At 70.0% G+C, this 57,109-nt stretch carries 52 protein-coding genes and 2 pseudogenes (2 of these 54 running past the window's edge); 28 read left to right on the top strand and 26 right to left on the bottom strand.

Annotated features, from left to right (window positions below; genetic code table 11):
- Together LX14_RS02980 and phoU are read left to right on the top strand one after the other, a co-directional pair.
- Positions 1–44, top strand: partial view of an LCP family protein gene (locus LX14_RS02980; RefSeq protein WP_253645790.1) — the 3' end only. 2,026 nt of this gene lie to the left of the window's left edge; the window shows 44 of its 2,070 coding nt (coding positions 2,027–2,070); its start codon lies beyond the left edge, outside the window; its stop codon occupies positions 42–44.
- Between the two features lie 65 nt (positions 45–109).
- Positions 110–775: a phosphate signaling complex protein PhoU gene (gene phoU / locus LX14_RS02985; protein ID WP_253645791.1), complete on the top strand. Its 666-nt coding sequence runs from the start codon at positions 110–112 to the stop codon at positions 773–775.
- A gap of 147 nt (positions 776–922) precedes the next feature.
- Here the strand turns inward: phoU and pstB are convergent, their stop codons facing one another.
- The 6 genes from pstB to LX14_RS03015 form a co-directional block, all read right to left on the bottom strand.
- Positions 923–1,699 (bottom strand): phosphate ABC transporter ATP-binding protein PstB, encoded by a 777-nt coding sequence (pstB, locus tag LX14_RS02990; protein WP_253645792.1) that lies wholly within the window; start codon positions 1,697–1,699, stop codon positions 923–925.
- 51 nt (positions 1,700–1,750) lie between these two features.
- Complete coding sequence (gene pstA, locus LX14_RS02995; protein ID WP_253645793.1) at positions 1,751–2,653, bottom strand: phosphate ABC transporter permease PstA; 903 nt, start codon at positions 2,651–2,653, stop codon at positions 1,751–1,753.
- Positions 2,653–3,681 (bottom strand): phosphate ABC transporter permease subunit PstC, encoded by a 1,029-nt coding sequence (gene pstC / locus LX14_RS03000; protein ID WP_372505354.1) that lies wholly within the window; start codon positions 3,679–3,681, stop codon positions 2,653–2,655. The genes pstA and pstC overlap by 1 nt, the downstream gene beginning before the upstream one ends.
- 146 nt (positions 3,682–3,827) lie before the next feature.
- Entirely contained in the window at positions 3,828–4,895 is a 1,068-nt protein-coding gene (gene pstS / locus LX14_RS03005; RefSeq protein WP_253647864.1) for a phosphate ABC transporter substrate-binding protein PstS, read from the bottom strand.
- A gap of 359 nt (positions 4,896–5,254) precedes the next feature.
- A complete protein-coding gene (gene mshD, locus LX14_RS03010; protein WP_308214062.1) occupies positions 5,255–6,181 on the bottom strand; it encodes a mycothiol synthase in 927 nt (308 codons plus the stop codon).
- On the bottom strand, positions 6,174–6,944 hold the full coding sequence (locus tag LX14_RS03015; protein ID WP_301283150.1) for a winged helix-turn-helix transcriptional regulator: 771 nt from the start codon (positions 6,942–6,944) through the stop codon (positions 6,174–6,176). The genes mshD and LX14_RS03015 overlap by 8 nt, the downstream gene beginning before the upstream one ends.
- Positions 6,945–7,072: 128 nt before the next feature.
- Between LX14_RS03015 and LX14_RS03020 the strand changes: the two genes are divergently transcribed.
- From LX14_RS03020 to LX14_RS03030, 3 genes are all read left to right on the top strand, one after another.
- The gene (locus LX14_RS03020) at positions 7,073–7,990 is read left to right on the top strand and encodes an LmeA family phospholipid-binding protein (protein ID WP_253645795.1); all 918 of its coding nucleotides are present in this window, start codon (positions 7,073–7,075) and stop codon (positions 7,988–7,990) included.
- Between the two features lie 280 nt (positions 7,991–8,270).
- A complete protein-coding gene (locus tag LX14_RS03025) occupies positions 8,271–9,110 on the top strand; it encodes a sulfurtransferase (protein WP_253645796.1) in 840 nt (279 codons plus the stop codon).
- Positions 9,110–9,421 carry a DUF1416 domain-containing protein gene (locus tag LX14_RS03030; protein ID WP_253645797.1) on the top strand — a complete coding sequence of 104 codons (312 nt, stop codon included), beginning with the start codon at positions 9,110–9,112 and terminating at the stop codon, positions 9,419–9,421. The genes LX14_RS03025 and LX14_RS03030 overlap by 1 nt, the downstream gene beginning before the upstream one ends.
- A gap of 70 nt (positions 9,422–9,491) precedes the next feature.
- Here the strand turns inward: LX14_RS03030 and LX14_RS03035 are convergent, their stop codons facing one another.
- Positions 9,492–9,869: a nuclear transport factor 2 family protein gene (locus LX14_RS03035; RefSeq protein WP_253645798.1), complete on the bottom strand. Its 378-nt coding sequence runs from the start codon at positions 9,867–9,869 to the stop codon at positions 9,492–9,494.
- Positions 9,870–10,071: 202 nt separating this feature from the next.
- On the opposite strand from LX14_RS03035, the gene LX14_RS03040 reads away from it, so the two are divergent.
- Both LX14_RS03040 and LX14_RS03045 read left to right on the top strand, forming a co-directional pair.
- A complete protein-coding gene (locus LX14_RS03040; RefSeq protein WP_253645799.1) occupies positions 10,072–10,737 on the top strand; it encodes a heme-binding beta-barrel domain-containing protein in 666 nt (221 codons plus the stop codon).
- A gap of 60 nt (positions 10,738–10,797) precedes the next feature.
- Positions 10,798–11,343 (top strand): DinB family protein, encoded by a 546-nt coding sequence (locus tag LX14_RS03045; RefSeq protein ID WP_253645800.1) that lies wholly within the window; start codon positions 10,798–10,800, stop codon positions 11,341–11,343.
- 197 nt (positions 11,344–11,540) lie between these two features.
- Here LX14_RS03045 and cydC read toward each other — a convergent pair whose 3' ends face one another.
- From cydC to LX14_RS03070, 5 genes are all read right to left on the bottom strand, one after another.
- The gene (gene cydC / locus LX14_RS03050) at positions 11,541–13,340 is read right to left on the bottom strand and encodes a thiol reductant ABC exporter subunit CydC (RefSeq protein WP_253645801.1); all 1,800 of its coding nucleotides are present in this window, start codon (positions 13,338–13,340) and stop codon (positions 11,541–11,543) included.
- On the bottom strand, positions 13,330–15,015 hold the full coding sequence (gene cydD / locus LX14_RS03055) for a thiol reductant ABC exporter subunit CydD (protein WP_253645802.1): 1,686 nt from the start codon (positions 15,013–15,015) through the stop codon (positions 13,330–13,332). Before cydD ends, cydC begins: the two co-directional genes overlap by 11 nt.
- Entirely contained in the window at positions 15,012–16,088 is a 1,077-nt protein-coding gene (gene cydB, locus LX14_RS03060) for a cytochrome d ubiquinol oxidase subunit II (RefSeq protein WP_253645803.1), read from the bottom strand. The genes cydD and cydB overlap by 4 nt, the downstream gene beginning before the upstream one ends.
- A gap of 11 nt (positions 16,089–16,099) precedes the next feature.
- Positions 16,100–17,608 (bottom strand): cytochrome ubiquinol oxidase subunit I, encoded by a 1,509-nt coding sequence (locus LX14_RS03065; protein WP_253645804.1) that lies wholly within the window; start codon positions 17,606–17,608, stop codon positions 16,100–16,102.
- 154 nt (positions 17,609–17,762) lie between these two features.
- Positions 17,763–18,683 carry an aminodeoxychorismate lyase gene (locus tag LX14_RS03070; protein ID WP_253645805.1) on the bottom strand — a complete coding sequence of 307 codons (921 nt, stop codon included), beginning with the start codon at positions 18,681–18,683 and terminating at the stop codon, positions 17,763–17,765.
- 37 nt (positions 18,684–18,720) lie between these two features.
- Here LX14_RS03070 and ygfZ point away from each other — a divergent pair, with 37 nt between their 5' ends.
- The 3 genes from ygfZ to LX14_RS03085 all read left to right on the top strand — a co-directional run bounded on the left by ygfZ (position 18,721) and on the right by LX14_RS03085 (position 20,882).
- Entirely contained in the window at positions 18,721–19,914 is a 1,194-nt protein-coding gene (gene ygfZ, locus LX14_RS03075; protein ID WP_253645806.1) for a CAF17-like 4Fe-4S cluster assembly/insertion protein YgfZ, read from the top strand.
- Positions 19,911–20,546 (top strand): MOSC domain-containing protein, encoded by a 636-nt coding sequence (locus tag LX14_RS03080; RefSeq protein WP_253645807.1) that lies wholly within the window; start codon positions 19,911–19,913, stop codon positions 20,544–20,546. The genes ygfZ and LX14_RS03080 overlap by 4 nt, the downstream gene beginning before the upstream one ends.
- A gap of 156 nt (positions 20,547–20,702) precedes the next feature.
- Positions 20,703–20,882 carry a DUF3073 domain-containing protein gene (locus LX14_RS03085; RefSeq protein ID WP_253645808.1) on the top strand — a complete coding sequence of 60 codons (180 nt, stop codon included), beginning with the start codon at positions 20,703–20,705 and terminating at the stop codon, positions 20,880–20,882.
- A gap of 40 nt (positions 20,883–20,922) precedes the next feature.
- On the opposite strand, the gene purM is transcribed toward LX14_RS03085, so the two are convergent.
- The 3 genes from purM to LX14_RS03100 all read right to left on the bottom strand — a co-directional run bounded on the left by purM (position 20,923) and on the right by LX14_RS03100 (position 24,139).
- Positions 20,923–22,026 (bottom strand): phosphoribosylformylglycinamidine cyclo-ligase, encoded by a 1,104-nt coding sequence (gene purM, locus LX14_RS03090; RefSeq protein ID WP_253645809.1) that lies wholly within the window; start codon positions 22,024–22,026, stop codon positions 20,923–20,925.
- Positions 22,027–22,101: 75 nt separating this feature from the next.
- Positions 22,102–23,682, bottom strand: coding sequence for an amidophosphoribosyltransferase (gene purF, locus LX14_RS03095; protein ID WP_372505239.1), 1,581 nt, complete (start codon positions 23,680–23,682; stop codon positions 22,102–22,104).
- A 73-nt stretch (positions 23,683–23,755) separates the two neighbouring features.
- Positions 23,756–24,139, bottom strand: a complete 384-nt coding sequence (locus LX14_RS03100) for a sterol carrier family protein (protein ID WP_253645810.1) — start codon at positions 24,137–24,139, stop codon at positions 23,756–23,758.
- 138 nt (positions 24,140–24,277) lie between these two features.
- On the opposite strand from LX14_RS03100, the gene LX14_RS03105 reads away from it, so the two are divergent.
- The 12 genes and pseudogenes from LX14_RS03105 (at position 24,278) to LX14_RS03160 (ending at position 38,034) form a co-directional block, all read left to right on the top strand.
- Entirely contained in the window at positions 24,278–25,231 is a 954-nt protein-coding gene (locus LX14_RS03105; RefSeq protein ID WP_372505240.1) for an amino acid ABC transporter permease, read from the top strand.
- Positions 25,228–25,995, top strand: a complete 768-nt coding sequence (locus tag LX14_RS03110; RefSeq protein WP_253645811.1) for an amino acid ABC transporter ATP-binding protein — start codon at positions 25,228–25,230, stop codon at positions 25,993–25,995. Before LX14_RS03105 ends, LX14_RS03110 begins: the two co-directional genes overlap by 4 nt.
- A gap of 58 nt (positions 25,996–26,053) precedes the next feature.
- Positions 26,054–27,040, top strand: coding sequence for an ABC transporter substrate-binding protein (locus LX14_RS03115; RefSeq protein ID WP_253645812.1), 987 nt, complete (start codon positions 26,054–26,056; stop codon positions 27,038–27,040).
- A 26-nt stretch (positions 27,041–27,066) separates the two neighbouring features.
- A complete protein-coding gene (locus LX14_RS03120; RefSeq protein WP_372505355.1) occupies positions 27,067–27,552 on the top strand; it encodes a GNAT family N-acetyltransferase in 486 nt (161 codons plus the stop codon).
- Positions 27,553–27,629: 77 nt separating this feature from the next.
- Positions 27,630–28,715, top strand: a complete 1,086-nt coding sequence (locus tag LX14_RS03125) for an LLM class flavin-dependent oxidoreductase (RefSeq protein ID WP_253645814.1) — start codon at positions 27,630–27,632, stop codon at positions 28,713–28,715.
- A 5-nt stretch (positions 28,716–28,720) separates the two neighbouring features.
- The gene (locus tag LX14_RS03130; RefSeq protein WP_253645815.1) at positions 28,721–30,358 is read left to right on the top strand and encodes an ABC transporter substrate-binding protein; all 1,638 of its coding nucleotides are present in this window, start codon (positions 28,721–28,723) and stop codon (positions 30,356–30,358) included.
- A gap of 3 nt (positions 30,359–30,361) precedes the next feature.
- The gene (locus tag LX14_RS03135) at positions 30,362–31,372 is read left to right on the top strand and encodes an ABC transporter permease (protein WP_253645816.1); all 1,011 of its coding nucleotides are present in this window, start codon (positions 30,362–30,364) and stop codon (positions 31,370–31,372) included.
- Positions 31,365–32,252, top strand: a complete 888-nt coding sequence (locus tag LX14_RS03140) for an ABC transporter permease (RefSeq protein ID WP_372505241.1) — start codon at positions 31,365–31,367, stop codon at positions 32,250–32,252. Before LX14_RS03135 ends, LX14_RS03140 begins: the two co-directional genes overlap by 8 nt.
- Entirely contained in the window at positions 32,249–33,850 is a 1,602-nt protein-coding gene (locus LX14_RS03145) for a dipeptide ABC transporter ATP-binding protein (protein WP_372505242.1), read from the top strand. Before LX14_RS03140 ends, LX14_RS03145 begins: the two co-directional genes overlap by 4 nt.
- Before the next feature lie 234 nt (positions 33,851–34,084).
- On the top strand, positions 34,085–35,593 hold the full coding sequence (locus tag LX14_RS03150; RefSeq protein WP_253645817.1) for a glutamate-cysteine ligase family protein: 1,509 nt from the start codon (positions 34,085–34,087) through the stop codon (positions 35,591–35,593).
- Positions 35,593–36,645: a threonine aldolase family protein gene (locus LX14_RS03155; protein WP_253645818.1), complete on the top strand. Its 1,053-nt coding sequence runs from the start codon at positions 35,593–35,595 to the stop codon at positions 36,643–36,645. The genes LX14_RS03150 and LX14_RS03155 overlap by 1 nt, the downstream gene beginning before the upstream one ends.
- Before the next feature lie 83 nt (positions 36,646–36,728).
- Positions 36,729–38,034, top strand: a pseudogene (locus LX14_RS03160) (NtaA/DmoA family FMN-dependent monooxygenase).
- A gap of 26 nt (positions 38,035–38,060) precedes the next feature.
- Here LX14_RS03160 and LX14_RS03165 read toward each other — a convergent pair.
- Together LX14_RS03165 and LX14_RS03170 are read right to left on the bottom strand one after the other, a co-directional pair.
- Entirely contained in the window at positions 38,061–40,364 is a 2,304-nt protein-coding gene (locus LX14_RS03165; RefSeq protein WP_253645819.1) for an arylsulfatase, read from the bottom strand.
- A complete protein-coding gene (locus LX14_RS03170; RefSeq protein ID WP_253645820.1) occupies positions 40,364–41,281 on the bottom strand; it encodes a TauD/TfdA dioxygenase family protein in 918 nt (305 codons plus the stop codon). Before LX14_RS03170 ends, LX14_RS03165 begins: the two co-directional genes overlap by 1 nt.
- A 204-nt stretch (positions 41,282–41,485) precedes the next feature.
- Between LX14_RS03170 and LX14_RS03175 the strand changes: the two genes are divergently transcribed.
- The 5 genes from LX14_RS03175 to LX14_RS03195 all read left to right on the top strand — a co-directional run bounded on the left by LX14_RS03175 (position 41,486) and on the right by LX14_RS03195 (position 47,045).
- Positions 41,486–43,084, top strand: coding sequence for an ABC transporter substrate-binding protein (locus LX14_RS03175; protein ID WP_253645821.1), 1,599 nt, complete (start codon positions 41,486–41,488; stop codon positions 43,082–43,084).
- Positions 43,081–44,040 (top strand): ABC transporter permease, encoded by a 960-nt coding sequence (locus LX14_RS03180; RefSeq protein ID WP_253645822.1) that lies wholly within the window; start codon positions 43,081–43,083, stop codon positions 44,038–44,040. Before LX14_RS03175 ends, LX14_RS03180 begins: the two co-directional genes overlap by 4 nt.
- Positions 44,037–44,930 carry an ABC transporter permease gene (locus tag LX14_RS03185; protein ID WP_253645823.1) on the top strand — a complete coding sequence of 298 codons (894 nt, stop codon included), beginning with the start codon at positions 44,037–44,039 and terminating at the stop codon, positions 44,928–44,930. Before LX14_RS03180 ends, LX14_RS03185 begins: the two co-directional genes overlap by 4 nt.
- Positions 44,927–46,612: a dipeptide ABC transporter ATP-binding protein gene (locus LX14_RS03190; protein ID WP_253645824.1), complete on the top strand. Its 1,686-nt coding sequence runs from the start codon at positions 44,927–44,929 to the stop codon at positions 46,610–46,612. The genes LX14_RS03185 and LX14_RS03190 overlap by 4 nt, the downstream gene beginning before the upstream one ends.
- A 61-nt stretch (positions 46,613–46,673) precedes the next feature.
- Positions 46,674–47,045, top strand: a complete 372-nt coding sequence (locus tag LX14_RS03195) for an ArsR/SmtB family transcription factor (protein ID WP_308214063.1) — start codon at positions 46,674–46,676, stop codon at positions 47,043–47,045.
- A gap of 92 nt (positions 47,046–47,137) precedes the next feature.
- Here LX14_RS03195 and LX14_RS03200 read toward each other — a convergent pair whose 3' ends face one another.
- Together LX14_RS03200 and LX14_RS03205 are read right to left on the bottom strand one after the other, a co-directional pair.
- Positions 47,138–48,355 carry a cytochrome P450 gene (locus LX14_RS03200; protein WP_253645825.1) on the bottom strand — a complete coding sequence of 406 codons (1,218 nt, stop codon included), beginning with the start codon at positions 48,353–48,355 and terminating at the stop codon, positions 47,138–47,140.
- Position 48,356: 1 nt separating this feature from the next.
- Positions 48,357–49,721 carry an MFS transporter gene (locus tag LX14_RS03205; RefSeq protein WP_253645826.1) on the bottom strand — a complete coding sequence of 455 codons (1,365 nt, stop codon included), beginning with the start codon at positions 49,719–49,721 and terminating at the stop codon, positions 48,357–48,359.
- A 120-nt stretch (positions 49,722–49,841) separates the two neighbouring features.
- Between LX14_RS03205 and LX14_RS03210 the strand changes: the two genes are divergently transcribed.
- On the top strand, positions 49,842–51,233 hold the full coding sequence (locus LX14_RS03210) for an FAD-dependent monooxygenase (protein ID WP_253645827.1): 1,392 nt from the start codon (positions 49,842–49,844) through the stop codon (positions 51,231–51,233).
- A gap of 32 nt (positions 51,234–51,265) precedes the next feature.
- Here LX14_RS03210 and LX14_RS03215 read toward each other — a convergent pair whose 3' ends face one another.
- The 7 genes and pseudogenes from LX14_RS03215 to LX14_RS03245 form a co-directional block, all read right to left on the bottom strand.
- Complete coding sequence (locus tag LX14_RS03215) at positions 51,266–51,934, bottom strand: HAD-IA family hydrolase (RefSeq protein WP_253645828.1); 669 nt, start codon at positions 51,932–51,934, stop codon at positions 51,266–51,268.
- Positions 51,931–52,722, bottom strand: coding sequence for an AfsA-related hotdog domain-containing protein (locus LX14_RS03220; RefSeq protein WP_253645829.1), 792 nt, complete (start codon positions 52,720–52,722; stop codon positions 51,931–51,933). Before LX14_RS03220 ends, LX14_RS03215 begins: the two co-directional genes overlap by 4 nt.
- Positions 52,722–52,919: an AfsA-related hotdog domain-containing protein gene (locus LX14_RS03225; RefSeq protein WP_253645830.1), complete on the bottom strand. Its 198-nt coding sequence runs from the start codon at positions 52,917–52,919 to the stop codon at positions 52,722–52,724. Before LX14_RS03225 ends, LX14_RS03220 begins: the two co-directional genes overlap by 1 nt.
- Before the next feature lie 59 nt (positions 52,920–52,978).
- Positions 52,979–54,385, bottom strand: a pseudogene (locus LX14_RS03230) (ABC transporter substrate-binding protein); the annotation flags it as partial.
- A gap of 12 nt (positions 54,386–54,397) precedes the next feature.
- On the bottom strand, positions 54,398–54,703 hold the full coding sequence (locus LX14_RS03235; protein WP_253645832.1) for a hypothetical protein: 306 nt from the start codon (positions 54,701–54,703) through the stop codon (positions 54,398–54,400).
- On the bottom strand, positions 54,700–56,337 hold the full coding sequence (locus tag LX14_RS03240; protein WP_253645833.1) for an ATP-binding cassette domain-containing protein: 1,638 nt from the start codon (positions 56,335–56,337) through the stop codon (positions 54,700–54,702). The genes LX14_RS03235 and LX14_RS03240 overlap by 4 nt, the downstream gene beginning before the upstream one ends.
- On the bottom strand, positions 56,334–57,109 hold the 3' portion of the coding sequence (locus LX14_RS03245) for an ABC transporter permease (protein WP_253645834.1). 79 nt of this gene lie beyond the right edge of the window; only the last 776 of its 855 coding nucleotides appear in the window; the start codon falls outside the window, past its right edge; its stop codon occupies positions 56,334–56,336. The genes LX14_RS03240 and LX14_RS03245 overlap by 4 nt, the downstream gene beginning before the upstream one ends.

Consider the following 57,109-nt stretch of genomic DNA (forward strand, 5'->3'; position numbering starts at 1 on the left):
ACCTGAGCGTGACGAACGGCGCGGACACCTCCTGCAACACGTGACCCGGTTCACTTCCCGTTCACCGCGGGACAACCGTCCGCTCGTCGCGAGTGAGTACCCTCGGAGGATGCGTACCGCGTACCACGAGCAGATGGCGGAGCTCAACGTCGTCCTGGGTCAGATGTCCGAACTCGCGGGCATGGCCATGGAGCGATCGACCCAGGCCCTGCTCCAGGCCGACCTCGCCGTCGCCGAATCCGTCATCAGTGACCACGAACAGATCGTCCGCATGTCCGCGGGCGCGGAGGAACGCGCGTTCGCCCTCCTCGCGCTCCAGGCGCCGGTCGCCGGCGACCTCCGCGCGATCGTCAGCGGGTTCCAGATCGTCGCCGACGTCGACCGTATGGGCGCTCTCGCCCTGCACGTCGCCAAGGTCGCGCGTCGTCGTCACCCGAACAAGGCGTTGCCCGAGGAGGTCAACGGATACTTCGCCGAGATGGGCCGGCTGGCCGTGCAGATGGCCCTCAACGCGCGTGAGGTCCTCAACAACCAGGACCCGACCGCCGCGCTGCGCCTGCAGAGCGACGACGACGCCATGGACGACCTCCACCGGCACCTCTTCACCGTCCTGATGGACCGTGAGTGGAAGCACGGCGTGGCCGCCGCCGTCGACGTGACGCTGCTGGGCCGCTACTACGAGCGCTTCTCCGACCACGCCGTGCTCATCGGCCGGCGCGTGGTGTTCCAGGCGACGGGCAAGACCCCGGAGCAGTTCGCCGACCTCGGCGCCTGACCCACTGCCCCGCTATACGACGAAGGCCCCCACCGGATCCGGTGGGGGCCTTCGTCGTCTGCGAGGATCGAGCGCGATCGACCTAGCCGAAGCGGCCGGAGATGTAGTCCCCCTCCGGCGCTTCGGCCTCGGAAGTGTCGGGTCGATCTAGCCGAAGCGGCCGGAGATGTAATCCTCCGTGGCCTTCTGCTCGGGGTTCGAGAACATGGTCTCGGTGTCGTTGATCTCGATGAGCTGGCCCGGCTGGCCGATGCCGGCGAGGTTGAAGAACGCCGTCTTGTCACTCACACGCGCGGCCTGCTGCATGTTGTGGGTGACGATGACGATCGTGTAGTCCTTCTTGAGCTCGGTGATCAGGTCCTCGATCGCGAGGGTCGAGATCGGGTCGAGCGCGGAACACGGCTCGTCCATCAGCAGGACCTCGGGCGAGACGGCGATAGCGCGGGCGATGCACAGACGCTGCTGCTGACCGCCTGACAGGCCGCCACCGGGCTTGCCGAGACGGTCCTTGACCTCTTCCCACAGGTTCGCGCCTCGCAGGCTGCGCTCGGCGACCTCGTCGAGTTCCTTCTTGTTGCGCATGCCCTGCAGCTTCAGGCCGGCCACCACGTTGTCGCGGATCGACATGGTGGGGAACGGGTTCGGTCGCTGGAACACCATGCCGATGGTCGAGCGGACGCTGACCGGGTCGATGCCGCGGCCGTAGATGTCGGCGCCGTCGAGCAGGACCTTGCCCTCGACGCGGGCGCCGGGGGTGACCTCGTGCATGCGGTTGAGGGTGCGCAGCACGGTCGACTTGCCGCAGCCCGACGGACCGATGAAGGCGGTGATGCTGCGAGGGGCGACCTCGAGCGACACGTCCTTCACCGCGTGGAAGGCGCTGTAGTAGATGTTCAGGTCTTTGACGTCGAGACGCTTGGCCATGTCTTCGGTCCGTTTCGATCGGGGGTGGTCGAGGGGCGGGGCGGACGCCCGCTATGCCTTTTTGGGCGCGAACAGCGTGGAGACGAGCTTCGCGCCGAAGTAGACGACCGCGACGAGGATCACGAGCGTCAGCGCCGCACCCCACACCTGGTCGAAGGAGTCGGAGCCGTTGTTGTACTGCTGCACCATCATCAGCGGCAGCGACTGCTGATTGCCGTCGAAGGGGTTGTTGTTGATCGCCCTCGTGGACCCCACGAGGATCAGCACCGGTGCGGACTCGCCCATCACGCGGGCCACGGCGAGCATGACGCCGGTGACGATGCCCGACAGTGCCGTCGGCAGGACGATGGATGCGATGGTGCGCCACTTCGGCACACCGAGCGCGTAGGACGCCTCCCGCAGGTCCTGCGGGACGATCTTCAGCATCTCCTCGGTGGAGCGCACGACGATCGGGATCATCAGGAGCACCAACGCCAGCGCGACGACGAACCCGGATCGCGGCAGGCCCAGCGTGGTCCGCCACACCGAGTAGATGAACAGGGCGGCGACGATGGACGGGACGCCCGAGAGGATGTCGACCATGAAGGTCGTGATGCGGGCCAGGACCGATCGGGCGCCGTACTCGACGAGGTAGATCGCGACGAAGATGCCGACCGGGATGGAGATGACCGCGGCGAGCAGCGTCTGCTGCAGTGTGCCGACGATCGCGTTGAACGCACCGCCGTGCAGTTCGTCGAACTGCCACCAGCTCGCCGACAGGATCGGGTCGATCCCGCGGATGACCAGGGTGGCGATCAGCCACACCAGCGGCGCCAGCGCGATCAGCAGTGCCAGGCTCACCAGCACCAACGCGAGGTTGTCGGTGATCTTGCGCCGCAGCGTGACGGGGGTGAACCCGGCGGGTGTCCGCTTGACGGGCCCCAGGTCGGGGCGTTCGGTGGTCGTTGCGGTCATCACTTGGCCTTCCGGGTCACGACCGAGCGCGCGGCCGCGTTGACGACGAACGTCAGCACGAACAGCGCGAGGCCCGCGGAGATGTAGGCGCCGGTCTTGAGCGGCGAGTCGAACTCGGCGGCGTTGTTCGCGATCTTCGTCGCGAACGTCTCACCGCTCTCCATGAGGTTGAAGTCCAGCGGACCCGCGGTGGAGATGATGAGCAGCAGGGCCATCGTCTCGCCGAGCGCGCGACCCAGGCCGAGCATCGATCCGCTGATGTAGCCGGAGAAGCCGAAGGGCAGGACCGCCACGCGCACGACCTCCCACTTCGTCGCGCCGAGGGCGAGCGCGGCCTCGCGGTGACCCATCGGGGTCTGGACGAAGACCTCGCGGGTCACGGCGGTGATGATCGGCAGGATCATCACCGCGAGGACGACGCCACCGGTGAGCATGGTCCCGCCGGTGGACATGTTGGCCACCTGGGTGGGTTCGGTGAAGAACGGCAGGAACGAGAGGTTCCCGACGAGCCAGGTGTTGACCGGGACGAGCGCGGGACCCAGGACGAGGATGCCCCAGAGGCCGTAGACGATCGAGGGCACCGCCGCCAACAGGTCGACCAGGTAGGTGATCGGGCCGATGAGCCGCTTCGGTGCGTACTGCGTCAGGAAGATCGAGATGCCCAGCGCGATCGGCATGGCCAGGATCAGCGCGATGACGGAGACGACGACAGTCGCGTAGAGCAGGTTGAGGATGCCGAACTGCAGCTGGTCGCCGTCGGTGACCCACGTGCCGGTGTAGGTGAAGAAGTTCTCACTGTTCTTCATCAGGGCCGGCACGGCCTGGATGATCAGGAACAGCGCGATCAGGCCGATGATCAGGGAGACCAGGACACCGGAGCCCACCGAGAGGGTGCGGAAGACGCGATCGCCGAGGCGGGTGACCGTGCCCGATCCCTTCTCGGGGCGGTCGGCGTTGTCACCGGTGGGAGCGGGACCGGGGATCACCCCGTCCATCGGGTCGGGTCCGCTGAGCGAGGATGTCGTCATGGATCCTTCGAGGTCGGCCGTCCGACCGGCGCGCAGGTCGCCGCCGTGCAGTTCGGTCATGTAGGGGGTCTCCCAAGTCTCTCAACCGGTACCGCGGGGCCGCAATCTCGTGGAGATCGCGGGCCCCGCGGCGTGTGTCGACGTGCTCAGCCGAGGGCGTTGATGGTGCCCAGCAGTGTCTGCTTGTACGAGTCGGGCAGGGCGACGTATCCGATGTCGGACAGACCGCTCTGGCCCTGGTTCACGATGGTGCTCAGCGCCGACTTCAGCACCGCACCCTTGTTGCCGGTGTAGCCCTTGGAGCACACGACCTCGTAGGTGGTGAGCAGCAGCGGCCAGGCGCCGGCGGTCTTGGTCTCGAACAGCTTGTCCGTGTCGACCTGCAGGTCCTTGCTGCCCGGGGTCTTGAACTGCACCTCGGACAGGGCCTTCGACGCGGTGTCACCGGTCAGCTCGGTGGCGCCGGAGCCGAAGTCGACCTTGGCCAGGCCCAGCTTGTTCTGCTCGGCGAAGCCCCACTCGACGTAGGTGATGGCGCCGGCGGTCTTCTTGACGGTGTCACCGACACCGGTCGACTTGGCCGCGGCGGAGCCGCCCTGACCCTTGAAGGTCTTGTCGTGCTCGTAGGGCCAGTCGCTCTTGGCGGTGTCCTGCAGGAACCGCTGGAAGTTGTCCGTCGTGCCGGAGCTGTCGCTGCGGTGGACCGGGACGATCTTCTCGGAGGGGAGGCTCTTGCCCGGGTTGAGCGCGGCGATGGCCGGGTCGTTCCAGGTGGTGATCTTCGAGTCGAAGATCTTCGCCAGGACGCTCGGGTTCAGGGTGAGGTCGCTGACACCGCTGAGGTTGTAGGCGATCGCGACCGGGCCCGCGACGAGCGGGATGTGCCACGCGTCGTTGCCCGCGCAGCGGGTCTTGGCCTGCGCGGCCTCGCTCTCCTTGAGAGCCGAGTCCGACCCGGCGAAGTCGACGTCGCCGGCGAGGAACTTCTTCACGCCGTCGCCCGAGCCGCTGCCGGTGTAGTTGAGGACGATCCCGCCGTTGCCGGAGAGCACGTCCTGGAACTTCTGGACGGCCTTCTGCTGCGCGGTGGATCCCTCGCCGCTGATCGACTGGCCGCTGAAGCTGTTGTCGGCGCTGGAGCCGCCCGACGCCGAGCCGCTCGAGTCCGCGCCGCCGCTGCAGGCAGAGAGGGTGAGAGTGGCTGCCGCGACCATGCCGACGGCGATGGCGCCGGTCCGTGTCGCCGAGCCCCTGGTGAGATTCACGCCTGAGTCCTCCGATGAGTGTGTGCCGGGAGCTGTCGTGCACCTCCCCCGCGCGATCACCCGGAGGTGATCGAGGGCAGGGGACCACCGCCCCGGTGCTGTGTGGTCGTGGAGAAAGCTATGGGCCGGGAGTGGACGGTCGACCGACTGTCGGTGAACGGGCGGTGAATTGATCCCGCCCGCACACGGCGCTCCGGCGACAGGCCGGTGAGATCGTTACCGCAGGTGACGAGGTGTTTTGCGCACCGAGCCGCCGAACGTCGGTCACGCGTGATCCGTGCCACTGCGGCCGGGCACGACGCCCGCGGTCAGCCGTAGGCGACGTCGATCGAGTGCCGGGTGAAGCCGAGCCGCTCGTAGGTGTGCAGCGCGGCGGTGTTGTCGCCCTCGACGTACAACTCGACGACGGTGAGCCCGAGGCGCTCGAGGTACGCGATCCCGGCCAGGGTGAGGAGTCGTCCCAATCCCCGCCCCTGGGTGCCCGTGTCGACGCCGACGATGTAGACCTCGCCGATGGCCGGCTCGTCGTCGCCGTCGTCCTGTGTCACCGCGGGGTGGACCTTGGTCCAGTGGAAGCCGAGCAGGGTCTGCGCGTCGGATCGGTCGAACACGAGGAACAGTCCCTCGGGGTCGAACCAGTCCGACGACGTCCGGGCGGTGATCTCGTCCGGCGACCAGCCGCCCTGCTCCGGGTGCCACGCGAATGCGGCGTTGTTGACGCGCAGGATCTCCGCGTCGTCCTGTGGGCCCTCGTACGTCCGCAGCACGAGGTCGTCGGGGACCTCGAGGGCGGGCAGGGGCAGGTCGGCGTCGTTGAGCGGTCGGCGCAGGGACAGCAGCTCACGCAGCGGCTTCAGGCCCAGTGCGGCGGCGAGTGCCTGCGCCGCCGGGAGATCCCCGTGCGCCCAGATGCGGGTCGCCTCCGAGGACGCGTCGAACGCCTGCCGGATCACCTCGCGGCCGACACCGTGACCTCGGGACCCGGGGTCGACGACGGCCTCGATCATCGCGGGCTCGTCGTCGCGGCCCGGGGTGATGTTCGCGTAGCCGACGAGGTCACCGGCGTCGGAGCGGGCCACGACGTGCGTGACACGGTCGGTGTCGATGGCGGCGACAGCCTGCTCCGACAGGCCGGCGACACCGTCGGCGCGCTCCACGCGGTCGGCGAGTTCGTGTGCGGCACGGGCGGTCTCGTCGTCGAGCGACGACAGCACCGTGGTCCCCGGCTCAGCCACCGTTGCTCATCGATCGCAGTTCGTCGTCGAGATCGTCACCGGGATCGGGGAAGTCGTCGTCGAGGTCGTCGGCGGACTCGGCGCTGTCACGGCCCCGCGACGGCCGGACCGCCTTGTACCCGACATTGCGCACCGTGCCGATGAGCGACTCGTGCTCGGCGCCGAGCTTGGCGCGCAGACGACGGACGTGGACGTCGACGGTGCGAGTGCCGCCGAAGAAGTCGTACCCCCAGACCTCCTGCAGCAGTTGAGCTCTGGTGAACACCCGGCCGGCGTTCTGCGCGAGGTACTTGAGGAGCTCGAACTCCTTGTAGGTCAGATCGAGCGGACGACCGCGCAGACGGGCGGTGTAGGTGCCCTCGTCGATGACGAGTTCACCCAGCGACACCTTGCCCGCGGCCTCCTCGGTGTCACCGGCGCGGCTGCGCACGACGAGCAGTCGCAGGCGCGCGTCGAGTTCGGCCGGGCCGATGGTCGGCAGCAGGAAGTCGTCGAGACCCCACTCGGCGTTGACGGCCACCAGGCCACCCTCGGTGAGCACCGCGACGACGGGGACCGATGCCCCGGTGCTGCCCAGGAGGCGACACAGTCCGCGGGCGGCGGCGAGGTCGGTACGGGCGTCGACGATGGCGATGTCGGCGTTGCCGGCCTCCATGAGCGACGAGACCTCGGTGGGCGCGACGCGCACCGTGTGGGCCAGCAGTGCCAGCGACGGCACCACCGACTCGGGCGCAGGATCGGCCGTCAGCAACAAGAGATCCATGGAATCTCCGATCTGCGGCGACGGTCTCTCATATGTGTAACCTGCAACGTCGACGGTGCAGAGTTGTTCGGAAGAATACCGCCTGTACCTCGAAGGCCTCGTATCGGCGGCGCAGGAACGGAGGCGATGTGGTCCGCACCCGTCGCCACAGGCCCCGCCTCCGTACGGCTGTCTGGGTCCCGATCGTCGTCGTCCTCCTGGTCGCCGCGGGCGCTCTCGGCACCGACACCGCCATCGCGATCAACGCCGAGCGCAGCCTCGCTCGAGCCTTCATGCACCCGACGAACGGCAACCGCGGCCTCCCGTTCGAGCCCGAGGTCACCATCTCCGGATTCCCCGCGTTCCGCTCAGTCGCCGATGGCCGGTACTCCTCGATCGGCATCACAGCGCGTGCGGTCCCCGTGTACGCCGCCGGCTCGTGCAGGGTGGCGGACCCCTGCCACGCCGACCTCCGCACACGACTCGGTGACGTCCGGGTCGACAGGGCGTCGATCTCGGACCCGTTCCCCCAGGGCGCTGTGTTCATGGAGGTCGGCGCTGCGACAGCGTCGACCACCCTCGACTCCGTCGCGATGGGACGCCTCCTGGAGATCGATGACCTGACCGTCAACACCCCGGCGCCCGAGGGAAAGGCAGGCGGGGGCGGACCCCAGGACGGACTGCTGAGCCGCACGTCGGGCGTCCTGCTCACCGGCAGCGTGTCGCCCGGCCCCCAGCGTCCGAAACAGAAGGTCAGCGTGACCGTCGACCTCTCGGTGGTCGACGGCGCACTGCGCCTCACCGCGACCGGCTTCTACGACGGGCCCGAGGAGCACTCCGCCACCACGGTCGCGGAGAAAGACCGCCGGGCTGTGCTCGATCAGTTCTCGGCCACCATCGCCAACCTCCCGATGGCGTGGGGCGCGACCGCGACGTCTGCCAGGAGCAGCGGTAGCGACATCATGATCGAGGGCACCCCGCACAGTCAGACCTGGGACCCCGGCCTGTTCCTGATCGCACAGAAGGTGCAGGTCGCCACCATGTACACCACCGCCCTCCCCCGTTGAGGGCCGGTGAGCTTTGTTACCCTCGGCCCATGCAGTCGCGTCGTGAGTACCTGCTCACCCGCCGCCGGGCGATCGATTTCTGTCGATTCGCCACCTGCTGCTGTCGCTGACACCGGTCCGCGACGCGCAGCCGTCTCGCGACCGTCCGAGCTGACGGTCTGATCTCCCTCACCGTCCGCCGTGTCGGTCCCGTGTGCTCCGCGCTCCTCGTCGCGATCCCGATGCACCGGCACGTTCCACATCTCGTACATCGATTGTCGTTCCCTTCGAAAGGACCACCATGGCTCGCTCCGATGTCCTGGTCAGCGCCGACTGGGCTGAGCAGAACCTGACCACCGACTCCGTCGTCTTCGTCGAGGTCGACGAGGACACCAGCGCCTACGACGGCGGCCACATCCAGGGCGCCGTGAAGCTGGACTGGAAGACCGACCTGCAGGACCAGGTCCGTCGTGACTTCGTCAACGCCGAGCAGTTCGGTGACCTGCTCTCCGCGCGCGGCATCTCCAACGACGACACCGTCGTGCTCTACGGCGGCAACAACAACTGGTTCGCCGCGTACGCCTACTGGTACTTCAAGCTGTACGGGCACCAGGACGTGAAGCTGCTCGACGGCGGTCGCAAGAAGTGGGAGCTCGACGGGCGTCCGCTGACCACCGACACCGTGAGCCGCCCGGCCGCCTCCTACAAAGCCGCCGATCCCGACCTGTCGATCCGCGCCTTCCGCGACGAGGTCGTGGACGCCATCGGCAGCAAGAACCTCGTCGACGTGCGCAGCCCGGACGAGTTCTCCGGCAAGATCCTCGCGCCGGCACACCTCCCGCAGGAGCAGAGCCAGCGTCCCGGCCACATCCCCTCGGCGATCAACGTGCCGTGGAGCAAGGCGGCGAACGAGGACGGCACCTTCAAGAGCGACGACGAGCTCGCCGAGCTGTACAAGGAAGCCGGCCTCGACGGCGAGAAGGACACCATCGCCTACTGCCGCATCGGCGAGCGCTCGAGCCACACCTGGTTCGTCCTCAAGGAGATCCTGGGCCACCAGAACGTCAAGAACTACGACGGCAGCTGGACCGAGTACGGCTCGCTGGTCGGCGTGCCCGTCGAGCTGGGCGAGGGCAAGTGATGTGCGCCGCCCCCAAGCAGGGTCAGAAGCTGCCCGCCGGCGTCGACGTCGAGAAGGAGACCGTCCTCACGGGGCAGGTCCTCGACGCTGACGGCCAGCCCGTGGGCGGCGCGTTCGTGCGTCTCCTCGACGGCACCGGTGAGTTCACCGCCGAGGTCGTCGCGAGCGGGACCGGCGACTTCCGGTTCTTCGCGGCGCCCGGCACCTGGACGCTGCGGGCGCTCTCGCCCCGCGGCAACGGTGACGTCACCGTCCACCCGGACGGGACCGGCGTGTTCGACCAGGACGTGACGGTCGCGAAGGCGAGCTGACCGACCGCAATGCCGCGAACGGCGCCCCCACCGCATCTGTCGCGGTGGGGGCGCCGTCGTCGTGGCAGGGCTACCGCGGGTCGAGGAACGTGTACAGCGCCGTGATGCGGCCGTCCCGGACGTGGGCCACATCCATCCCGGAGACGACCGTCGGCCCGTCTGCCGGGCCGAGCGACCAGGAGATCCGGCCAACGTCGGCGACGACACTCGGTTCGACGGTGACCGTGAAGGTCAGCCCCGGCGCATCGTGTTGCAGCGAGCTGATCTTGGCGTCGATCGCGTCGTGGCCGGCCACCGATCCCTCGTCGTCGTAGAAGTCGGCGTCGGGGTGATAGAGCTCCTCGACGAGTCCCCGACGCAGCGCGTCGTCGGTCTCGGCGAAGACCTCATCGACGTTGCGGCGCATGATCTCCGCGATCAGTGCTGTGGACGGCGGCTCTGCGGTCATGGGCGTCTCCGGTCAGGACGTCAGGGCCGGCGGCCCCGGGCGGCGGTGGAGGCGACCCTACCCACCGGAAACGACCGTCGTAGACTGGTCGCCGTGGTCATCTTCTTCGAGATCCTCCTGGTCATCGCCACGGTCGCGATCGTGTGGTTCGGGCTGTACACGCTGTACCGCCTGATCAGCGACGAGTCCTGACGGCAGCACAGTGAGCGACCGCTCACCCGACGATCGTCCGGAGCCGGGCAGCGCCGACGACGCGATCGTCGATGCCGCGCGTCGCGCCGAGTCGACCGCGGGCCGCAACATCCCGGCCCTGCCGGGACTCGACGCTCCCGCCGACACCGCGAACCTCCGGGAGGGCCCCGATCTCAACCCGGCTCTGCTCGGCCTGCTGCCGCTCGTCGGTGTGTGGCGCGGCCTCGGCGAGGGGCACGACGCCGAGACCGGCGACTACCCCTTCGGCCAGCAGATCACGATCAGCCATGACGGCGGCCCGTACCTCATGTGGGAGTCACGGTCGTGGCGTATCGACGACGACGCCCACCACATCGGACCCGACCTGCGTGAGACCGGGTACTGGCGCATCAGCGGACCCGATTCCGACGAGACCATCGAGTTCCTCGCCGCCCACGCCGAGGGTTGGATCGAACTCTTCTACGGCCGACCGCTGACGCAGACGTCGTGGGAGCTCGTCACCGACGTCGTCATCACCTCTGCGTCCGGTTCCGAGGGTGGGCGCAAGGTCGGGGGCGCCAAGCGTCTCTACGGCCTCGTCGACGACGGCGACCTCGCCTACGTCGAGGAACGTGTCGACGCCGACGGGGATCTCGTCCCCCGGCTGTCGGCGAAGCTCGCCCGCCACATCGGCTGATCGCCGCACATCCGCCAGAGGTCTGATGCAGTCGCCGTCACGCGGTGGGAAGCTGGTCGCATGATGATCGCGACCGCCAGCATCCCCGGAGAACGAGAGACGCTCATCGAGATCTGGGGCGACCAACGCAGGAGCCTGTTGGTGACCGTGGACGGCATCACCGAGGAGGAGGCCCGTGCGCCCGGACCCGTCGGCACGCTCACCCTCGGCGGCCTGATCAAACACCTCGCGCTGTTCGAGGAGTACTGGATCGCCGCCATCCTGGCCGCCGACCCGGAGGCCGAGTTCGACGTCGACCTCGAGGAGCGCTACCGCATGTCGGCGGACGAGACGTTCGCCGGCTGGCTCGACAGGTACCGCCGTCAGGCCCAGCTCACGGACGAGTTCATCGCGACCGTCCCCGATCTCGACGCCGTCATCCCCATCCCGATCGCGCCGTGGGCACCGGTGCGCCAGCACCACACCGTGCGTCGCATCCTGCTGCACATGTTCCGGGAGACGGCGCACCACAGCGGTCACGCCGACCTCATCCGCGAGGCCCTCGACGGGCAGAGCACCACCAAGACCCTTGCGGCCGACGCCATCCGGAGTTACGAGCGAGGCTGAGGGTCACGGGCGAGGCTGAGGCCGCGGCCTGGTCCGGACATGGAACGACCCCCGCACCGCTACCGGGGTAGCTGGTCCCACCTGGACGGGTGGGGGTGCGGGGGTCGGGTGACCACCGTGGATTCGCTCGGGTGACGGCGCCGCTGCCGTGAGGCGGGCGGCTACCGCACCGGGAGAATCCCGGGCGTTGGCGCCACCTAGCTGATGGTCACCTCACGTGTCCAAGAATAATGCAACTCCAGACCACCTCCTTCCTCGTGTACGACCGAAGTTACGCGCGAATCGTGGACTCGGCAATCGCTTTTCGCGGACCGCGAAATCGGCTCGGTCGCTATCCGCGGTGCGCTCGGGGAGCGCAGATCGACCACGGCGGAGGGAGTGCACCCGCGTGGCAGTCGATGGGTGACGACGACGACCGTGCGCTCCGGTTCGACGAGACCGCCGGCGGGGTCGAGCAGAGCCGCGACGAGGGCGTCGGCCTCATCGGGTTCGACGTTCTCGCACGGTTCGTCGAGCAGCAGCACCGGCACCGGGCACAGGAGGGCGCGGGCGAGCAGCAGCCGACGTCGCTGGCCGGTGCTCAGCGCGTCGGCACCCGACTGCAGGACGTGGTCGAGACCGCCCTGCAGCTCTGCCACCCATCCCGCGAGTCCGACGCGGTCGAGGACGTCGAGGAGGTCGGCGTCCGGCGCGTCTCCCCGTGCCACCAACAGGTTCTCGCGGATCGTCGTCGCGAAGACGTGCGCGTCGGAGGCGAACCAGCGGATCGCGTCACCGGGGTCGACGGGCGCACCGCTGTCGTCGAGCACCCGCACCGCTCCTGCGACGGGCGCGAGGAGACCCGCGATGGTCGCCAGCAGGGTCGTCTTGCCCGACCCCGAGGGACCGACGACCGCGATCCGCGACCCCGGGTCGACGACGAGCCCGGTGCGCAGCGGTCCCGCGGTGGCGCGCCCGGCATGACCCCAGGTCATGTCCGCGCAGACTTCGATCCGAGGCGTCGCGGAGCGGACCGGACGGACATCGGCGACCGGGTCGGTGGCCGTCACGTCGTCCACGACGGCGAGGATCCGCGTGGCGGCCCGGCGACTGCGGTGCAGCTGACGGCCCGCCTCCAGGAGCGGCGTCGCCGCCTCGAACGCGCTGAGCGGCACCAGGATCAGGACACCGATCGCGGTGGGGTCCAGACTGTCCGCCAGCCCCGTGGCCAGTAGGCACGCGACCACCAGACACGCACCGGCGGCGGCGGGGAGGACCCCCGCCGACCACGACCGCAGTCGCGCGCCGGCATCCGTGGCCCGACGCGCGGCCTGCTCCTGGTCCGCGGCGGCGGCGAGCAGTTCCCGACGTCGGCCGGCGACCTCCACCTCGGCGGCGTGCCACAGCAGGGTCATCGTCAGGTCGGTCGACCGGTCCCGGGCGCCGGCGGCGGCGCGCTCCGCGTGCGCTGCACCCCGCACCGCGACCGCGGGACCGACGATCCCCGCGAGCACCCAGACCACCGCCACCGCGACACCGGCCCACGGGCTGATCACACCGACGATCGCGACCGCCGCGACAGCGGTGATCGCCGCCGCGCCGATCGGGATCGCCGCGCGTACCAACGACTCCCCCAGCTCGTCGACGTCGCGGCCGGTCCGCGCGACCAGATCCGACGGACGCACCCGGACCGCGGCGTCCGGCGCCCCGCCGGCCACCGCGGCGTAGATCCGCGATCGTGCCGACGCCATGACGCGCAACGCCAGATCGTGCGTGGACAGTCGTTCCAGGTAGCGGAACAGTGCGCGTGAGATGCCCAGGGCGCGAACGCTGGTCACGGCGATCGCCACCGACAGCACGGGCGGCATCTGCCAGGCGCGTGTGATGAGCCACGCCGACAAGGCCGCGAGGGCCAGTGCGCTCAGCGCCGCCGCGGCACCCAGCCCGACGGATCGGGCCAGCCGCCGACGCGACAGACCCACGAGACGGGCGGCGCGGACGAGCGGGTCATCGGGCACCGGCGCCCACCCCCTCTGCGACGAGCGGGCGGGCGATGTCGACGACGCTGTCGGCCGCGGCGATCACGGCCGGCCGGTGACTGACGGCGATCACCGTCGCCCCCTGCTGCGCCCGATCGCGCACCGCCGCGATGACGACGCCCTCGGCATCGGCGTCGAGGTGTGCCGTGGGCTCGTCGAGCAGGAGCAGGTCCGCGGTGCCCGCCAGTGCGCGAGCGAGCGCGAGGCGCTGTCGCTGCCCGCTCGACAACCCCACGCCGCCGGCCCCCACCGTCGTCGCGGGCCCGTCCGGGAGTTCCGCGAGCACGGCGTCGAACCCGACCTGCGCAGCGGCGGCGGCCAGCCTGTCGAGCGGGCCGGTGGCCGCGAGGTTGTCGGCGACGGTGCCCGGTACGAGCAGCGGCGGTTGGGCGGTGAGGGCGATCCGCCCGACCATGCAGGCGCGGTCGACGTCGGCGGCGTCGAGGCCGTTCAGCGTGACGCGACCCGCGTCGGGACGGATCAGCCCGGCGATCGCCGCCAGCACCGTCGACTTCCCGACACCGTTGGGCCCGGTGATCACCGTCAGCGTGCCCGGCGCACACACCGCGTCGACCCGTTCCGGTGACCACCCGTCGCGGTCGCGGACGCCCGCCCCGTCCAGGACCACCGTGATCCCGCCCGCGGCGACCGGCAGGGCCCGACCTGCGGGTGCACACTCCGGCTCGATGAGGTCGAGGACGTCGGCCGCGGCCGTGCGCCCCGCCTCCGACTCGTGGAACCGGGCACCGACAGCCCGCAACGGCAGGTAGACCTCCGGGGCGAGGACGAGCGCGAGAACCCCGTCGTACAGGGACATCTCGCCGTAGAGCAGGCGCAGACCGATCCCCACCGCGACGAGCGCGACACAGAGCGTAGCGAGCAACTCGAGGACACCACCGGACAGGAACGCGATCCGGAGGGCGGACATGGTGGTCCGGCGTGACCGCGTGCCCAGGTCCTCGATGACACGCGCGGGAGCCTGGGCGCGTCGCATCGCGCGCAGCGTCGGTGCGCCGGCCATGAGATCGAGGGTCTGCGCTCCCTGCGCAGTCATGGCGGCGAGGCGTGCACGGGTGCGATCGCGGGTCATCACACCGATGAGAACCATGAACACCGGGATCAGCGGCAGCGTGACGACCACGATGAGCGCCGACAACGGGTCGGCCCAGGCCATCACGGCGATGACGGCGGGGGTCACGGTGGCGGTCGCGACGAGGGCCGGCACGAACGATGTCAGGTAGGGCTCGAGTGCGTCGAGGCCACGGGTCAGGACCGTCAGGGCGTCTGCGCGCGTTCGCTGCAACTCGCGGGGGCGGGTCCGGGCAGGGTCGGTGAGCGATCGCAGTGCCCGGTCACGGAGCTCGGCGATGGTCGCCGTCGCGGCGCGCTGCGCGACCCTCTCGTGCACGATCGCCGTCGCGGCCCGGACCGCGATGACGACCAGGAGGACGACGAGGTGGGTCCGCTGCGCGCCGACCGATCGGGTGGCCGGGTCGGTCACCAGATCCGACACGATCGCGGCCACCATCACCGCCCCGACGACGACCGTCGCCGAGGAGACGACGCCCGCGAGGGCGGTGACGACCATCGATCGGATCGCCGCCGACGACGTCCTGAGCAACCGGGGGTCGACGGGCGCCCGCGACGCCGTCATCGCGCACCCACGTCCCGACGCAGCGGCAGGCCGATCGATTCGGGGATGTGGTGCAGCGAGATGCGTTGCCGGAACACCCAGTACGTCCACGCCTGGTACCCGATGACCACGGGGAGGACCACCAGTGACGCCCACGAGATGATCCGCAGCGTGTAGGCGCTCGACGCAGCATCCGCGATCGTCAGCGAGTACGCGGGGTCGATGGTCGACGGGATCACCGCCGGCCACAGCGACCCGAACACCAGGGCGGTGAGGGCGACGATCGCCACCGACGTGGTGGCGAAGGCGATCGCCTCACGGCGTGCGCTCGGTTCGCCGCGGACCCCGGCGACAGCCGCTGTCGCCGCCAGTGCCCCGACACACACCGCGGCGGGCGCGGCCGTCCATCCGTGGCCGTGCACGGCCTGCGTCCAGCCGACGAACACCGCGGCGACGACAGCACCGACGGGCGCGAGGCGACGCGCCGCTCGCGTTGCGGCACCGCGCATCTCGCCGCCGGTCTTCAGGGACAGGAACACCGCGCCGTGCACGACGAACACCGCGACCGTGGTGAGACCTCCGAGGAGGGCGTAGGGGCTGACGAGGTCACCGACGCCCCCGACGAACCGGCCGGCGGCGTCGACGGGCAGGCCACGCACCAGGTTCGCGAACGCCATCCCCCACACGAACGCCGGGATCCACGACCCCGCACCGATGCCGACGTCGCACCACCGGCGCCAGCGCGGGTCGTCGATCTTGCCGCGCCATTCGATGGCGACGACACGGAGGATGAGGCCGACGAGCACGAGCAGCATCGGGAGGTAGAGCGCGCTCAACATGCCCGCGTACCAGGCGGGGAACGCGGCGAACATCGCACCGACGGCGGTGATCACCCACACCTCGTTGCCGTCCCACACCGGACCGATGGTGTTGAGGAGCACCCGACGCCGCGTGTCACCCTCGGCCGGGGTCTCACCACGCCGACGGTCCAGGAACGGCATGAGCATCCCGACGCCGAAGTCGAAACCCTCCAGCAGGAAGTAGCCGCCGAACAGGACCGCGATCGCGAGGAACCAGATCTCGGGGAGAGACATCGTGTGGCCTCCTAGTAGGCGAACGAAAGTCGTTCCGGCGCTGCGTCGTCCGCCGCGTCGTCGTGGGTTCCCGGGGTGTCGTCGTGGGGTGTGGACGACGTCGCCGTCGCGGGCCCGTTCTCCGCATGGCGCCGGATGAGCACGAACCAGAGGACCGCGAGGAGTCCGTAGACCAGCGTGAACACCGTGAGCGACGTCGCGACAGTCGCCACCGAGGTGGCCGAGACCCCCTGCTGCACGGTGAGGTGGATGTTGGGGTCACCGGTCGGGTTGGGCACCACCATCCACGGTTGACGGCCCATCTCGGTGAACACCCAGCCGGAGCTGTTGGCCAGGAACGGGGTCGGGATGGCGAGCAGTGCCAGTCGGCCGAGCCATCGGGCCGACGGCACCCGGCCGCCGCGGGTGAACCACAGCCCGGCCAGGGCGAGGAGCGCCGATCCCGCGGCCCACCCGATCATCGCGCGGAACGCCCAGTAGGTGACGAACAGGTTGGGTCGGTAGTCGCCGGGGCCGACGGTCTGCGAGTAGTGCTGCTGCATCTCGGCGACACCCGGCAGCGTCGCGTCGAACGTGTTCGTCGCCAGGAACGAGGTGAGGTAGGGGATCTGGACGAGGTGGGTGACCGAGTCGCAGTTGTTGTGCGTGCCGATCGTCAGCACCGAGAACGACGCGGCGGTCTCGGTGTGGCACAGCGATTCCGCCGACGCCATCTTCATCGGCTGCTGTTCGAACATCAGCTTGCCCTGCACGTCGCCGGTGATGCCGAGGGCGACACCGGAGACGACGATGATCCACAAGGCCATCCGGGTGACGGGACGGTAGAGCGTGCGCGCATCGTGGCGGAGCATTGCCGCCTCCGCAGGTGTGCCCGCCACGTCCGCCCGCCGACGGGCACGAATCATCCACCACAGGCCGATGCCGGCCACGAAAGTGCCTGCGGTGAGGAAGGATCCGGCCACTGCGTGGGGAAATGCCGCCAGCGTGGTGTTGTTGGTCATCACAGCCCAGAAGTCCGTGAGCTCGGGCCTTTTCGTCTCCGGGTTGAAGCGCGCACCCACGGGGTGCTGCATCCACGAGTTGGCCGCGATGATGAAGTACGCCGACGCGTTCACGGCGATGGCGACGAGCCAGATGCAGGCGAGGTGGACACGCTTCGACAGCCGCCCCCACCCGAAGATCCACAGGCCGAGGAAGGTCGACTCGAGGAAGAACGCGACGAGGCCCTCGAGCGCCAGCGGCGCACCGAACACGTCACCGACGAACCGGCTGTACGCGCTCCAGTTCATCCCGAACTGGAACTCCTGCACGATGCCCGTCGCGACGCCGAGTGCGAAGTTGACCAGGAACAGCTTCCCGAAGAACTTCGTCGCCCGGTACCACTGCTCGTTGCCGGTGACCGTCCACACGGTCTGCATCACCGCGATCATCGGTGCGAGACCGATCGTCAGCGGGACCAGGATGAAGTGGTAGACGGTGGTGATCCCGAACTGCCACCGGGAGATGTCGAGTGCGTTCATCGCCGACCTCGTCGTCGACACGGCCCGCGGACGGATCCCCGGGAGCTACTACCAGTCGTAGTACTACCGCTGAACGTAGACCCTCGTCCTGGTGGTGACCAGCCCCTGCGCTGTTCCCTCGGACACAGAGACCCCGGTCACCGTAGGTCTGACGTCAGTCGGCGTCGACGGCCTTCTCCACCAGCGCCGCGAAGTCCGCCTCCCGTGCTGGCGCCGGCATCTCGTAGCCGTTGAGGGCACGCACCCGGGTGGCGAGCGTGACGCTGGAGATGAGCCAGACTCCGTCGGCCACGATCAGGTCGGCGACACGCAGCGGCCGGATCGCCGTCTCGAGACCCTCGCTCTCGGCCGCCGCGAACAGCGCCTGCTGCGTGGTGCCGGGCAGGACGCCGTTCTCGACCGGCGGCGTCGACAGGGTGTCCCCGTGCAGCGCGACCACCGTCGATCGGGGGCTCTCGAGGACCTGCCCCTCGCTCGAGACGTAGATGACGTCGTCGGCGCCCTGCGACGCGGCGTACCGCTGCGCGGCCATGTTGGTGGCGTAGCTCAGCGTCTTGGCGCCCAGCAGCTGCCACGGCGCGCGGGCGGCGAGGTCGACGGAGTACCCGCGGTCGAGGGTGATCACGCGTGTGCCCTCGGCCCGGACCGTGGCGACCTTCTCGGCGACAGGTCCGACCGTGAGATAGGCCGTCGCCTCGTTCGATTCGCGCGTGATCCCGGTCTCGGCTCGTTCGCGCGGTGCGGCCTGCCCGACGGGTGCGCTCTCCCGCCCGCGGGAGTAGACGATGCGCATCAGACCCTCGGTCGCGCGGCCGTTCTTCTCCGCCCACACACGCTGGCCCGTGGTGATCGCCGTCCGCCACCGCGCGAGGTCCGGCGCCGGGAGGTCAAGGGCCTCGGCGCTCTTCTCCAGCCGGGCGAGGTGTCGGCCCACGTTCCGCGCGCGTCCGTCCCGCACCAGGAGGGTCTCGAAGACACCGTCACCGCGGACGGCCGCGAGGTCGTCGGCGTGCAGGTAGGGGACGTCGGGATCGAGGACGGCGCCGTCGTGGGTCACCAGGATCGATTGCGACATGGCGATCACCCTAGCGGGGGCCTCGTACGATGAACCCGTGACCGACTCGATCGGAGAACCCGACGCCGACCAGCCCACGATCCGGCGACATCAGCGCGAAACCGGGGCCATCCCACCGCCCGACGACTCCCCCGACGCCGGTGTCGCCTGGCATCACGGCGACCCGTTCGGGGAGCAACGCGCCGCGACCACGTCGGTGGTCGTCGTCGACCGGTCGCACCGGGGCGTGTTCGAGATCAGCGGCGACGAACGGCTCAGCTGGCTGCACACCATCTCCAGTCAGTTCGTCAGCAACCTGGCCGACCGGACGTCCGCGGAGAACCTCAGCCTCGATGTGAACGGACGGGTGGAGGACCACTTCGTCCTCACCGACATCGACGGGCTGACCGTGGTGGACACCGAACCGCAGCGCGCGCAGGCGTTGCTGACGTTCCTGCAGCGGATGGTGTTCTGGGCCAAGGCCGAACCGGTCGACCGCCCGGATCTGCGTGTCCTGACCGTCCTCGGTCCCGACGCCGTACGTGGACCTGTCGCCGAGCTGCTCGAGATGCCCGAGGGCGCTGCCGTGTACTCCGCGGGCCGCATCCCCGAGCTGCACCACGACGACGAGCCCTCGGGGTTCTGGCGCGTGATGCCCCCGATCGGCGAGCGCGGCGCCGATGGTGTCCCCACCGTGGCCCGGGTGGACGTCCTGGTCCCCGAGGCCCAGTTCGACCGCTGGTGGGACGCGATCGTCGACGCCGGTGCCCGCCCCGCCGGCACGTGGGCGCTGGAGGCGTTGCGCGCCGAGGCGCTCGAACCCCGCCTGGGCGTCGACACCGACGACCGCACGATCCCCCATGAGGTCGACTGGATCGGCGGACCCGACACCTACGGCGCGGTGCACCTGGAGAAGGGCTGCTACCGGGGCCAGGAGACCGTGGCACGCGTCCACAACCTCGGCAGCCCACCACGACGGCTCGTCCTGCTCCAGATCGACGGCAGCGCCGACTCCCGTCCCGCCACCGGCGACCCGGTGACCGCCGGCGGGCGCACCGTCGGTCGGGTCGGGACCGTCGTCGAACACTTCGAGTTCGGCCCCATCGCGCTGGCGCTGGTGAAGCGGTCGGTCGAGCCGGGCACGGAGCTGGAGGCCGGCGGCGCGGCGGTCGCCATCGACCCCGCATCGGTGCGCGCCGACGACCGCATCCGCGCGGGCCGCGCCGCCGTCGAGGGACTGCGGTCGCGATGACCGGTCGCGTCGTGGCGGTCTGTGCCGCCGATCGCGCCGTCGAGCTCGACCGCATCGGCGAGTCCGGGATCGGGAAGACCGAGATCACCGGCCGCGTCCGGATCACGACCGAGGGCGTCGCCGGCGACGTCATCGTCGACACCAAACACCACGGTGGTCGGGATCAGGCCGTCTACGCCTACAGCGAACGCGAGGCCCGGCGCTGGGCCGACGAGCTGGGCCGGTCGCTCCCCCACGGGTGGTTCGGCGAGAACCTGCGCATCGACGGGATGGACGTGACCGACGCCGTCATCGGCGAGCGGTGGCGGGTCGGGGACGTCGAACTCGAGGTGACCATCTTCCGGACGCCCTGCAAGACGTTCGCGGTCTGGGCCGAGGAACCGCGGTGGGTCGCCCGGTTCATGGACCGGGCCGACGTGGGCGCCTACCTGCGGGTTGTCTCCGAGGGAGAGATCGAGGCCGGTGACACGGTGACGGTCGTCGACCGCCCCGACCACGGGATCACGGTCCGCGCGCTGCTCACCGGCGACGTCGACGACGCCGGGCTCGACCTGCTGACCACCGACCCCCGTTTCGCGGGCAAGGTGGCCCGCGAGGCGGGCAAGCTCCAGCGCCGCCGCGCCCGGGCCTGACGGTCAGGACGCGACGCGTCCCGCCTCCCGATCGAGGCTGGTCCGCATATGCCCCCACTGCGCGCTAGACTGATGCACACGAACAAGATTTGTTAACTCAGAGCGGGGCCGCCAATCTTGATTGGCCGCCCCGTCATTGTGCGAGGGGGTCCCCCTATGGGCCGCGGCAGAGCAAAAGCGAAGCAGACGAAGGTTGCTCGGGAGTTGAAGTACAGCTCCCCGAACATGGACCTCACCAGCCTGCAGCGGGAGCTGGCGAACGAACCAGAGCGCCCCTCCGACCGTCCGGATCCCGCGGAGGTGTGGGCCGACGAGGACGAGTGGCGTCGAGCCTGATCGTCCACCTGTCACCACCGATCGGGCGGTGACACGCAGCTCAGAACCGCGGGTGTTCGCCGATCAGTTCGGCGGCACCTGCGGAGTCGCGTCCCTCGTGCGACTTCTTCACCGTTCCCAGCACCCAACTGTCGATGTGTCGTGCCGTGAGCACGGCCAGGGCGCGATCGGTGTCCTCCGGGGCCACGATGGCGACCATCCCGACGCCCATGTTGAACGTCCGCTCCATCTCGTGACGGTCCACGCGGCCACGCTGCGCGATCATCGCGAAGATGGGCGCCGGTGACCAGGTCCCCCGGTCCAGTTCCGCGTGCAGTCCGTCGGGGATGACGCGGGCGAGGTTCTCGGCCAGCCCACCGCCGGTGACGTGCGCGAACGTCCGGACGTCGGTCTCGGCGACCAGGGCAAGGCAGTCCTTGGCGTAGATCCGCGTGGGTTCGAGCATCTCCTCGCCCAGCGTGCGGCCGAACTCCTCGACGTGTCCGCCCAGGTCCATGTGTCCCCACTCGAGCAGGACCTTGCGGGCCAGTGAGTACCCGTTCGAGTGCAGACCTGACGAGCCCATGGCGATGATCACGTCGCCCGGGCGGACGCGGTCGGGCGAGAGGACGGAATCGGCCTCGACGACACCCACGCCGGTCGCCGACAGGTCGTAGTGCGACTGCTCCATCAGGCCGGGGTGCTCGGCGGTCTCGCCGCCGAGCAGCGCGCAGCCGGCCTCGACACACCCGTCGGCGATGCCCTTGACCAGCTCGGCGACGGTCTCCGGCACCACACGGCCGACGGCGATGTAGTCCTGGAGGAAGAGGGGCTCCGCGCCGCACACCACGAGGTCGTCGACGACCATCGCGACGAGGTCGCGGCCGACGGTGTCGTGCTTGTCCATGGCCTGCGCGATGGCGAGCTTGGTGCCCACGCCGTCGGTGGAGGAGGCGAGCACCGGCTCCCTGTAGGTCCCACGCAGCGCGAACAGGCCGGCGAACCCGCCGAGACCACCGAGCACCTCCGGACGCGACGCCCGCTTGGCGTGCGGCTTGAACAGTGCGACGGCGCGGTCACCGGCGTCGATGTCGACGCCTGCCTGCGCGTAGGACGCTCGTGCGGTGGACGGGCCGTCGTCGTGCGCTGACTCCTGGTTCGACACGCGGGTCACGCTACCGGAGCAGTGGCCCCGAACCCGACTCGCGCCCGCGGCCGACGGCGCGGTGCACGTCGCGGATCACGGACGACGCAGGGCGCTGACGTTGTCGTTGTGGGCGACGAGAGGGTCGTTCGCGGCGGTCGTCGACAGCATCGCCTCGAGCACCGCCTTGCCCATCGAGGTCTCCGTCGGGAGGTCGATGGGGTACTTGCCGTCGAAGCAGGCCGAGCACAGCTGATCCGACGGCTGGTCGGTGGCGGCGATCATCTCGTCGATGCTGATGTAACCGAGCGAGTCGGCGCCGATGGCCTGCCGGACACCCTCGACCATCCCCTGCTCGGACTCCATGCCGTTCGCGATGAGCTCCGCCGGCGAGGCGAAGTCGATGCCGTAGAAGCACGGCCACCGCACGGGACTGGACGCGATGCGGACGTGGATCTCGGCGGCGCCGGCCTCGCGCAGCATCCGGATCAGGGCGCGCTGGGTGTTGCCGCGGACGATCGAGTCGTCCACGACGACGAGCCGCTTGCCGCGGATGACCTCCCGCAGCGGGTTCAGCTTGAGCCGGATGCCGAGCTGACGGATGGTCTGCGACGGCTGGATGAACGTGCGGCCGACGTAGGCGTTCTTCATCAGGCCCTGGCCGTAGGGGATGCCCGACTCCTGCGCGTAGCCGGTGGCCGCCGGTGTCCCCGACTCGGGTACGGGGATGACCAGGTCGGCGTCGGTGGGGTGCTCCCGGGCCAGACGCCGCCCGATCTCCACCCGCGAGGAGTGCACCGAGCGCCCGTTGATGACGCTGTCCGGGCGGGCGAGGTAGACGTACTCGAAGACGCAGCCCTTCGGTGTGGGCTGGGCGAACCGTGAGCTGCGGACGCCGTCGGCGTCGATCGCGAGCAGCTCGCCCGGCTCGATCTCCCGGACGAACGACGCACCGACGATGTCGAGGGCGGCGGTCTCGGAGGCGACGACCCATCCGCGGTCGAGCCGACCCAGGCACAGGGGACGCACGCCATAGGGATCCCGGGCGGCGTACAGCGTGTGCTCGTCCATGAAGGTGAGGCAGAAGGCGCCGTCGAGGGTGGGCAGCAACTCCATGGCCGCCTGCTCGATGGTGCTGTCGGCGGCGCCGTGCGCGAGGAGCGCACCGACGACGTCGGAGTCGGAGGTGGCGCCACCGTGGATCCGCGACGCCATCAGCCCCGCCTCCCGGGCGACCGACGCGAGATCGGCGGTGTTGACGAGGTTGCCGTTGTGGCCCAGCGCCACGCCGGTGCCGGCGGCGGTGGTGCGGAAGATCGGCTGTGAGTTCTCCCACGTCGTCGATCCGGTGGTGCTGTAGCGGCAGTGCCCGATGGCGACGTGACCCGGCATGGACGCCAGCGTCTGCTCGTCGAAGACCTGCGAGACCAGACCGAGGTCCTTGAACACGAGCACCTGGGAGCCGTCGCCGACGGCGATCCCGGCGGCCTCCTGGCCGCGGTGCTGCAGTGCGTACAGCCCGTAGTACGAGAGCTTCGCGACGTCCTCACCTGGGGCCCAGACGCCGAACACCCCGCATTCCTCACGGGGTTCGTTCTCGGGGACGTCGTCGGGTCGCGGCGCGGGCGGGTGCACGTCGGCGAGGAGGTTCGGGCTGTGGACGGACAGCTCGGTCACGGGGCACTCCGATGCGGTGGGCGACGGTCGGACCTGCAGAGAAGCTTACGGGCCGACGTGCGGCGACGGCCAATCAGACGCGCACGAGCGGCAGGTGGTTCCCGACCTCCGGGGCCCTGCTCCCCGATGCCGAGACCGTGGCGTCGGCGATCTCGTCGGTCAGCTCGGTGAGACCCGCGGCGAGCCGTAACCAGGTCCGGGGATCGGTCTCCACGACATTCGGGGGCGTCCCCCGGGTGTGTCGGGGGCCCTCGATGCACTGGACCGCCACGAACGGCGGCACCCGCACCTCCACCGACGACCCCGGCGCGATCTGCGCGAGGGTCCGGGCGGTCGTCCGGACGGCGAGGGCGAGAACCGGACGTGCCGGGGTCTCGTCGGTCTCGCCGCGGATCCAGGGGGCGACGGCGAGCACGGCGGCGCGCATCTCGGCGGGGTCGACGGGCTTCGCTGGCATGACTCGATCATGGCAGCCGTTTCACGCACCGTGACCGGATCCGTTGTCGGCCGGGCCGGTCACTCCTAGCGTCGCCACTTACCAACAGACGTGGTGCGAGATCGCCGCACCGTCTCCGGCGAGTGGAGCCCAGTCCCCGTGTCCAGCAGAACAGTTGCGCCCGCGCGCGTCGACGTCGAACCCGGCAGCACCCTCGACGACATCGAGGGCCTGCCGATCGTCGGACGCCCGCACTACGGCCGATGGCTCGCCGTCCTGGTCGTGGCGGTGCTCCTCGCGCAGGTCGTCGCGGGTGCCGTCACCAACCCCCGATACGACTGGCCGACGTTCGCGTCGTACTTCTTCAGCACGACGATCCTGCAGGCGCTGTGGCTGACGATCTGGTTGACGCTCGCCGCCGCCGCCATCGGGTTCGCGGGCGGCATCGTGCTCGCCCTGATGCGCCAGTCACCCAATCCCGTTCTCAGCGGCGGCAGTTGGGCGTTCATCTGGCTGTTCCGCTCCATCCCGCTGATCGTGCAGATCCTGTTCTGGGGATTTCTCGGCGCGCTGTACACCCACCTCGGGTACGGCATCCCGTTCGGTCCGGTGTTCGCCGAGGTGGAGACGAAGAACCTCATCGCGCCCGTCACCGCGGCACTGATCGGCCTGTCGATCCACCAGGCCGCCTACGGTGCCGAGATCATCCGGGCGGGCCTGCTCTCGGTCGACGAGGGTCAGCGCGAAGCCGCTGCCGCGCTGGGGATCCCGGTACGTCGGCAGTTCACCCGCATCATCTTCCCGCAGGCGATGCGGACGATCATCCCACCGGCCACCAACGAGGTCATCGGGCTGCTCAAGGGCACCTCGGCGGTCTTCATCCTCGCGATCCCCGACCTCTTCTACCAGGTGCAGGTGATCTACGGCCGCAACGGTCGCATCATCCCGCTGCTGCTCGTGGCGGTCGCCTGGTACGTCCTCCTCACCGGGCTGCTCTCGGTCGCCCAGTTCTACATCGAGCGGCGTTTCGCCCGCGGGGCCCACCGCGAGCTGCCGCCCACACCGCTGCAGCGACTGCGCGCGCAGCTCACCGGGCTGCGGGTGCGCGCATGACCGCGCCGGTCGTCCTCGACGTCCGCGGCGTCGGGAAGTCCTTCGACGGGGTGCCCGCCCTGTCCGACGTCTCCCTGCAGGTCCGTCAGGGGGAGGTGGTCGCGATCATCGGGCCGTCGGGGTCCGGCAAGTCCACACTGCTGCGGACCATCAACCACCTCCAGCCCCCCACCGAGGGATTCGTCACCGTCCACGGCGAGCTGATCGGGCTCCGCCGCGGTCGCACCGCCTTGCACCGGTTGTCGGAGAACGAGATCCGCCGGCAACGCAGCCGGATCGGGTTCGTCTTCCAGAACTTCAACCTCTTCCCCCACCTCACCGCCCTGGAGAACGTCGCCGAGGCACCGGTCGGTGCCCGGGGGGTGGAGCGGGAGGTGGCACGCCGGGCCGCCGGGGAGTTCCTCGGCCGTGTGGGACTCGCCGACCGCGTCGGCGCCTATCCCCGTCAGCTGTCCGGCGGGCAACAGCAGCGCGTGGCCATCGCACGCGCGCTGGCGCTCGACCCCGAACTGATCCTGTTCGACGAGCCCACGTCGGCACTCGACCCCGAACTGGTCGACGAGGTCCTCGCCGTCATCGGCGACCTCGCCCGCGCCGGCAGGACCCTCGTCATCGTCACCCACGAGATCGCCTTCGCCCGGCGCGTGGCCGACCGCATCGTGTTCATGGACTCGGGCCGCATCGTCGAGGAGGGCCCGCCCAGCCAGGTCCTCGGTGCCCCCCGCGAGGAGCGCACCCGCGCATTCCTCGACCGCGTGCTCTGACACGCGTCGTCGCCCTCCCTGCTCCACACCACCTGTCACAGAACGGATCCGCCTCACCATGACCCGACGTCGACCGCTGTCCGCGGCACTTCTCACCCTCCTGACCGCCGGCCTCCTCGCCACCGGCTGCTCGACACCGTCCGACGGCGGCACCCAGGCGGTCCGCGACTCGACGGGCGCGAGCCTGGACCTCAGCTCGAAGCAGCAACCGATCAGCGCACCGGTGAACGCCGCGATCGCGGCGAAGCTCCCCGCGTCCATCCGCGAGCGCGGCACCCTCGTCGTCGGCCAGGGATCGGGCACCGGCAACCCACCCTTCTCCTTCCCGTCCACCGACGACGACAAGGTCTGGATCGGTGACGAGGTCGACATCGCCACACTGGTCGCCGACACCCTGGGCCTCAAGCCCGACTTCCGGCGGTCGTCCTGGGAGGGGCTGTTCCTCGGGATCGACAGCGGTGCCAGCGACGTCGGGTTCTCCAACATCACGGTGACCGAGGCACGCAAGGACCTCTACGACTTCGCGACCTACCGCACCGACATCCTGTCGCTGATCGCCCGGAAGGCCGACCCGATCCGTTTCACCGGATACGAGGACCTCAGCGGCAAGACCATCGCCGTCGGTTCGGGCACCAACCAGGAGAAGATCCTGGTCGACTGGTCGGACAAGCTGAAGGCAGAGGGCAAGGCGCCCATCACGATCAAGTACTACCAGGACGTCACCGGTGTCTGGTCGGCGCTGAACGCCGGACAGATCGACGCCTACTTCGGACCGAACCCGATCAACGCCTTCCACGACGCGCAGGTGCGGGGCACCCCGAACGAGACCACCATCGTCGGCCAGGTCTCGGGTGCGGGCTCCGGGCTGACCGGCCTCATCGCCGCGACGACGAAGAAGGGCAACCCGCTCATCGAGCCGGTCCGGGAAGCACTCGACGCGGTCATCAAGGGTGGCCAGTACCAGCAGGTGCTGCATCGCTGGAACCTCGACAAGGAAGCCGTGCAGACGTCGCTGCTGAACCCTCCGGGCCTCCCGCGCGCGTGACGTGTTCCGAGGTCGGGCCGTCGACCCTGTCGCCGGTGTTCGTGACCGTCGCGCAGGACGATCCCCGCGCGCGGCCACTGCTGGACGAGCTGGCCGTCGAGTACAGCGAGCGGTACGGGCGTCCGCTGGCCGAGATGCACCGGGACCTTCTCGAGTACCCGGCGACCCAGTTCGCGCCGCCCGACGGCGGTCTCGTCGTCGGACTGATCGACGGTGTCCCCGTGGCAGGTGGCGCCTTCCAGCGGTACGACGCACACACGGCCGAGCTCAAACGCATCTGGACCTCGGCCGGCCATCGGCGTCGCGGTCTCGGACGTCTCGTGGTGGCCGAACTGGAACGGCACGTCGCCGCCGCGGGCTATCGCGACGTCTTCCTGACGACCGGGTGGCGCCAGCCCGAGGCGGTCGCCCTGTACGTCGCCGCCGGGTACACCCCCGGGTTCGACGTGGCCGCCTACCCCGTCGGACCGCAGCCCCATCCATTCCGGAAGTCGGTGTGCGGCCCACGCTGAGCCAAACCCTGTCGGCCCGGCCCCGCGCCTGGCAGAACTGGTTCGATGCCCCGCCGTCCGCTCCGAGAGTCCGCCGCGTGAAGATCCTGCAGCTCACCCTGATCACCCATCGTCCCGACGCCGTGACCGGTGAGCTCGTCAGCCCGGCCACGCGGTTCGCGCAGGTCGTGGAGTCGGCGCGCGTCGCCGAGGAGCTGGGCTTCGACGGGTTCGCGGTCGGTGAACGCCACGAGGACCCGTTCATCTCGTCGTCCCCACCGGTCGTGCTCTCCCACATCGCCGCGGTCACCGACCGCATCCGACTCTTCACCGGTGTCACGACGTTGAGCCTGCTGGACCCGGTTCGAGCCGTCGAGGACTACTCGACGCTCGACAACCTGTCCGGCGGACGCCTCGAGCTGATCATCGGCAAGGGCAACGGTGCCGCGCAGGCACAGCTGTTCCATGTCACGCCCGACGACCAGTGGGACCGCAACACCGAGGGATACGAGCTGTTCCGCGCACTGTGGCGCAGCGACAGCGTCACCTGGACGGGCCGGTTCCGCCCGTCGCTGCGGGACGCGAAGGTCCTCCCCCGACCCCTCCAGCCCGAGATCCGGACCTGGCACGGCAGTGCCACCTCGCCCGCCTCGGTCGAACTCGCCGCACTGCACGGCGATCCTGTGTTCTCGGCCAACGTCACGCACCCCATCGAGCCCTACGCCCGACTGATCGACCACTACCGACAGGCGTGGGTGGAGAACGGACGCGATCCCGCCGACGCCGTGGTGGGGGCCGGCAGCGCGGGTGTCCTGGTGGCGCCGACGTCGCAGGAGGCCCGGGCGTTGTACGCCCCGATCTTCGCCGCACGCAAGGAGTTCACGATCCGGACGGGCCTCCCCGACGCCTTCACCGATCTCGACGACTTCATCACCCGCAGTTCGGCGCTCGTGGGGAGTCCCGCCGAGGTGATCGACAAGGTCGGCCGCTACCACGACCGCCTCGGGCACGAGGTGCTGCACATCTCCGCCGACTCCGACGGCCTGACACCCGCCCACCACCGCCGCAGCCTGGACCTGTTCGCCGGTGAGGTCGCGCCCGCCCTGCGGGCTGCGTTCCCGTCCCGGCCGCTCGGGCCCGTCGGCGCCACTCCGGTCGGTGCCACACCGGTCGCGGCGCACTGATCAGCATGCGCGGTCATCCGACGCGGCTCCTCGTCGTCCTCACCACCGTCCTCGCCGTCGCGGCGGGACTCACCGCCTGCACCGAACCGGCGCCGGGTGCCGACGACACCGGCCCACCGCGGTCCGGCGGGACGTTGCGCTACGGGCTGTCGCAGTCACCGACCTGCGCTGATCCCGCACAGTCCTCGTCGAATCAGACGATCTACGTCACGCGGCCCATCGTCGACTCCCTGACCGATCAGGACCCGACGACCGGCGCGCTGGTCCCGTGGCTCGCGCAGCGGTGGGAGGTGTCGCCGGATTCACGACGGTTCACCTTCACGCTCCGCCCCGGAGTCACGTTCAGCGACGGCGCACCGCTCGACGCGACCGCCGTCGCGCGCAGCTTCGACTCCGTCGTGACGACGCTCGGCCCGGTCAAGGCAGCGCTCGGGGCGAGCTACCTCTCGGGTTACACCGGCACCACGGTCGTCGACCCGCTGACGGTCGTCGTCGACTTCTCGAAACCGAACGCACAGTTCCTGCAGGCGACCTCGACCTCCCAGCTCGGCATCGTGTCGCCCGCGACGTCGGCGCGGTCGGCCGCGCAGAGGTGCGAGGGTGACGTCGCCGGAACGGGGCCGTTCACCTACGTGGACTACGCCCAGGACCGCTCGGCGACCCTCGCGAAGCGGAAGGGCTACAGCTGGGCGTCGTCGGTGGCGAAGCACTCCGGCGAGCCCTACCTGGACCGCATCGAGTTCACCGTGGTGCCCGAGTCCGGCGTCCGGACAGGCAGTCTGGCATCCGGGCAGCTCGACGCGATCAGCGACGCACTCCCCCAGGACCGGACCATCATCGAGGGCGCGCAGGGGCGGGTCCTCACGACGCCGAACCCGGGGATCACGTTCGGCCTGCAGCCCAACGTCTCCCGCGGGGTCCTCGCGGACCGCGACGTCCGGGTCGCGCTGCTGTCGGCCATCGATCGTCAGGAGCTCGTCGACACCGTCCTCGACGACACCTTCGCGCCGGCCACCAGTGTGCTGGCGCGGAACACCCCCGGGTACGAGCGATCCCCCCTGGTCACGTTCGACAGATCGCGCGCCGAGGCTCAGCTCGACGCGGCCGGGTGGCGGACGGGGCCGGACGGGATCCGCGTGAAGAACGGGCGGAAGTTGTCCTTCGGCGTCACCTTCAGCGCGGTGTTCGCGGCGAATCAGACGGTGCTGGAACTCATGCAGCAGCAGCTGCGTCTCGCCGGTGTCGACATGCAGCTCGACCTGGTGTCCACACCGGAGAGCGTCGCGCGGCAGAGCACCGGGAAGTTCGACGCGTTCTACTACAACTCGACCCGCGCCGACGGCGACATCCTGCGGGTGTCGTTCTCGACCCGTGGCCGCAACATCGGCCGCGCGCAGGCGGTGCCGGCGCTGGAGGACGGGTTCACCGGGGAGCTCTCGACGTCCGACCCCGCTGTCCGTGCCCGCCACATCGGGACCGCACAGCAGGAGATCCTGTCCAACGGCTTCTTCATCCCGACCATCGAGCTGTCGCAGACCATCGGCCAGGGTCCGCGTGCACACGGTCTGCGGTTCGACGCGTCGGCACGCCTGCGGTTCGACGACACCTGGGTCACCCCCGACTCCTCGGACAGCAGGGACTGAATCATGCTGCGCTACGTCTTCTTCCGACTCCTGCAGGCGGTGGCCGTCCTGTGGGCGGCGTTCACCGTGTCGTTCATCGTGCTCTTCCTGCTCCCGTCCGACCCGGTGAGCCTGGCCGCCGACAGCAACGGCGCGGGATCGCCTGTCGACGCGGCGGCGATCGCCGAGATGCAGGCCCGCTACGGTCTGGACAAGTCGGTGTGGGAGCAGTACTGGACCGCTCTGACCAACGCGGTGCACGGCGACTTCGGGTCGTCGATCACCACCGGACGCAGCGTCGTCGGCGCCATCGCCGACGCGGTCCCGAGCACGCTCGCTCTCGCCGGCACGGCCCTCGTGCTGGCCGTCGTCGTCGGTGGTGGCCTCGCGTTCCTCGCGGTGTACACACGGGTCCGGTGGTTGCGGACGGCCCTGCTGTCGCTGCCGCCGCTGGGCGCCGCGGTGCCGACGTTCTGGGTGGGACTGATCCTCCTGCAACTGTTCTCGTTCGGTCTGCCGGTGTTCCCCGCCTTCGGTGACCGCACACCGGCGTCGGTGGTCCTGCCGGCGATCACGCTCGCCATCCCCACGGGCGCCGTGATCGCGCAGGTGTTCGCCACGTCGTTGCTCTCGACGTGGCGGGAACCGTTCGTCGAGGTGGCGGCCACGAAGGGCGCGTCGCGCTGGTACGTCCACACGCGCCACGTGTTCCGTATCGCGACGGTGCCCGCGCTCACCATCGCGGGCGTCCTCGTCGGCGAGCTGCTCGCGGGCTCCGTGGTGGTCGAGACCGTCTTCGCCCGCGCCGGCGTCGGTCGTCTCACGCAGACCTCGGTCCTCGCCCAGGACATCCCCGTGGTGCAGGGCATCGTCGTCCTCACCGCCCTGGTGTTCGTCGTCGTCACGCTGGCCGTCGACCTGGTCTACCCCCTGATCGACCCGCGGATCGTCGTCCGTCGCGAGCGCGCATCTGCCGCCGGCCCCACCGCCACCGCTCCCGCCACACCCGACAGCTCGGAGCCCACCCGTGTCTGACCTCCTCGTCGAGTCCGTCGCCCGTGACGGCACGTCGCCTCCGAACGCGGCGTCGCAGGACGCCGGGACCCGGCGCCGCCGTCGCGGGTGGACGCGCTGGATCACCGTCGCGGTGGCCGCCGCGGTCCTCGTGCTCGCGGCCGGCTGGGCGCTGGTGCCGTCGCTGTTCGCCGGTGGCGACCCCTACGCACTGGTCCCGCGCGACAAGATGCAGCCGCCGAGCCTGCGCCACTGGTTCGGCACCGACAGCATCGGCCGCGACCTCTACACCCGCATGGTGCACGGGGCGGAGCTGTCGTTGTCGGCGACCATCAGTGCGGTGGCGATCGCGTTCGTGGTCGGGTCGGTCATCGGGCTGCTCGCCGGCGCGATCGGCGGCGTGGTCGACACCGTCCTCATGCGCGTCGTCGACGTCCTGCTGTCGATCCCGACCCTGTTGCTGTCGTTGGCGGTCGTCACCGCGCTCGGCTTCGGGACCACCAATGTCGCGATCGCGGTGGGCGTCACGATGATCGCCGGCTTCGCGCGCGTCATGCGCGCCGAGGTCGCCCGCGTGCGACACGCCACCTACGTCGAAGCCGCGTTCCTGGCCGGGTCCCGGTGGCCGTCCGTCCTCGTGAACCACATCCTGCGCAACGCGATCGCCCCCGTGATCGGGCTGGCCGCTGCACAGTTCGGTCTGGCGGTGCTGCTGGTGTCGTCCCTCAGCTTCCTCGGGTTCGGTGCGAAACCGCCGTCACCCGAGTGGGGCACACTCATCGCCGACGGCCGGAACTACCTGGTGACCGCGTGGTGGCTCACCGTCATCCCCGGACTCGTCATCGTCGCCGTGGTCGTCAGCGCACACCGCGTCGGACGCGCACTGCAGGAGCGCCGGTGAGCGCCGCGGGCCCGCTGCTGCGGGTCTCCGACCTGCACGCCTCCTACGGTGACACGGAGGTGTTGCACGGCATCGATCTCACCGTCGAGCGCGGCGAGGTCGTCGCGGTGGTGGGTGAGTCCGGCTCCGGCAAATCGACCCTGGCGCTTGCGATCGTGGGGTTGCTCCCGGAGGGCGGCACCCTCGACGGTGGTCGCATCGAGTTCGACGACGAGCGCATCGACTCCGCCTCCGACCGTCGTCTGAGCCGCCTGCGAGGCGCGCACATCGGCGTCGTCCCCCAGGATCCGACGTCGTCGCTGAACCCGGTGCGCCGCGTCGGCGATCAGGTCGGGGAGATCCTGCGGCTGCACGGCAGGGCCGATCGGCGGACCGCGGCGCTGCGGGCTGTCGACATCCTGGCCGAGGCGGGCGTCGACCGTCCCGAGGAACGTGCCGGCCAGTACCCCGGCGAACTGTCCGGAGGGCAGCGCCAGCGCGTGCTGATCGGCATCGCGCTGGCGTGTGCACCCGAACTGGTGATCGCCGACGAACCGACGTCCGCGCTCGACGTGACGGTGCAACGCCGCATCCTCGACCTGTTGGACGCGCGGATCGCCGACACCGGGGCCGCGGTCCTGTTCATCACCCACGACCTCGGGGTGGCCGCCGAGCGCGCCGACCGGATCGTCGTCATGTCGCAGGGTCGCATCGTGGAGGCCGGCCCCGCCCGCGAGATCCTCGACGCACCACGGCATCCCTACACCGTCGGGCTCGTCGAGGCCGCGCCGCACCTGGGCCGACCCCGCACCCGTACGACGGTCCGTCCCGAGCGAGACCCCCTGCTGCGGGCCACCGACCTGCGGGTGCAGTTCTCGCTGCGGGGTGGGACGTCGTTGACCGCCGTCGACGGGGTGTCCCTCGAAGTGCACCGCGGGCAGACCGTCTCGATCGTCGGCGAGAGCGGATCGGGCAAGACGACCACCGCGCGGGTCATCGCGCAGCTGCATCGCCCGGACGCGGGGACCGTCGAGTTCGACGGTGTCGACGTGACGGGTGCGCGCGGGTCGCAGCGGCGGGCGCTACGCCGTCGACTGCAGTTCGTGCACCAGAACCCCTTCACCTCGCTCGACCCGTCCCTGTCGGTCCGGCGGATCGTCGGCGAGCCGTTGCGTGCGTTCAGGGTGGGTGATCGCGCCGGCCGTCGGGCGCGGGTCGACGATCTGCTGGATCAGGTCGCGTTGCCCTCGGACCTGGCCGAGCGCCGCCCCCGCGAACTGTCCGGTGGGCAGCGACAGCGTGTCGCGATCGCCCGCGCTCTGGCTCTCGAGCCGGACCTCGTCGTGCTCGACGAACCGGTGTCCGCACTCGACGTCTCCGTCCAGGCGCGCATCCTCGACCTGCTCGACCGGCTGCAACGCGAGCACGATCTCGCGTATCTCTTCATCTCCCACGATCTCGCGGTGGTCCGCGAGATCAGCGACCGTGTCCTGGTGATGCGCGCGGGGCAGATCGTCGAGGCAGGTGACGTCGACACCGTCTTCGACGACCCGCAGCACCCGTACACGCAGGAACTCCGCGACGCCGTCCCCGATCCGTCCCGCCCCACCCGGACCTGACACCGACCCCGCCGACCGTGCGGTAGATGCCGTCGACCGTGCAGTAGAGCCCGTCGACCGTGCAGTTGGTCGGGCAGCCGGCATGGAGGTGCACGTTCGGCGTGCATTTTCTGCACGCTCGGCGGCATTTTCTGGACGCTCGGGGTTCAGACGTGTCGCCGACGAGGTGTGGGGCACCCGACACGGCGTCCGATTCGGTGGCTCGAACCCCCGGGACGGTGACACGATCGGGTCATGGGAGCCGAGGTCAGCAGGCGCGAGTTCACCCGGGAGGACCGCCGACGGTTCCGTGAGCAGGTGACACGGGGCACCGAGGCGATCGCCCGCATGCTCGCCGAGGGCGCGTTCGTCGACACCGACGGGGCACCGGAGCCACTGCTCGGCATGGAGGTCGAACTGAACCTCGTCGACCGTGCGATGAACCCGGCCATGGCGAACGACACTGTGCTGCAGGCGATCGCCGACCCCGACTACCAGACCGAACTCGGCCAGTTCAACGTCGAGATCAACGTCTCCCCCCGGCCGTTCCGCGACGACGAGATGCTCTCGCTGGAGGCCGCACTCCGCGCGTCGCTGAACCGGGCCGACGCCCAGGCCGCCACCACCGACAACCGACTCGCGATGATCGGCATGCTGCCGACCATCCGGCTCGAGCACCTCACACCTGAGTGGATCTCGGCGGATCCGCGCTACGAACTCCTCAACGACCAGATCTTCGCGGCGCGCGGCGAGGACATCGAGCTCGACATCGACGGTGTCCCGCTGGGTGACGCACGCGTCGGTGAACGGCTCACCGCCACCACCGAATCGATCCTCCCCGAGGCCGCGTGCACGTCGGTGCAGCTGCACCTGCGCGTCCCTCCGCAGGATTTCGCCGACCACTGGAACGCCGCGCAGGCGATCGCCGGGATCCAGGTGGCGGTCGCCGGCAACTCTCCGTTCTTCGCCGGTCACGCGCTCTGGCACGAGACGCGCATCCCCGTCTTCACCCAGGCCACCGACACCCGACCACTCGAACTGAAGAACCAGGGTGTCCGACCGCGCGTCTGGTTCGGCGAACGATGGATCACCACCATCTTCGACCTCTTCGAGGAGAACACCCGGTACTTCCCCGCGCTGCTGCCGGTCTGCGACGACGAAGACCCGCTCGAGGCCCTCGACGCCGGCCGCGTCCCCGCGCTCTCGGAACTCAACCTGCACAACGGCACCGTGTACCGCTGGAACAGGCCGATCTACGACGTCGTCGACGGCCAGGCGCACGTCCGCATCGAGAACCGGGTCCTGCCCGCCGGGCCGAGCGTCATCGACACCATGGCCGACGCCGCGTTCTTCTACGGACTGATGCGCGGCCTCGTCGACGCCGACCGCCCGCTGTGGTCGCAGATGTCGTTCGACGCCGCCACCGAGAACCTGACCGCGGGTGCCCGCGACGGCTTGGAAGCCCAGATCTACTGGCCCACAGTGGGATGGGTCCGACCCGACGAGCTCACCCTGCGCCGCCTGCTGCCCGCGGCCGATCGCGGGCTCGCCGCGTACGGGGTGTCGGACAAGGCACGTCGTCGGTACCTGGGGATCATCGAGGGTCGCTGCCAGAGTCGTCGCACGGGGTCGGTCTGGCAGCGCGAGACGGTCGCGGCCCGCGAACGCGCCGGTGAATCGCGCGAGGTCGCCCTGGCCGGGATGCTGCGCGACTACATCGAGCGGATGCATGAGGGCCAGCCCGTCCACACCTGGGACCTGTGATGACACAACCGATCCTGCGCGGCTACACCAGCGACAACACCGCCGGCACCACCCCCGAGGTGCTGGCGGCGATCGCGGAGGTCTCCGCGGGACAGGCTGCGCCCTACGGCAACGACGACCACTCGCGCACCGTCGTCGAACAGTTCTCGGCCGTGTTCGAGCGACGGGTCGACGTGTTCCCTGTCGGATCGGGATCGGCCGCGAACGGCATCGCGCTCGCCGCGCTGACCCCGCCGTGGGGCGCGATCCTGTCGCACCCGAACGGTCACGTCACGACCGACGAGGCGGGCGCGCCGGAGTTCTTCACCGCGGGTGCGAAATTCATCCACGTCGACGGCGCCGACTCGAGAATCGACCCCGACGCCCTCCGTGTCGCCGTGCACCGTCGCCGCGGCGACGTCCACAGCGTGCAGCCGTCGGTGGTGAGTCTGACCCAGGCCACCGAGACCGGCAGCGTCTACACCCTCGACGAGCTGCGCACCCTCGCCGCCATCGCCCACGACGCCGGCCTGCGCGTCCACATGGACGGGGCGCGGTTCGCCAATGCGCTGGTGGCGCTGGACGTCTCCCCTGCCGAGATGACGTGGCGTCTCGGCGTCGACATCCTCTCCTTCGGGGCGACGAAGAACGGCACCATGACCGCGGACGCGATCGTGTCGTTCGACCCGACGCTCGCCACGGAGCTCTCCTATCGACACAAACGGGGCGGTCAACTCACCGCCAAGATGCGCTTCCAGACAGCGCAGCTCGGAGCACACCTCCGCGACGACCTGTGGCTGCGGACCGCCCGTCAGGCCAACGCGATGACCGCGCGCCTCGCCGCAGGCCTCCGCCGGTCCCCCGGCGTCGACGTCCTCGGCGACCCCACCGCCAACATCCTCTTCTGTCGCTTCCCCGACAGCCTCACCACCCGACTGCAGGAGCAGGGCTACACGTTCTACGCCGACCGGTGGGAGACCGGCGTCGTCCGCCTGGTCACGAGCTTCACCCATCGCGCCGAGGACATCGACGAGTTCCTCGACGCGGTGGGCAGCGCTGACCGGGTGAGCTGACCGCCGCGACACGGACGCCCGGTTGAAACCCCGCGAGGTACAACCGTTCCCTTCGCGCCCGAGCCCGTCGACGCTGACTCTACGTGAGCACCGCACACCCTCGGACCCTCGCGACCATCACCGGCGCGGAGGCACCTCGGACAGTTATGCACTGGCGCTCGACCCCACGCGCAGCACCCTCGACACCGCGGTGGAGGTCGCCCGCCGTGCCGAGGCGGCCCGCATCGACGCCCTGTTCACCGCTGACCTGTTGAGCTTCAACGCCCAGGGCGCGATCGGATCGCAGGAACCGCTCGTCTTCGTCTCAGCGCTGAGTCAGGTCACACGCCACACGGGGCTGATCGCCACCGTGTCGACGACCTTTCACCACCCGTTCAACCTCGCGCGCCTGTTCGGCACCCTCGACCACGTCAGCAACGGTCGGGCGGCCTGGAACGTGGTCACGTCCGCAGTCGGTGAGGAGAACTACGGTCCGGGCGAGCTGCCGTCCCCGGAACAGCGATACGCCCGCGCGGCCGAGTCGCTGGAGGTGGCGACAGCGCTGTGGGACAGCTGGCAGGACGGCGCCCCACCCGCGGGGCACACGGCGAGGTCACTCTCGATCCGAGCCGGGTGCGGCCGATCGATCATCACGGCGAGTTCTTCTCCGTCGCCGGGCCGCTGAACATCCCGCCCCTTCCCCAGGGACGACCGGTGCTCTTCCAGGCCGGGCAGTCCGACGCCGGACTCGAGCTCGGGGCGCGCCACGCCGAGGTCGTGTTCACCTCGCTGCCGACACTCGAGATCGCGCACGACTTCACCTCCCGGATCCGTGCGCGCGCGGCCGCGCTCGGACGACCCGCCGGGCTCCCGCTGATCTTCAACTCGTTCCACGCGACGTTCGGGGCGACCGAGGCCGAGGTGAGGGCCACGGTCCGCGAGCGCCGCGAGGCGATCGACTACGAGCAGGGCAGGGGCCTGGTGGCGAACATGCTCGGTGGCGGCGTGGACCTCGGTGAGGCGGCCCTCGATGCTCCCCTACCCGAGTCGGTGCTCCCCGACGTCTCCTCGATCAATCGACGCCGGGGCCGCGCCCTGGTGTTCAGCGACCACATCCGGCGCGGCCTGACCCTGCGCGAACTGATCGTCGCGGCACAGGACACCGGACACTGGGCCGTCGCCGGCACACCGGAGCAGCTCGCCGACGCCGTCGAGGAACGGTTCCGCGCCGGCGTCCTGGACGTGCTGTCGCTGAACGGGCTCGCCGACGACACCCAGCACGAGTTCATCGTCGAGGGACTCCTGCCGATCCTGCGCTCGCGCGGGATCGTGAAACCCGACTACCTGGGTCCCACCCTCCGGGAGAACCTGGGGCTCCCGTCCCCCCGCGGTGTGCATTCCGCTGCGTGACGCCGGGGAGACGGCCCCATGACCGTTCAGTCGGCGATGGCCTCGACGGCGGTCTCGATCTCGTCGATCCGCGCGGCCGGCACCCGCACGGGCCCCGGCGTGTAGGTCACCGCGACCAGATCCCCGGTGTAGCGGAAGACCCCTCGACGCTCCCGCAGGTCCCAGTGGACCGGGCCGCGGGCGTCGAGTCCCACCGAGATCCCGGTCCACGGTGCCATCCCGACCAGCTGTACCTGACCGGTGAGCTCCGCGACATCGGAGCCGTCCACAGCGAGGACGAGGTCCCACCGGAGGTGTGGGGCCACCGTGGCGCGGAGCGTCACCGTCCGCGCGCCCTGCGGGACACGGCCGCCCTCGACCTCCGTGAACACGCCGTAAGCGTTGTAGCCGAGATGAACTCGTCCACCCTCGACCCAGATGAGGTAGCCACCGAGCACGTCGCCATGCGCGACGAGGACACCCTCGTCGCCGGTCGTGTACCCGCCCAACTCGACGTCGACGGTGACGTCGCGGTAGGCGGTGAGCCGTGACGACCGATAGCGCTCCAGCGGCGGGGTACCCGCGAGGACCCGGACCGGGTCGGCGAGCCTGGCCTCCGACGGTCGACGACGGGCGAGGTCGTCCCGGGTGAGCAGTGGGAACACCGTGTTGGCCCAGGCGTTCTCGTCCCACGCGGCGGCGAGGTCGGCCACGACGTCGGGCCGCTCGGCGGCGAGGTCGTGCAGCTCGGTGGGGTCGGTGCGCACGTCGAACAGCTGCCAGCGCGGGTCGTCGATGTCGCGCCCGGGTTCGGCCAACGCCAACAGCTTCCAGCCGTCGCGATAGAACCCGCGATGGCCGGTGATCTCCGAGTACTGCTCCCGGTGCCGCGACGGGGCGTCGGGCGATCGGAGCACGTCGGCTGCGGACACCCCGTCGAACGACCGCACAGGCAGGCCGTGTCGGGTGGGAGGTGCGTCGATGCCGATCAGATCCAGCAGCGTCGGCGTCACATCCGTGACGTAGGTGTACTGATCGCGCACACGCCCATCCGCGGTCAGACCGCGAGGCCAGGACAGGAGGAACGGGACCCGCACCCCGCCGGCGAAGGTCTGACCCTTGTAGAAGCGGAACGGCGTGTTCGAGGTCTGCCCCCACCCGCGGGGGTAGTGCACCCCGAGGCGTGCGGTGCCGATCCACGCGGGATCCTGCGGGACGTCTCCGACCCACCGGGGGTCGGCGATGTGCGCGAACTCCGCGAAGTAGCTGCGTGTCCCGACCGGTCCACCCTCGGCCGTGCCCCCGTTGTCCGAGGTGAACACGATGATCGTGTTGTCGAGTTCACCCAGCGCCTCCAGGGTGGCGACGATCCGCCCGACACTGGCGTCGACACTGCCCACCATGCCCGCGTAGACCTCCATGTACCGGGCGAACAGCTCCTGATCGTCCGCCGACAGGGAATCCCACGGCGGGACGTCGTATCCGGGTTCTCTGTTGCGCGGGGCCTGCCGCGTCCCCGGCGGGAACAGCCCGCTCTCGAGTTGCCGGGCGAAACGCTCCTCCCGCAGGGCATCCCACCCGCGGGCGTATCTGCCACGATGGGGCTCGCGATCGGTGTCTTTCACCTGCAGCGGGCCGTGCATCGCGACGTGGGCGAAGTACAGCAAGAAGGGTTTCGTCGCGTCGTGGGCCCGCAGACCGGTGATGTACTGCACGGCTCGATCCGTGAGGTCGTCGGTGAGGTAGTAGCCGGGTGGGTACTCGTCGACCGTGGACGGGCTGTTGTCGACCGTGATCTGGTTGGGGTGGAAGAAGGAGTTCAGACCCTCGAGCGACCCGTGGTACCGATCGAAGCCGCGCTGGGTCGGCCACGAGTCACGCGGGCGTCCGGGTGCGATGTTCGCGTCGCGCACGAGGTGCCACTTGCCGACGGCGTACGTCGCATACCCGTGGGATCGCAGGATCTCAGGGAGGGTCGCGACGTCCTCGGCGAGTTCGAGCCGAAGGCCGGGGTAGCCCGGGTCGGCGTTGGCGACGTAGCCGTACCCGGCACGATGCGCGTTGACGCCGGTGAGCAGTGCGGCGCGCGAGGGCGAACACAGGGGAGTCGTGTGGAAGTTGCTGAAGCGCAATCCCTCCTGGGCGAGTCGGTCGAGATGGGGAGTGGGGATCTCGGATCCGTAGGGCCCGGTGACGCTGAAACCCATGTCGTCGACGAGCACGACCACCACGTTGGGGGCGCCGGCCGGGGCGGACGCCTCGTCCGGCCAGTCCGGGGATGAGTCGGCCGTGGTCCGCCCGATCTGTCCCCGGAATCCCTCGTACCCCCGCGCATGCGGCGGGACGCCCATCAGGCGACGAGGACCGGCTCGTCGACCTCCGAGTAGTGGCTGGCGTCACCGGCGATCACCCGACTGCGCTCGCCCTGCACGCTCTGCGGCACGTCACCGGCGAGGGTGATCCGCTCCAGGCGCCGGTACTGGTCGTCCCAGTCGGCCACGGCGTAGTGCTGGGTGGCGCGGTTGTCCCAAATGGCGACGTCGCCGAGGGCCCACTGCCAGCGGACAGTGTGCTCGAGCTTGGTCACCCGGTCCTGCAGGAGGGTGAACAGGGCCTGCGACTCCTTGGTCGAGAGCCCGATGAAACCCTTGACGAAGTGGCCGAGGAGCAGGGTCCGCCTGCCCGTCTCGGGGTGGATGCGCACGACGGGGTGCTCGGTCTCGAAATACGTCGACTGGAACTCCTTGCGGTACTCCGCGGTCCTGCCCGAGTTGATCTTCTCGGCGGACGTGGCCGCGTAGTCGTAGGCGTTGGTGTGCGTCGCCCAGAGGTTGTCCACCAGTGCGCGCAGGCTGACCGGCAGCGATTCGTAGGCGGCGACCTGCGACGCCCAGGTGGTGTTGCCGCCGTACTCCGGCAGCGACACGGCACGCAGGATCGACGCCTTGGGGATGCGGTCGACGAAGGTCACATCGGAATGCCAGCTGTTGGCCTTTCCGTAGTCCGAATCGATTGCCAGCGTGCGGGTCCCGCGCGACGTGACCGTCGGATGCGGGGTCGTCGGGCTGCCGAGCAGCTCCGCGAAGGCGTACTGCGCGTCGTCGTCGAGGTGGTGCTGATCCCGGAAGAAGACCACCTGGTGCTCGAGGAGCGCCCTGCGGACGAACTCGACGGTGTCGCGGTCGAGGTCGCCGCCGAGGCGCACACCCTCGATCCGGGCTCCGATGTGGGCGCCGAGTTTGACGGCAGTGGGCTCTGATCCCGACATGGTGGACCCTTTCGCACGGGGAAGCAGTCTGCGCTGCTCGAACCGGGCCACCCGACCACGGCTCGTCCGTGAGCGTCGACGTTTCGAGTCGTCATGATCGAAACACGCTGCTCACCAGGGTTTTCGACTGATGCCATGGGTAGCGTGACCGCTACCCGGACGGCCCGATCGCCGAAAAACCGCTCCCACACGAAAGCAATCGACGTGACGACCACTCCCCTCACCACCGGCTTCGACCGGCGTTCCTTCCTGCGCGGCTCCGCGGTCGCCGCGATGGCGATCTTCGGCACCGCTGTCGCGGCCGGATGCTCGTCGGCGGTCGACGAGGCATCGTCGGCCGGCGACGCGTCGGCCACGCCGAAGCGCGGCGGGACGCTGAAGGCCGGCATCCCCCTGGACGTCGTGCCGGCCAACTTCCTCACCAACACGGCCGGCGCAACCACCGTCATCGGCCTGGCCTACGACAGCCTCGTCCGCTACCCGAACGACAAGCTCGAACCGCAACCGCTGCTGGCGAAGTCGTGGCAGCTGTCCTCCGACGGACTGTCCCTGACCCTCGAGCTGCGGGACGACGTCACCTTCCACAGTGGGCGGGCCTTCACGTCGAAGGACGCCGAGTTCTCCCTCAGGACATACGCCGACCCGAAGTGGACGGCCCAGCTGCGCAGCACCGCGGCGGCGATCACCTCCTACGACACGAGCGATCCCCATCGCCTGGTGCTGCGTTTCGCGCACCCGCTGGGAAACATCTACGACCTGCTCGACACGGTCCCCGTCCTCGACAGCGAGTCGCTGGACAAGCTCGCCGCCGGCGAGGCGTTCATCGGCACAGGGCCGTTCAAGCTCACCAGCCGGACCCCGAACAGTTCCCTGACGTTCGAGCGCAACGAGAAGTACTTCCTCGCCGACCGGCCCTACCTCGACCGGGTCGAGGTGTCGATCGTCAAGGACTCACAGGCACTGCTCAACTCGTTGCGGTCCGGGCAGGTCCAGAGCGCGTTCAACCTGAACTACCGGGATGCGCAGAACCTCTCGAAGGACAACGGTTTCCGGACGATCACCTTCGACGGGGCAGAGCTGCAGATCTACGTCGGTGCGAACGTCACGAATCCCGCGCTCGCGGACGTCCGGCTGCGTCAGGCGATCGCGTACGCCCTCGACCGTGAGCGGGTGATCTCGGAGGTCTTCCGCGGTTACGGCTACACGATCAACGCGCCGTGGCCCAAGGCGTCGCCCGCGTTCGAGGCGGGTCGCAACGAGACCTACGCGCTGAACACCGAGCGGGCGAAGCAGTTGGTGTCCGCGGTCGGTGGTGTCCGCGCACCGCTGCCGCTCACGTACCAGGCCAACAACCCGTACTACGCGGCCACCGCCCAGATCGTCCAGGCGAACCTCGCCGCCGTGGGCATCCCGGTCACCCTCGACCCGGTCGAGCCGGCGGTGTTCGTGAAGCAACTGATCGGCGCGCAGTTCCCGGGTCTGTGGGTGACTTTCCACTCCTGGGCGCAGTACACACCGTCCACCCTCGCGACCAGCGCCTACCCGTTCAACGCCACGAAGAACGCCTCGCGCTTCACCTCGGCCGCCTACACCTCGGCGGCCGACTCCGCGTGGAAGATCGTCGACGGTACGGGCGCGGAAGCGGTCTCCCGGTACAAGGCGATCACCGACGAGTTGCTGAAGGACCTCTTTCTCATCGAGATCGGTGTGACCTTCAACCAGCTGGTGACGTCGGCGTCGGTGCACGGGGTGCGGTGGACGAAGCGGTCGGAACAGGTCTACACCGACGCGTTCATCTCATGACCTCCTACGTCCTGCGCCGGCTGCCGTCGGCCGTGGTCGTGCTCGTCGGCGCCTCCGTCCTGATCTTCGCGGTGATCCGGCTCGTCCCCGGCGACCCGGCGTCATCGCTCGCAGGGCCGGACGCGACGCCCGAGTCGGTCGCGGCGATCCGCCACCAGCTCGGGCTGGACCGGTCGGTGGTCGCGCAGTACCTCAGCTGGGTGGGCGGTGTCCTCACCTTCGACCTCGGCACCTCGTTCGTGATCGGTGGCGACATCGGCGGGCTGGTGATCGACGGTCTCGGCAACACGCTGGCACTCGCCGTGACCGCGATCGTGCTCGCCGTGCTGCTGGCGGTGGCGGTCTCGGTCAGCACCGTCCTCTACCCCCGACGGTGGCTCACGTCGCTGTCGGCCGGTGTCAACACGGTGTCGGTCGCGTTGCCGCCGTTCGTCACCGGTGTGCTCCTGGTGCTGGTGTTCGCGGTCGCGATCCCGGTGCTCCCCGCGGGAGGCGTCCCTCCGGGCGGGTACCTCACTCGTCCCGACATCACCGTGCAGTACCTGCTGCTGCCGGCGGTGTGCCTGGCGTTGCCGGTCGCCGCGGCGTTGACCCGGTTCCTCACCGAGAGCCTGCGCACCGAACTCGGGAAGCCCTACATCGTCACGCAGCGCGCGCTCGGGGTGCGCGAGCGCGACATCGTCCTGCGCAGCGCGCTCCGGAACGCGCTCCCGTCGATGGTGACGGCCTTGGGCCTGCAGGTCGGTCAGTTGTCGGGTGGGGCGGTGCTCGTCGAAGCCGTGTTCGCATGGCCGGGTATCGGCCAGCTCATCGAACAGGGCGTCAGCCGGCGCGACTACCCGGTGGTGCAGGTCGTCCTCCTGCTGTCGGTGGCCGTGTTCGTACTCGTCCAGTTCGCCACCGACATCGTCCACGCCTGGCTCGACCCGAGAATCCATGTGGGAGCACGGACATGAGCATCGGTGATCTCGAGTCGGGCGTGGAGCAGCTCGTCGCCGACGACCTGGCCGTCGACGACACCCGCCCGCACAGGCGGGAACCGTTGTGGCGCTCGCTGACCCACGGTCAGGGCCTTGTCGGTCTGGTGCTGGTCGGCGTGATCGCGGTGGCCGGGGTCCTGGCGCCGCTACTCGCGTCGTACGACCCGCTGGCGCAGATCCCGGGCGCGAACCTCCTCGGACCGTCCGCCGACCACTGGCTCGGCACAGATCAGGTGAACCGCGACGTGGCGTCGCGTGTGCTGTACGGCATCCGCATCAGCCTGGTCATCGCGGTGCTGTCGGTGCCAGTCGGTGCGGTCGTCGGGGGTCTCCTCGGGCTCGTCGCCACCACGCATCCGCTCGCTGATGTGGTGACGCAGCGCGCCTTCGACATCGTGCTCGCGTTCCCTGCGCTGATCCTCGGCATCATGGCCGCCGCGATCATCGGCCCGGGGCAGGTGACCGTCGGCGTGGTGATCGCCGCGGCCGAGGTACCCGTGTTCGGTCGCCTCGTGCGCACCGCCGTCCTCACCGTGCGTGAACAGCCGTTCGTCGAGGCCGCCGAGGTGATCGGCGCGCGGCGCTGGTGGATCCTCCGGACCCATGTGCTGCCGAACGCGATCGAGTCGGCCGGCGTGCAGATCGCCCTGTCGCTGTCGCTCGCGGTGTTCGTCGAATCGGCCATGAGCTTCATCGGTATCGGCGTGCGCCCACCCGAGCCGTCGCTGGGGTCGCTCGTCGCCGACTCCATCCCCAACCTCGACGCGAACTACGCCTATGCGGTCGGCCCGTTGGTCGTGGTCTCGCTGCTCGTCCTCGGGTTCCTGCTCATCGCCCAGGCTCTCGGAAAGGCACGACGGTCATGACGACGCACCCGGAAACCCTGCTGCACGTCCGCGACCTCGTCGTCCGGTTCGGCGACGCCGCCCCTGTCGTCGACGGCGTCGACCTCGACGTGGACCGCGGCGAGGTCGTCGCGCTGGTCGGCGAGTCCGGGTCGGGCAAGACGCTCACCGCCCGCAGCATCCTCCACCTGCTGCCACCCGGTGCCCACGCGTCGGGCACCGTCGAGCTCGACGGGGTGTCGGTGGTCGACGCCGACGAGACCCAGCTGCGTGCACTACGTGGTGCGCGCGCCGCGATGGTGTTCCAGGAGCCGCAGACCGCGCTGGACCCGGTCCGCCGTGTCGGACGGCAACTCGTCGCAGCTCTGCGTGCGCACACCAGGATCGACAAGCGCTCGGCGCGAGCGCGTGCCGTCGAACTGCTGCAGGCGGTGGAGATCCCCGACGCGCAGCGCCGCGTCGACTTCTATCCCCACCAGCTCTCCGGTGGTCAGCGCCAGAGGGTCGTCATCGCGCTCGCCCTGGCCGGTGACCCCGACCTGCTGATCGCCGACGAACCCACCACTGCGCTGGACGTCACAGTCCAGGCGGAGATCCTCGACCTCCTGCACCGCCTGCGCGCGTCCCGGGGTCTCGCCATCCTGCTGATCACCCACAACCTCGGTGTCGTCGCCGACCTCGCCGACCGCGTCGTGGTGATGCGGGCCGGGCGGATCGTCGAGCACGCCGGTGTCGACGAGGTCTTCGCTTCCGCGACGACCCCGTACACCCGCGGTCTCGTCGCCGCGGTGCCGCGGGTCGGTGCCACACGGCACGTCGCACAGCGGGCCGACGCCGCCTCACCGAGCGAGGCTCCCGTGCTCGATGTCGCCGGCGTGACCGTCACCTACCCGGCCCGATCGGGCACCCCCGCCTTCACCGCACTCGACGACGTGTCGGTCACACTCGCCGTCGGCGAGGTGGTCGGCCTGGTCGGCGAATCCGGTTCGGGGAAGACCACTCTCGGACGTGCCGCACTCGGTCTCATCCGACCCACCACCGGGACGGTCACCCTGGACGGCCGGTCCTACGAGACCGGGTCGCGGGCCGCGCGGCGCGACCTCCGTCGGGGTGTCGCCCTCGTCCACCAGGACCCCGCCTCGTCGCTCGATCCCCGGCGCTCCGTCGCCGACAGCATCGGCGAGCCCCTGCGCGTGCACCGCGTCGCGGGCGGTGCCGACCTCGCGTCCCGGATCGACGAACTGCTCGAGGCCGTTCGCCTCCCCCGCGACTTCGGTACCCGTCGCCCGGCGGAGTTGTCGGGGGGTCAACGTCAGCGCGTGGCGCTCGCACGTGCCCTCACCCTGGCCCCGCGACTGCTGGTCGCCGACGAGCCGACCAGCGCTCTGGACGTGTCGGTCCAGGCCGCCGTGCTCGATCTCTTCGACGAACTCCGCGAGCGGTACGCGTTCGCCTGCCTGTTCATCAGCCACGACCTGGCCGTCGTCGACCGCGTCGCAGACCGTGTCGTGGTCGTCCAGCGGGGGCGCGTCGTCGAGACGGGCCGCACGGCCGATGTGTTCGACGCCCCGAAGGAGCGGTACACCCGAGAGTTGCTGAACGCGCTGCCGATCCCGGACCCTGCTGCCCAACGCGCCCGGCGCATCGATCAGTCGACGGCGACCGACGAGGTCGACCGGCGTTCGACGACTCGCGTCGCCTGACCGTCTGGGGCGAAGCACGTCCACTCATGCCCGCGAGAGCACCCGCCCGGGTGTAGGTACGATGAACATCGTCACTGTCGCGAGGGAGAGGGACGTCATGGCCGACGCCGACGGGCATCCGGATCTCGACGAGTTCGACCTGTCGGCGGTGCTCCACGCCCTCGCCGACGACAACCGTCGCAGCGTGATCGCCCAACTCGCCGAGGAACCCACGGGGGCGGAGCAGTTCTGCAGCGTGTTCGGTCTGCCCTGGGCGCCGTCGACCCGCACCCACCACTTCCGGGTGTTGCGCACCGCCGGCCTGATCTGGCAGCGCGACGTCGGCAACGGACGCATGACCCGTCTGCGTCGCGACGACATGGACACCGTCTTCCCCGGACTCCTCGACGCGGTGCTGACCGCGGACGCGGCGAACCGCCCGAAGGTCGCCTGACCCCGACGGGATCGACGACCCCCGGGCGGGGCCTGGACGACTGAGTGACAAGACGGTCGTGACCGGACGCGGTCGCCCTCAGACCACGACCGTCACCAGGTGACGGGCAGCGCCAGCGGGCGGTGGACGAGAATGCCGGTGTCCCAGGCGATCTCCCCAGGATCCACGGCCAGCCGCAGACCGGGGAGATCGGTCACGAGTCGCCGAACGGTCTCCGTGATCTCCATCCGCGCGAGGGCCGCGCCCATGCAGTGGTGCATGCCGTAGCCGAACTGCAGGTGGCGGCGTCCCTGCCGGGTCACGTCGATCACCCACGGATCGGGGTAGACGGCGGGATCCCGGTTGGCCCGGTGTGCGTCGGCGTAGACCACATCGCCGGGGTGCAACGTCCCGTGCTCGAGCGTCACCTCGCGGGTCGCAACTCGGGGGAACGTCGAGATGCGGCCCAGTGGCAGCAGTCGGAGGAACTCCTCGACCACCGCCGGGATCGACTCCGGCTGCGCCACCAGGTGGTCCCACAGCTCAGGACGGGAGAGGGCCACGTAGGCGATCTTGCCGATCACCGATAAGACGTTCTGGTCGCCGCCCACGATCGATCCCAGCAGGATCGCTGTGTACTCCTCGTCGGTGACCGGCGGTGACACGGAGTCCCGCGCGGCGAGGAGATCGCTGATGAGGCCGGGCTCGACCTCCCGGCGCCCGGCCACCAGGTCGCCGATGTAGCCGTACAGCGTCCAGAAACTCTCGAGCAGCGCGGGGACGTCGGCGTCGTCGGCGATCTGCATCTCCCGGGACAGCGCCCGGAACCCCGGGACGTCCGAGCGGGGGATGCCGAGGAAGTCGACATTGACCCCGATGGTCAACGGGTCCAGTAGCGTGCCCATCAGATCGGCCCCACCGGCGTCCCGGTCGGTCCGAAGCTGCTCGATCGCATCGTCGAGGGCACGGTTCACGCTCGGAACCCGACGCGCGACGGCCGCGGCACTGTAGGACGACCCGACGAAACCCTTGAGCCGCCCGTGATCCGGGTGATCGAGGTTGAGGAGCATCTCGGTGGGCATGATCGTCGGCAGGAACGTGGGCCCGTCGTCGACGTTCGTCTCCGCCCGCGCGAAGCTGACGTCGGTGAGCACCTGGTGGACGTCGCGGTACGACGTCAAGTGTACGGCCCGGTGGCCGCTGGGCAGCTGCACCTGCGGCAGGCCTCCCGCCGACGTCTCGTCGAGGGGGACGGTCATCCCTGGGGGGTGGAGTCCGGGGAGGTCCCGGACGTCCACCCGGGCTCCTGTGGCTGCGGTCGACACGGTCATCTCATCCTCCTGCTGTGGTTGTCCCGTCACCGGCGGCGACGGACGAACGGCGACGGATCGCCAGGATCGCGACGGTGACGATCACCAGCAGAGCGATGAGGATCGCGACGGTCGTCGCGAACGCGTGCTGGTAGACGTCGGGGTGGCCGTACTGGCCGGCAGCGGTGTCGTCGGCGGCGGCGCCGGACAACCGGCTGCCGACGACGGCCGAGATGACGACGGCGTATCCGGCCACGAACACCGCCTCGCTGCCGATCCGGAAGAAGTTGAGCAACCCTGCCGCCGTCCCGGTCTTCTCCTCCGGGACGACCGACAGCGCGTGCCCGTCGACGAGACCGATCGGCAGTCCGAAGCCCAGGCCCAGGAACACCATCGGGACGAGGATCCACAGCACCGATTGCCCCTGCGTGAGGAGCAGGATCCCGGCGTTGCCGACGATCAGCGCGATCAGGCTGGCCACGACCACCGCCCCGGCGGTGAGCGCGCGGATGCGGGTGACGAGCTGCGCCACCAGCAGCGGCGTGACGAGGACCGGGATGGTCATCGCGAGCATCACCAGACCGGACCGTCCGGCGTCGAGATCCTTGATGCCGCTCAACGCGCTGGGCAGATAGGTCAGCAGGGTGACGAAGCCGATGGAGCCCGCGACCGGGACGAGGCACATGGCCAGGAACTCCCGGTTGCGCAGCAGACCGATGTCGAGGATCGGGCCGCCGGCCGCCCCCCGCGCGGGACGCACCGCGGGCAGGACACGCGACCCGACCGCCGCGGCAGCGAGGATCACGGCGTGGACGACGAAGACGCCGCGCCAGTCGACCGCCGCCACGAGAGCGCCGGAGATGGTGGGACCCAACGCCAGTCCGAGACCGTTGACGGTGCCGAAGATCGCGAAGGCGTGCGTGCGGCGGGCGCCGTCGTAGGCGCTGGAGATCAGTGAGCTCGAGCCGGTGAGGATGGCGGCGGCGCCGACACCGGCGACGACGCGGCCGATGTCGAGCAGGGCCAGATTCGGGGCCAGGGCGCTCAGGACACTGCCCAGGGTGACGGCGATCGACCCCAGCGTGAACGTCTGCCGGTGACCGATGCGGTCGCTCAGCGCACCCCAGACCAGGGTGGCGAGTGCGAACGCGACGTTGAACCCGTTGACGACCCATTGCAGCGCGGTCGGGTTCGACCCGAGGTCCTCGGAGATGCGCGGCAGCGCGATGGCCGTGCCCGCGATGGCTGTCGGTGTGACGAACTGTGCCGCCAGGACGATCGGTAGCGTCCACCGGCTCGGCGGGTCCTGCGACGGAGCTGTCGGTGTATGTGGTGTCGCGGCCGGCCCGGTCGCGTCGACCGGCGTCTCGGTGCTCGATGAGGACACGGCTCTTCCTTCCGTCGGCGGTACCGCGCTGTGGGCGGCATCGCTATGGCTCTCGTAGGTACGACTCTTATAGTAGGTACTACGAGCGTCGGTGCAAGCGTTGGAGGAACGAGGAGTCGAATGCCCCATCACGAACAGCGGGTGGAGATCGCGGTCGTCGGAGGCGGCCCGGTCGGCATGTGCATCGCGGCCGAGCTGGCGCTGGCGGGCCGCAGGGTGACGGTGATCGAGACCCGGACCCAGGTCGACGAGCGTCCGCGCGCCGGGACCGTGCACGCGCGGTCGCTCTCCCATCTCGCACGGCGGGGATACATCCCATCCCGCCGAGCGGACGAGATCGTCTCCGGCGCAGACCGCGTGGTGACGACCCCGTTCCAGTTCGCCGCGCAACCGGTGCTGACCATCAGCGCGCCCGCCGTCGAACCCGCCCCAATCGCGGGTATCCCGCAGGCCCGCCTCGAGGCCGCGTTCGAGCAGCGCGCGCGGGCACTGGGTGCCACGATCCTGCGGGGACACACCGTCTCCGATCTCCGGGTCCACGACGACGGCGCCGAACTCGACGTCACCCCTGACCGTCTCGACGCCGACACGACCGTCCTGCGCGCCGACTGGGTGGTCGGCGCCGACGGTGCCCGCGGGATCGTCGCGCGTCACGGCGACTTCGGGGCGACGACTTATCCCGCCACCATGAACGCGATCGCGGGCCTCGCGGTGGTCGGCGACCCGGCACCGCCCCCGGGATGGTTCCCCACCGACGGCGGATGGACGCTGCACAACCCCAATTCCTCCGGGGCCGCCCGCGTCATCGCCCTCGACTTCTCCGGCCCCCTCGCCGACCGGTCCACACCCGACGAGTCCGAGTTCCGGGCCCGCGTGGCGTCGATCCTGGGCCGCGACCCCGGCCTGTCGCAGATCTCGCACCTGACCCGGTTCAGCGACTTCGGCCGTCACCGCACCCGCATGCGGGACGACCGCCTGGTGGTCGTCGGCGACGCCGCACACGTCCACTACCCCCTCGGGGGGCAGGGCCTGAACACCGGCATGCAGGACGCGTTCACGCTCGGATGGCGCCTGGCACAGGTGATCCGCGGCGGACTCGACGTCGATGTCCTCGACGAGTGGTCGCGATCGCGGGTGGCCGTCGCCGGCACCGTCGTCGCCAACACGGTCCTTCAGGCGCGGATGATGAACCCTGCGGACACGGCGACGCGTGACGCCATGCTCGCCATGCTCGCGGTCCCCCGGGTTCATGACGCGGTGGCCGAGATGATCAGCGGGCAGTTCCAACCGGGCTTCCAGACCGACCTCGTGGTGGAGACCGGGTCGGGGGACACGTACACCCTCGCCGACCTGCTGCGCGCCGGTCGCCCCGTCGCGATCGTCCCCGACGACACCGTGGAGCCACCGACACACCTCCCGGACACCCGAGTGATCGTGGGGAAGGTGACACCGGAGCAACCGTGGGTCGCCGCCGTGATCGCACCCGACGGCTACCTCGCCGCCGCCGTGTGACAGCGGCGAGGTGCCGATCCGGGAACCGGTCGTCACACCGCGAGCGCACCCACCGCCGCGCGGACCTCGGCGACGGCCGACGCGGTGTCGGTGAAATGGATGGCCCGCCAACCCGCCGCCCGAGCCGCCGCACAGTTCTCGGCGAGATCGTCGACGAGGATGTTGTCCTCCGGCCGCACGCCGTTGCGCTCTGCGGCGAGGGCGAAGATGGCCGGATCGGGCTTGCGCACGCCCACGCGACACGAGTCGACGAGATCGGTGACGACGTCGTCTAGTCCGACCATGGGCCGCCAGTACGGCTCCCACTCGACGACGTTGTTGGACAGGATCCCCACCTGCACACCGGCGTCGAGCAGCTCCACCGCCAGATCACGGATGCCGGCGTTCACGACGTGACCGTCGAACCACTGGCGGCCGAAATCGGGCTCACTGCGCGACAGGTCGAGATCGGGACGCTCGGCACGAATCGCGTCGTGCAGCTGGGTCACCCACGTCCGCTCGTCGACGACGGCGAGTTCGATCGCGGCCAGCGGGGGCAGACCGGACTGCGCGCCGACGGTTTCGATGGCCCGTTTGAGCACGGCGACAGGGATACCCGTGACCTGCTCGTACCGCAGGAAGAGCTCGTCGAGCGGTGGCGACAGGACGCCGCCGAAGTCGAACCAGACGAACGGCGACCCGCCGACCGGACGCGCGGTCACTGGACCATCGTCGCGACGTCCGCGCCCAGCAGGCTCAGGTGGACGTCGCCGCGTGCGATCACGTCGTCGCCCTGCTGCAGCCGGACAGCGGCGGTCGCTCCGCCGACGCCGTCGGGTTCCACGGTCGCGCGGGCCTCGGTGGGCCGTTCGAACTCACCGAACGCGGTGAACTCCATCTGCAGGCGGTGCATCACCATGCGGCTCGTGTCGAGTCCGAGGGTGACGTTCGCCGACGCCATCGCGATCTGGCGTGCCGCCTCGAACTGCAGCATCCCCGGGACGTGGTCGAGAGCGTGGTCGAACAGCGACGGGTGGTCGGTGTCGATGATCGTCAGGGCACGCAGCTCGGTCCCCTCGAGCTCGGGGTTGGCGAGGATGGCGTTGCGCGGGTTGTGCCGTCCCACCGAACCGGGACGCATCCGCGCGACGTGCAGTGCAGCCGGGATGCGGTGCTGCGGGGGCAGACCCAGCGCGTCACGACCCCGGACACGGATGCGCTCCCACACGGTCGACGGCATCCACTGGTACGTCATCGCCTCGCGTGCGGCGAGGCGGCCCTCGATGGTGGCCGACATCTCGAGCGTCAGACCGATCACCTGCCCGTCACGCTTCTTCTCGACGACGACATGGGCGTCGATGACGCAGTGCCCGGGGCACGCTCCGATTCGCAGCGTCGCGGCGTCGAGGATCTCGAAATCTGCCGCCCCGAAGACGAACTTCTCCGTGCGCGCCACACCGAGGAAGGTGTGGGCGTAGTAGATGGCGACCTGCCGGAACACCTCCACCATCAACAGCGGGTCGTAGGTGGCGGACGCACCGCGGTGTCGCTGAAGTAGGAGTGGTTGCGGGGCAACTGCGCCGCGAACACGGCGCCGTCGGCCGTCGGCTGGGCGTCGGTGAGGAACACCTCGGCGATCGACTGCCGGTGGACGATCCCCCGCGGGATGTTCCGGTCGAAGGTGAGGGGTTCGAGTACTGCGGTCATCGTGCACCTCTTTCATGAGTCGGTCGAGCTGGATCGATCGGTCGTGCAGGGGTTCTGGATCACTCGGTCCGGACGGCGATGTCGTAGGACCATCCGTTCGCGACGTTGCGAGGCGGGTCGAACAGGGTCGAGAGGCCATGGACGGCCGACGTCGCCGCGACGCTGTTGCGATCGGTGAACAGCGGGATGGCGACGTTCTGCGACAGGATCCGGTCGTCGACGCGGGCGAAGAGCTCCGCACGTCGTGTGGTGTCGGTGGCGGTGGTCGCGTCGACCAACCAGCGATCGACCTGCGGGTCGGACAGTTTCGATCCCCCGACGATCGACCCGAGGGTGATGCCGTCGAGCTGCCCGTATTTCAGGTCGGGGGTCGTCGACCCGAACGCGCGGTTGAGCTGCAGCGACAGGTCCAGGCCGCCCACCTGTCGGGGGAACGCCTGATAGTCGTTGCGCGCCAACAGGTCGTACACCTGCGCGTTCTCGACGTACTGCAATCGCAGGTCGATGCCGAGGTCCTGTCGCAGTTCGGCCTGCCACGCCTTGAGGACGTCGTCGAGGGGGTAGGTCGGCGTGGTGGCCAGCAGCGTCAGCCGCAGCGGCGCACCCGAGGCGTCCACCCGGAAGTCCTGTCCCGACCGGGCCGTCCATCCCGCCTGGTCGAGAAGCCGGCGGGCCCCGTCGGGGTCGGCTGCCCGTGCCTGTGCCTCCTTCCCGTGGTACTTGCTGTCCGACGGGATGAGGCTGTGCGCGCGTTGCTGGGTGCCCCGGGTGACCGAGGTGATGAGCGCGTCGAGGTCGACACCCTCGGCGACCGCCTGGCGGACGCGGGGATCCCGTGTCGCCCCGTCGGTGACGTTCAGCATGACGACCGTCGGCGACGCGACCGAGCCGACTTGGTCGTACTGAAAATTGCTTTGCCCCTTGAACAGCCCGATGTCGGTGGCCTTGACCGTCGCGATCGCGTTCACCTCGCCGCTGCGCAGCAGACCCGCGCGGGTGGATCCCTCGGGCACGTACTTCACCACCAGCGAGTCGACGTATGCGGCGCCGGTGTGCGTCGCCGTCGTCGGACCCCACCGGTAGTCGGCGTTCTTGCGGAAGCGGATCTCCTGACCCGGTACCACACGGTCGATCACGAACGGACCCGACCCGACGAGCCCGGTGCCGGCGGTCAGCGTCGCCTTGTCCGCCTGCAACGACCGCGGCGCCACGATGGCACCGCTCAGACCGGCCAGGGTCGAGAGGAAGTCGGCGCGGGGCGACGACAACGAGATGCGGACCTTGTAGGGCGCGACCACATCGACGGCGGTGACACTGGAGTACTGCAGTGTGCCCAGGGTCGTCCACGACGGGTAGGCCGGGTCGCGCAACCGATCGAGCGTCGTCTTCACCGCAGCGGCGTCGAGCTTCTCGCCGTCGTGGAATGTCACGTCCTCGCGAAGCGTGAAGTCGTAGGTCTTGCCGTCGGGCGAGACCGTTCAGGCGGTCGCGAGCCACGGGTGGAAGTTCTCCGACGCGTCCTCCGAGACGAGGCTGTCGTAGACGTTCCGCAGCACCTGCGATGCGTCGAACGACGCGCCGTAGTGCGGGTTCAATCCACGCTCGGGGTAGTTGTCGAGCGCGATCGTGAAGGTGCCGCCCGCGGCCGGTCGACCGGTCGGCCCGCCTCCCCCCGAATCGGGTTCGGGGTCTGAGGCACAGGCTGCGGCCACCGTCACCAGCGCGATGATCAACGCGAGCGCACGCGCTCGGCGTGGCAGGGAATGTCGGACGTGGGGGGTCACGGGGTCACCTCTCGGGTGTTGGTGTGGCGGCTCGTCGCGACCTCCAGGGAGGGGATCGCCGCGAGAAGGGCACGGGCACGGTCGGATCGCGGCCGGCGGAAGACGTCCTCGGTGGGGCCGGACTCGACCACCTGTCCGGCGTCGAGGACGAGAGTCCGATGGCACAACTGCCGAACAACCGCGAGATCGTGGGAGATGAACAGGACGGCGAGTCCGTCGGACGCGAGATCGCCCAGCAGGGTGAGAATCTGCGCCTGGACGGAGATGTCGAGGGCGGAGACGGGCTCGTCACACACGAGCAGTCGGGGACGGGAGGCGATGGCCCGTGCGATGTTCACCCGCTGTCGCTGACCGCCGGACAGTTCCCGGGGGTGGCGGTCGACGACGGAGGCCGGGAGATGTACCCGGTCGAGGAGTTCGAGGACCGTGGTACGGCGTCCGGCGCGGTCGGGTACGACCGTCGCGACGCTCTCGCCGATGAGAGCCCCGACGTCGTACCGGGGATCGAACGACCCGAGCGAATCCTGTGCCACGAGGCCGATCTCGCCCGGTCGGGTGTGCACACCGTCGCGGCTGTCGTCGTCGCGGAATCGCAGCGAGCCGGCCTGCGGCGCGAGCAGTCCGGTGACGACCTTCGCGACGGTCGACTTGCCTGACCCCGACTCGCCCACGACCCCGAGCACCTCGCCTGGGTGGATCGCGAAGGAGACGTCACGGATCCCGCCGACCGTCGCGCGACCGACCCGGTAGCCGACGGTGAGGTCCGACGCCTCGACGACCGGCGCACCCGTCGGCTCGATCGGGGCGGGTGCCGCCGCGCGGGGCACCGCGGCGAGCAGGGAGCGGGTGTGGGAGTGGGCCGGTCGGTCGATCACCTCGCGCACCGGGCCCTCCTCGACGACGCGGCCGTGGTGCATGACGACGACGCGGTGCGCGATCTGTGAGACGACGGCCAGATCGTGGCTGACGACGATGACCGCACGCCCCTGCGCGGCCTGATCCACGAGCAGCGCCAGCACCTGGGCCTGCACCGTGACGTCGAGCGCCGTGGTCGGCTCGTCGGCGATCAACAGCTCCGGTCCGGCCGCGACCGCGGACGCGATGAGCGCGCGTTGTCGCTGCCCACCGGAAAGCTGGAAGGCGCGGCGCGGCAGGACCGCCTGCGCATCCGGTACGCCGACCGAGGTCAGCAGTTCGGCAGCGCGTGCGGCGCGCTCTCGACGGGGCAGATGGCGCAGCGCCTCTCCGATCTCGGCTCGGATGGTGCGCAGCGGGTCGAGTGCGGTGAGCGCGTCCTGCAGGACGAGGCCGATGTGCCTGCCGCGCAGGTCGTCCCATCGCACGCGTAGATCGTGGAGCGGATCGGAGCCGAGCACGTCGAACGCGTCGGCCTCCACCTGCGCACCGGGGCCGGCCAGCCCGGCGAGCGCCCGGGTGGTCACGGACTTGCCCGACCCGGACTCCCCGACGATTGCCAGCACCTCACCACGGCGGACGTGGAGATCGACACCGTGGACCACCGGCACCCCGCCGAAGGACACCCCCAGGTTCGCGACCCGAGCGATCACCTCAGCGACGGACTCGTCGGTCCCCGTGTCGGGCACCCGTGTGACGCCGTCGGTGGTGGCGGTCACGCCGTCACCCGATTCTCGAAGCGACGCTGGGCCGCTCGCCCGACGACAGTGGTGGCCACGACCGTCGCGGTGACCGCGACGCCCGGGAAGAACACGGCCCACCAGGCGATGCGGAGATCGTCGCGGGACTCGGCCAGCATCGACCCCCACTCCGGGGTCGGCGGCTGGGTGCCGAAGCCGAGGAAGCTCAGCGCCGCGGCACCGAGGATCGACGTCCCCAGGCCGAGGGTGACGAGCACCGGCAACGCGCCGATCGCGTTGGGCAGTACGTGCCGCAGGACGATCCGGACCCGCGACCGTGTCAGCAGGCGGGCGGCGACGACATGGTCGGCGCGCGCGACGAGCCGGGTGTCTGCGCGCATGACGCGGGCGAACCGTGGTGCGGCCGCGATGCCGATCGCCAGTACGACGTTGCCCGTCCCGCTGCCGGTGACCGCGATGAGGACCAGGGCCAGCAGGATCTCGGGGAAGGCGCCCATCAGGTCGAAGAAGCGCGACAGCAGCGTCTCGGTGACCCGGTTGCCGATGCCGGCGAGCAGTCCCAGCGGTACGCCGATCGCCACCGCGAGTGCCGTCGCGGCCGCGCCGATCGCGACCGACTGTCGCGTGCCGTGCACGACCCGGGTCCAGACGTCCCGGCCGAGCTGGTCGCACCCGAAGGGATGTGCGAGCGACGGGTGCGCATGCATCTGCGCGAGGTCGATCCGCAGCGGGTCGCCCGTCGCGAACACCGACGGCACCACCGCGGCGACGATCACCGCCGCGAGGAACG

The sequence above is a fragment of the Williamsia deligens genome (assembly GCF_024171765.1).
GTDB classification, from domain to species: Bacteria; Actinomycetota; Actinomycetes; order Mycobacteriales; family Mycobacteriaceae; genus Williamsia_A; species Williamsia_A deligens.

What these genes read in the sequence shown, in the direction of transcription:
- cydB (WP_253645803.1), bottom strand. Translation starts at nt 16,088, where the DNA reads ATGTCTCTCCCCGAGATCTGGTTCCTCGCGATCGCGGTCCTGTTCGGC.
- LX14_RS03100 (WP_253645810.1), bottom strand. Translation starts at nt 24,139, where the DNA reads ATGCCAGCGAAGCCCGTCGACCCCGCCGAGATGCGCGCCGCCGTGCTC.
- pstB (WP_253645792.1), bottom strand. Translation starts at nt 1,699, where the DNA reads ATGGCCAAGCGTCTCGACGTCAAAGACCTGAACATCTACTACAGCGCC.
- LX14_RS03035 (WP_253645798.1), bottom strand. Translation starts at nt 9,869, where the DNA reads ATGACCGCAGAGCCGCCGTCCACAGCACTGATCGCGGAGATCATGCGC.
- LX14_RS03080 (WP_253645807.1), top strand. Translation starts at nt 19,911, where the DNA reads ATGACCGGTCGCGTCGTGGCGGTCTGTGCCGCCGATCGCGCCGTCGAG.
- LX14_RS03210 (WP_253645827.1), top strand. Translation starts at nt 49,842, where the DNA reads ATGCCCCATCACGAACAGCGGGTGGAGATCGCGGTCGTCGGAGGCGGC.
- LX14_RS03115 (WP_253645812.1), top strand. Translation starts at nt 26,054, where the DNA reads ATGACCCGACGTCGACCGCTGTCCGCGGCACTTCTCACCCTCCTGACC.
- LX14_RS03150 (WP_253645817.1), top strand. Translation starts at nt 34,085, where the DNA reads ATGGGAGCCGAGGTCAGCAGGCGCGAGTTCACCCGGGAGGACCGCCGA.
- LX14_RS03200 (WP_253645825.1), bottom strand. Translation starts at nt 48,355, where the DNA reads ATGACCGTGTCGACCGCAGCCACAGGAGCCCGGGTGGACGTCCGGGAC.
- LX14_RS03225 (WP_253645830.1), bottom strand. Translation starts at nt 52,919, where the DNA reads ATGACCGCAGTACTCGAACCCCTCACCTTCGACCGGAACATCCCGCGG.
- LX14_RS03130 (WP_253645815.1), top strand. Translation starts at nt 28,721, where the DNA reads ATGCGCGGTCATCCGACGCGGCTCCTCGTCGTCCTCACCACCGTCCTC.
- LX14_RS03045 (WP_253645800.1), top strand. Translation starts at nt 10,798, where the DNA reads ATGATGATCGCGACCGCCAGCATCCCCGGAGAACGAGAGACGCTCATC.
- LX14_RS03135 (WP_253645816.1), top strand. Translation starts at nt 30,362, where the DNA reads ATGCTGCGCTACGTCTTCTTCCGACTCCTGCAGGCGGTGGCCGTCCTG.
- LX14_RS03170 (WP_253645820.1), bottom strand. Translation starts at nt 41,281, where the DNA reads ATGTCGGGATCAGAGCCCACTGCCGTCAAACTCGGCGCCCACATCGGA.
- LX14_RS03180 (WP_253645822.1), top strand. Translation starts at nt 43,081, where the DNA reads ATGACCTCCTACGTCCTGCGCCGGCTGCCGTCGGCCGTGGTCGTGCTC.
- LX14_RS03030 (WP_253645797.1), top strand. Translation starts at nt 9,110, where the DNA reads ATGTGCGCCGCCCCCAAGCAGGGTCAGAAGCTGCCCGCCGGCGTCGAC.
- LX14_RS03085 (WP_253645808.1), top strand. Translation starts at nt 20,703, where the DNA reads ATGGGCCGCGGCAGAGCAAAAGCGAAGCAGACGAAGGTTGCTCGGGAG.
- pstA (WP_253645793.1), bottom strand. Translation starts at nt 2,653, where the DNA reads ATGACCGCAACGACCACCGAACGCCCCGACCTGGGGCCCGTCAAGCGG.
- LX14_RS03110 (WP_253645811.1), top strand. Translation starts at nt 25,228, where the DNA reads ATGACCGCGCCGGTCGTCCTCGACGTCCGCGGCGTCGGGAAGTCCTTC.
- pstC (WP_372505354.1), bottom strand. Translation starts at nt 3,681, where the DNA reads ATGACGACATCCTCGCTCAGCGGACCCGACCCGATGGACGGGGTGATC.
- LX14_RS03195 (WP_308214063.1), top strand. Translation starts at nt 46,674, where the DNA reads ATGAACATCGTCACTGTCGCGAGGGAGAGGGACGTCATGGCCGACGCC.
- pstS (WP_253647864.1), bottom strand. Translation starts at nt 4,895, where the DNA reads ATGGTCGCGGCAGCCACTCTCACCCTCTCTGCCTGCAGCGGCGGCGCG.
- LX14_RS03155 (WP_253645818.1), top strand. Translation starts at nt 35,593, where the DNA reads ATGACACAACCGATCCTGCGCGGCTACACCAGCGACAACACCGCCGGC.
- LX14_RS03185 (WP_253645823.1), top strand. Translation starts at nt 44,037, where the DNA reads ATGAGCATCGGTGATCTCGAGTCGGGCGTGGAGCAGCTCGTCGCCGAC.
- LX14_RS03190 (WP_253645824.1), top strand. Translation starts at nt 44,927, where the DNA reads ATGACGACGCACCCGGAAACCCTGCTGCACGTCCGCGACCTCGTCGTC.
- LX14_RS03065 (WP_253645804.1), bottom strand. Translation starts at nt 17,608, where the DNA reads ATGAACGCACTCGACATCTCCCGGTGGCAGTTCGGGATCACCACCGTC.
- phoU (WP_253645791.1), top strand. Translation starts at nt 110, where the DNA reads ATGCGTACCGCGTACCACGAGCAGATGGCGGAGCTCAACGTCGTCCTG.
- LX14_RS03025 (WP_253645796.1), top strand. Translation starts at nt 8,271, where the DNA reads ATGGCTCGCTCCGATGTCCTGGTCAGCGCCGACTGGGCTGAGCAGAAC.
- LX14_RS03070 (WP_253645805.1), bottom strand. Translation starts at nt 18,683, where the DNA reads ATGTCGCAATCGATCCTGGTGACCCACGACGGCGCCGTCCTCGATCCC.
- LX14_RS03220 (WP_253645829.1), bottom strand. Translation starts at nt 52,722, where the DNA reads ATGGTGGAGGTGTTCCGGCAGGTCGCCATCTACTACGCCCACACCTTC.
- LX14_RS03165 (WP_253645819.1), bottom strand. Translation starts at nt 40,364, where the DNA reads ATGGGCGTCCCGCCGCATGCGCGGGGGTACGAGGGATTCCGGGGACAG.
- LX14_RS03015 (WP_301283150.1), bottom strand. Translation starts at nt 6,944, where the DNA reads ATGGATCTCTTGTTGCTGACGGCCGATCCTGCGCCCGAGTCGGTGGTG.
- cydD (WP_253645802.1), bottom strand. Translation starts at nt 15,015, where the DNA reads ATGACGGCGTCGCGGGCGCCCGTCGACCCCCGGTTGCTCAGGACGTCG.